The sequence below is a fragment of the Streptomyces sp. NBC_01463 genome (assembly GCA_036227345.1).
Classification (GTDB): Bacteria; Actinomycetota; Actinomycetes; order Streptomycetales; family Streptomycetaceae; genus Streptomyces.
Genome location: CP109468.1, coordinates 4,605,517 through 4,663,187, shown reverse-complemented (window position 1 = coordinate 4,663,187; position 57,671 = coordinate 4,605,517). Strand labels below are relative to the sequence as shown.

47 protein-coding genes and 2 pseudogenes (2 of these 49 only partly in view) are annotated in these 57,671 nt (G+C 71.6%); 23 read left to right on the top strand and 26 right to left on the bottom strand.

Annotation, left to right across the window (positions count from 1 at the left end):
* Positions 1–1,030, top strand: the 3' portion of a protein-coding gene (locus OG521_20585) for an FUSC family protein (protein WUW23049.1). 944 nt of this gene lie to the left of the window's left edge; the window shows 1,030 of its 1,974 coding nt (coding positions 945–1,974); its start codon lies off the left edge, out of view; the stop codon is at positions 1,028–1,030.
* Positions 1,031–1,062: 32 nt separating this feature from the next.
* Here the strand turns inward: OG521_20585 and OG521_20580 are convergent, their stop codons facing one another.
* Entirely contained in the window at positions 1,063–1,470 is a 408-nt protein-coding gene (locus tag OG521_20580; GenBank protein WUW23048.1) for a S4 domain-containing protein, read from the bottom strand.
* Positions 1,471–1,552: 82 nt separating this feature from the next.
* Complete coding sequence (locus OG521_20575) at positions 1,553–3,145, bottom strand: hypothetical protein (protein WUW23047.1); 1,593 nt, start codon at positions 3,143–3,145, stop codon at positions 1,553–1,555.
* 391 nt (positions 3,146–3,536) lie between these two features.
* Here OG521_20575 and OG521_20570 point away from each other — a divergent pair, with 391 nt between their 5' ends.
* Positions 3,537–5,132 (top strand): VWA domain-containing protein, encoded by a 1,596-nt coding sequence (locus tag OG521_20570; protein WUW23046.1) that lies wholly within the window; start codon positions 3,537–3,539, stop codon positions 5,130–5,132.
* On the opposite strand, the gene OG521_20565 is transcribed toward OG521_20570, so the two are convergent.
* Both OG521_20565 and OG521_20560 read right to left on the bottom strand, forming a co-directional pair.
* Positions 5,081–6,277, bottom strand: a complete 1,197-nt coding sequence (locus tag OG521_20565) for a HAMP domain-containing histidine kinase (protein WUW23045.1) — start codon at positions 6,275–6,277, stop codon at positions 5,081–5,083. The genes OG521_20570 and OG521_20565 overlap by 52 nt on opposite strands.
* On the bottom strand, positions 6,274–6,927 hold the full coding sequence (locus OG521_20560) for a response regulator transcription factor (protein ID WUW26747.1): 654 nt from the start codon (positions 6,925–6,927) through the stop codon (positions 6,274–6,276). The genes OG521_20565 and OG521_20560 overlap by 4 nt, the downstream gene beginning before the upstream one ends.
* Before the next feature lie 147 nt (positions 6,928–7,074).
* On the opposite strand from OG521_20560, the gene metG reads away from it, so the two are divergent.
* Positions 7,075–8,676, top strand: coding sequence for a methionine--tRNA ligase (gene metG / locus OG521_20555; protein ID WUW23044.1), 1,602 nt, complete (start codon positions 7,075–7,077; stop codon positions 8,674–8,676).
* Positions 8,677–9,237: 561 nt separating this feature from the next.
* Here metG and OG521_20550 read toward each other — a convergent pair.
* The gene (locus OG521_20550) at positions 9,238–10,068 is read right to left on the bottom strand and encodes a L,D-transpeptidase family protein (protein ID WUW23043.1); all 831 of its coding nucleotides are present in this window, start codon (positions 10,066–10,068) and stop codon (positions 9,238–9,240) included.
* Positions 10,069–10,358: 290 nt separating this feature from the next.
* Positions 10,359–12,143: an aspartate--tRNA ligase gene (gene aspS / locus OG521_20545; GenBank protein WUW23042.1), complete on the bottom strand. Its 1,785-nt coding sequence runs from the start codon at positions 12,141–12,143 to the stop codon at positions 10,359–10,361.
* Positions 12,144–12,307: 164 nt separating this feature from the next.
* On the opposite strand from aspS, the gene OG521_20540 reads away from it, so the two are divergent.
* Positions 12,308–14,404: a SpoIIE family protein phosphatase gene (locus tag OG521_20540; protein ID WUW23041.1), complete on the top strand. Its 2,097-nt coding sequence runs from the start codon at positions 12,308–12,310 to the stop codon at positions 14,402–14,404.
* A gap of 10 nt (positions 14,405–14,414) precedes the next feature.
* Here the strand turns inward: OG521_20540 and OG521_20535 are convergent, their stop codons facing one another.
* The 3 genes from OG521_20535 to OG521_20525 all read right to left on the bottom strand — a co-directional run bounded on the left by OG521_20535 (position 14,415) and on the right by OG521_20525 (position 17,158).
* Positions 14,415–15,533 carry an AI-2E family transporter gene (locus OG521_20535; protein ID WUW23040.1) on the bottom strand — a complete coding sequence of 373 codons (1,119 nt, stop codon included), beginning with the start codon at positions 15,531–15,533 and terminating at the stop codon, positions 14,415–14,417.
* 84 nt (positions 15,534–15,617) lie between these two features.
* A complete protein-coding gene (locus OG521_20530; GenBank protein ID WUW23039.1) occupies positions 15,618–16,574 on the bottom strand; it encodes a pirin family protein in 957 nt (318 codons plus the stop codon).
* 143 nt (positions 16,575–16,717) lie between these two features.
* Entirely contained in the window at positions 16,718–17,158 is a 441-nt protein-coding gene (locus OG521_20525; protein WUW23038.1) for an SseB family protein, read from the bottom strand.
* A 152-nt stretch (positions 17,159–17,310) separates the two neighbouring features.
* Here OG521_20525 and OG521_20520 point away from each other — a divergent pair, with 152 nt between their 5' ends.
* From OG521_20520 to OG521_20500, 5 genes are all read left to right on the top strand, one after another.
* The gene (locus OG521_20520; GenBank protein ID WUW23037.1) at positions 17,311–19,137 is read left to right on the top strand and encodes an acyl-CoA dehydrogenase; all 1,827 of its coding nucleotides are present in this window, start codon (positions 17,311–17,313) and stop codon (positions 19,135–19,137) included.
* 113 nt (positions 19,138–19,250) lie between these two features.
* Positions 19,251–19,919 carry a hypothetical protein gene (locus OG521_20515; GenBank protein ID WUW23036.1) on the top strand — a complete coding sequence of 223 codons (669 nt, stop codon included), beginning with the start codon at positions 19,251–19,253 and terminating at the stop codon, positions 19,917–19,919.
* A gap of 61 nt (positions 19,920–19,980) precedes the next feature.
* On the top strand, positions 19,981–21,279 hold the full coding sequence (locus OG521_20510; GenBank protein WUW23035.1) for a M18 family aminopeptidase: 1,299 nt from the start codon (positions 19,981–19,983) through the stop codon (positions 21,277–21,279).
* Between the two features lie 100 nt (positions 21,280–21,379).
* Positions 21,380–21,598 carry a DUF6458 family protein gene (locus OG521_20505; GenBank protein ID WUW23034.1) on the top strand — a complete coding sequence of 73 codons (219 nt, stop codon included), beginning with the start codon at positions 21,380–21,382 and terminating at the stop codon, positions 21,596–21,598.
* A 123-nt stretch (positions 21,599–21,721) separates the two neighbouring features.
* Positions 21,722–24,514 (top strand): tetratricopeptide repeat protein, encoded by a 2,793-nt coding sequence (locus tag OG521_20500; GenBank protein WUW23033.1) that lies wholly within the window; start codon positions 21,722–21,724, stop codon positions 24,512–24,514.
* Positions 24,515–24,564: 50 nt separating this feature from the next.
* Here OG521_20500 and OG521_20495 read toward each other — a convergent pair whose 3' ends face one another.
* A complete protein-coding gene (locus OG521_20495) occupies positions 24,565–26,376 on the bottom strand; it encodes a thioredoxin-like domain-containing protein (protein ID WUW26746.1) in 1,812 nt (603 codons plus the stop codon).
* A 64-nt stretch (positions 26,377–26,440) separates the two neighbouring features.
* Here OG521_20495 and OG521_20490 point away from each other — a divergent pair, with 64 nt between their 5' ends.
* A complete protein-coding gene (locus OG521_20490) occupies positions 26,441–26,932 on the top strand; it encodes an LURP-one-related family protein (GenBank protein ID WUW23032.1) in 492 nt (163 codons plus the stop codon).
* A 75-nt stretch (positions 26,933–27,007) separates the two neighbouring features.
* Here the strand turns inward: OG521_20490 and OG521_20485 are convergent, their stop codons facing one another.
* Positions 27,008–27,808 (bottom strand): carbon-nitrogen family hydrolase, encoded by an 801-nt coding sequence (locus OG521_20485; protein WUW23031.1) that lies wholly within the window; start codon positions 27,806–27,808, stop codon positions 27,008–27,010.
* Positions 27,809–27,988: 180 nt separating this feature from the next.
* Between OG521_20485 and OG521_20480 the strand changes: the two genes are divergently transcribed.
* Positions 27,989–28,813, top strand: a complete 825-nt coding sequence (locus OG521_20480; protein ID WUW23030.1) for a maleylpyruvate isomerase family mycothiol-dependent enzyme — start codon at positions 27,989–27,991, stop codon at positions 28,811–28,813.
* A 79-nt stretch (positions 28,814–28,892) separates the two neighbouring features.
* Here OG521_20480 and OG521_20475 read toward each other — a convergent pair whose 3' ends face one another.
* Together OG521_20475 and OG521_20470 are read right to left on the bottom strand one after the other, a co-directional pair.
* Entirely contained in the window at positions 28,893–30,203 is a 1,311-nt protein-coding gene (locus OG521_20475) for an MFS transporter (GenBank protein WUW23029.1), read from the bottom strand.
* Positions 30,200–30,874, bottom strand: a complete 675-nt coding sequence (locus OG521_20470; GenBank protein ID WUW23028.1) for a GntR family transcriptional regulator — start codon at positions 30,872–30,874, stop codon at positions 30,200–30,202. The genes OG521_20475 and OG521_20470 overlap by 4 nt, the downstream gene beginning before the upstream one ends.
* A gap of 203 nt (positions 30,875–31,077) precedes the next feature.
* Here OG521_20470 and OG521_20465 point away from each other — a divergent pair, with 203 nt between their 5' ends.
* The 3 genes from OG521_20465 (at position 31,078) to OG521_20455 (ending at position 33,728) form a co-directional block, all read left to right on the top strand.
* The gene (locus OG521_20465) at positions 31,078–31,977 is read left to right on the top strand and encodes a D-alanyl-D-alanine carboxypeptidase (GenBank protein WUW23027.1); all 900 of its coding nucleotides are present in this window, start codon (positions 31,078–31,080) and stop codon (positions 31,975–31,977) included.
* A 242-nt stretch (positions 31,978–32,219) separates the two neighbouring features.
* Entirely contained in the window at positions 32,220–32,768 is a 549-nt protein-coding gene (locus OG521_20460; protein WUW23026.1) for a DUF1062 domain-containing protein, read from the top strand.
* A gap of 165 nt (positions 32,769–32,933) precedes the next feature.
* A complete protein-coding gene (locus OG521_20455) occupies positions 32,934–33,728 on the top strand; it encodes a DUF4097 domain-containing protein (GenBank protein WUW23025.1) in 795 nt (264 codons plus the stop codon).
* Between the two features lie 157 nt (positions 33,729–33,885).
* Here the strand turns inward: OG521_20455 and OG521_20450 are convergent, their stop codons facing one another.
* From OG521_20450 to pdhA, 7 genes and pseudogenes are all read right to left on the bottom strand, one after another.
* The gene (locus tag OG521_20450) at positions 33,886–35,070 is read right to left on the bottom strand and encodes an esterase-like activity of phytase family protein (GenBank protein WUW23024.1); all 1,185 of its coding nucleotides are present in this window, start codon (positions 35,068–35,070) and stop codon (positions 33,886–33,888) included.
* A gap of 139 nt (positions 35,071–35,209) precedes the next feature.
* A pseudogene (locus OG521_20445) lies at positions 35,210–35,344 on the bottom strand (DUF397 domain-containing protein).
* A gap of 46 nt (positions 35,345–35,390) precedes the next feature.
* Positions 35,391–35,567: pseudogene (locus OG521_20440) on the bottom strand (maleylpyruvate isomerase N-terminal domain-containing protein).
* A 170-nt stretch (positions 35,568–35,737) separates the two neighbouring features.
* Complete coding sequence (locus tag OG521_20435; protein ID WUW23023.1) at positions 35,738–36,424, bottom strand: DUF4232 domain-containing protein; 687 nt, start codon at positions 36,422–36,424, stop codon at positions 35,738–35,740.
* Between the two features lie 278 nt (positions 36,425–36,702).
* Positions 36,703–38,133, bottom strand: coding sequence for a 2-oxo acid dehydrogenase subunit E2 (locus OG521_20430; protein ID WUW23022.1), 1,431 nt, complete (start codon positions 38,131–38,133; stop codon positions 36,703–36,705).
* A 10-nt stretch (positions 38,134–38,143) separates the two neighbouring features.
* Positions 38,144–39,124 carry an alpha-ketoacid dehydrogenase subunit beta gene (locus OG521_20425; protein WUW23021.1) on the bottom strand — a complete coding sequence of 327 codons (981 nt, stop codon included), beginning with the start codon at positions 39,122–39,124 and terminating at the stop codon, positions 38,144–38,146.
* A gap of 2 nt (positions 39,125–39,126) precedes the next feature.
* On the bottom strand, positions 39,127–40,290 hold the full coding sequence (gene pdhA / locus OG521_20420; GenBank protein ID WUW23020.1) for a pyruvate dehydrogenase (acetyl-transferring) E1 component subunit alpha: 1,164 nt from the start codon (positions 40,288–40,290) through the stop codon (positions 39,127–39,129).
* A gap of 339 nt (positions 40,291–40,629) precedes the next feature.
* Here pdhA and OG521_20415 point away from each other — a divergent pair, with 339 nt between their 5' ends.
* The 3 genes from OG521_20415 to OG521_20405 all read left to right on the top strand — a co-directional run bounded on the left by OG521_20415 (position 40,630) and on the right by OG521_20405 (position 42,865).
* Entirely contained in the window at positions 40,630–41,289 is a 660-nt protein-coding gene (locus OG521_20415) for a response regulator transcription factor (GenBank protein WUW23019.1), read from the top strand.
* A gap of 100 nt (positions 41,290–41,389) precedes the next feature.
* Positions 41,390–41,818 (top strand): pyridoxamine 5'-phosphate oxidase family protein, encoded by a 429-nt coding sequence (locus OG521_20410; GenBank protein ID WUW23018.1) that lies wholly within the window; start codon positions 41,390–41,392, stop codon positions 41,816–41,818.
* 63 nt (positions 41,819–41,881) lie between these two features.
* Positions 41,882–42,865: a phosphotransferase gene (locus tag OG521_20405; protein ID WUW23017.1), complete on the top strand. Its 984-nt coding sequence runs from the start codon at positions 41,882–41,884 to the stop codon at positions 42,863–42,865.
* A gap of 7 nt (positions 42,866–42,872) precedes the next feature.
* Here the strand turns inward: OG521_20405 and OG521_20400 are convergent, their stop codons facing one another.
* On the bottom strand, positions 42,873–44,519 hold the full coding sequence (locus OG521_20400; protein ID WUW23016.1) for a protein kinase: 1,647 nt from the start codon (positions 44,517–44,519) through the stop codon (positions 42,873–42,875).
* A gap of 295 nt (positions 44,520–44,814) precedes the next feature.
* On the opposite strand from OG521_20400, the gene OG521_20395 reads away from it, so the two are divergent.
* The 6 genes from OG521_20395 (at position 44,815) to OG521_20370 (ending at position 52,444) form a co-directional block, all read left to right on the top strand.
* Positions 44,815–46,476, top strand: coding sequence for a protein kinase (locus OG521_20395; GenBank protein WUW23015.1), 1,662 nt, complete (start codon positions 44,815–44,817; stop codon positions 46,474–46,476).
* 109 nt (positions 46,477–46,585) lie between these two features.
* On the top strand, positions 46,586–47,278 hold the full coding sequence (locus tag OG521_20390; protein ID WUW23014.1) for a hypothetical protein: 693 nt from the start codon (positions 46,586–46,588) through the stop codon (positions 47,276–47,278).
* An 84-nt stretch (positions 47,279–47,362) separates the two neighbouring features.
* The gene (locus OG521_20385; protein WUW23013.1) at positions 47,363–47,974 is read left to right on the top strand and encodes a PadR family transcriptional regulator; all 612 of its coding nucleotides are present in this window, start codon (positions 47,363–47,365) and stop codon (positions 47,972–47,974) included.
* Between the two features lie 170 nt (positions 47,975–48,144).
* Complete coding sequence (locus tag OG521_20380; GenBank protein ID WUW23012.1) at positions 48,145–48,924, top strand: ABC transporter ATP-binding protein; 780 nt, start codon at positions 48,145–48,147, stop codon at positions 48,922–48,924.
* Positions 48,921–51,764, top strand: coding sequence for an FtsX-like permease family protein (locus OG521_20375; protein WUW23011.1), 2,844 nt, complete (start codon positions 48,921–48,923; stop codon positions 51,762–51,764). The genes OG521_20380 and OG521_20375 overlap by 4 nt, the downstream gene beginning before the upstream one ends.
* A gap of 197 nt (positions 51,765–51,961) precedes the next feature.
* Positions 51,962–52,444, top strand: a complete 483-nt coding sequence (locus tag OG521_20370; protein WUW26745.1) for a bacterial proteasome activator family protein — start codon at positions 51,962–51,964, stop codon at positions 52,442–52,444.
* 202 nt (positions 52,445–52,646) lie between these two features.
* Here OG521_20370 and OG521_20365 read toward each other — a convergent pair whose 3' ends face one another.
* The 5 genes from OG521_20365 to OG521_20345 all read right to left on the bottom strand — a co-directional run.
* Entirely contained in the window at positions 52,647–53,645 is a 999-nt protein-coding gene (locus tag OG521_20365; protein ID WUW23010.1) for an NAD(P)H-quinone oxidoreductase, read from the bottom strand.
* 19 nt (positions 53,646–53,664) lie between these two features.
* A complete protein-coding gene (locus OG521_20360; protein WUW26744.1) occupies positions 53,665–54,738 on the bottom strand; it encodes a potassium channel family protein in 1,074 nt (357 codons plus the stop codon).
* 20 nt (positions 54,739–54,758) lie between these two features.
* Positions 54,759–56,360, bottom strand: coding sequence for a molybdopterin molybdotransferase MoeA (locus OG521_20355; protein ID WUW26743.1), 1,602 nt, complete (start codon positions 56,358–56,360; stop codon positions 54,759–54,761).
* A 218-nt stretch (positions 56,361–56,578) separates the two neighbouring features.
* Entirely contained in the window at positions 56,579–57,427 is an 849-nt protein-coding gene (locus tag OG521_20350; protein ID WUW23009.1) for a molybdenum cofactor guanylyltransferase, read from the bottom strand.
* 136 nt (positions 57,428–57,563) lie between these two features.
* A protein-coding gene (locus OG521_20345) for a 2-oxo acid dehydrogenase subunit E2 (protein WUW23008.1) crosses the window boundary here: on the bottom strand, positions 57,564–57,671 show its final stretch. The gene runs 1,434 nt beyond the window's last position; 108 of the gene's 1,542 nt are visible here — the last part of the coding sequence; its start codon lies beyond the right edge, outside the window — the gene reads right to left on this strand; its stop codon occupies positions 57,564–57,566.

Sequence of the window (57,671 nt, the reverse complement as noted above, 5' to 3'; positions counted from 1 at the left end):
GTTCACGGTCGTCCACAAGGCCGAACCCGATCCGTACAACGTCGACGACCGGCTGGGCCGCCCCGCCGCGCTCGGCGTACGCGTCCGCCGCGCGACCCGCAACGTCCTGTTCTCCGGCCCCTCCTGGCGGTACGGGCTGCGCCTCGCACTCTGCATCGGACTGGCCCAGGCGCTGACCTCACTGATCGACGTACCGCGCTCCTACTGGGTCGCGCTGACCGTCACCTTCGTGCTGAAGCCCGACTTCGGCTCCGTCTTCTCCCGCGGCGTCCTGCGCGCGGTGGGCACGGCCGCGGGGCTCGTCATCGCCGCGCCGGTGCTGGCCGAGGTGCCGCTCGGCTGGTGGGACGTGCCGGTGATGATGCTGCTCGCCGCGCTGATCCCGGCGCTCACGGCGAAGGGCTACGCCTTCCAGACCGCGGCCGTCACCCCGGTCATCCTGCTGCTGTCCGATCTGCTGAACCACCAGGGCGTGCACCTGGTCTGGCCGCGTTTCCTGGACAGCCTGATCGGCTGCGCGATCGTGCTGGTGGCCGGATATCTGCTGTGGCCGGAGAGCTGGCACACCCGGATCGGCCACCGGCTGGCCGACGCGGTGACGGACATCGCGGACTACGTGGCGTACGCGTTCGAGCCGGGCGGCGGAGGCGACCGGGCGGAACGGGTCCGGGCCCGGCGCCGCATCTACCGCGATCTGTCCTCCGTACGCTCCGAGTTCCAGCGCGCCCTGACCGAACCGCCCCCGACCGGCACCCGCGCCGCCGCCTGGTGGCCGCTGGTCGTCGCGGTGGAACGCATCGTGGACGCCACGACCGCGGCCCGGGTCCGCGTCAACCACGGCGCCCAGGAACCGGAACCGGAGGAAGTGGCCGCGGTCCGGGCCCAGCTCCGCGAACTGGCCGACGGACTGCGCGCGAGCGAGGTCCTGGTGGAGGTGCGCGCCGAACTCCCGGGCGACGAGGAGGGCGTACTCGCCCCGCTGCGCCAGGAGGTCGCGGCGGCACGGGCCATCGCCTCACCCGCGCCGTAGTGGTGGGCGGCGCCGGTCCGGCCCCGCGCCCGTCACTCCGCGGCGTCGGGGCCCGCGCCTCGCAGCCGGTCCATCTCGCGCCGGTCCCGCTTCGTCGGCCTTCCCGCGCCCCGGTCGCGTACCGGAATCTGGATCGCGGTCTCGCGCGGCGGCGGGGGCGGGCTGTTGTCGACGAAGCACTCCGCGGCCACCGGCGCCCCGACCCGCTTCTTCACGATCTTCGACACGACGACGACCCGGTCCCGGCCGTCGTGCCGCAGCCGCACCTCGTCGCCGACGCGCAGCGCCTGGGCGGGCTTGGCGCGCTCACCGGCGACCTTCACATGACCCGCGCGGCAGGCGGCGGCCGCCTGCGCGCGGGTCTTCGTGAGCCGGACCGACCAGATCCAGACATCGACCCGAACGCTGCCCGCCGCCTGCGGCGCCTCACCGGAAACCATGGTCCGACTCTAGTCCGGCAGACTCCGGTGCGGCGGGCACGCACGGAACCGGGCACCAGGCACCACGCCTCAGCCTCAGGGATCAGCCGAAGGAGCTGATCACCTCGGCCATCGGGTAGCTGTACACCTCCCGCTTGCACACCCCGCACTTGCTCGGCGCGTGCTCGCTCAGCGACCAGAGCCGCGGCGGGAAGCCGTCACCCCGCCCGTGCGCGAGGTAGAGGTCCTCGGGGCCGAAGGACGTCTGCAGGGTCTTCGTGTTGCCGACGAGCTCGCCGTTCGCCCCGACGGAGGCCTGGAGCAGCCGCCCGTTGTCGTAGGCGTTGCTGCGGTGGAAGTACCACTTGCCCTCGTACCGCATCGCACCCTGGATCTTGTGCCACAGGTCCTCGTCGCCGAACTTCGCGCCGGCCGGCAGGCCGTACGCCTGGTCGGCGCCCGCGGTCGTCCCGGCCGCGCCCTCGACCGCCGCTGTCAGCGCGGTCATCGGGTAGGCGCCGACGCGCCCGGGGCTGCTGCCGCCGTTGTTGGTGTTGCAGTACTCGCCGAGGACCATGTGGTCGGTCCCGGTGCGGTCCAGCGAGATGTACGAGGCCTTCGGCCGGCCGGTGGCGTAGCACTGGTTGCCGCTGGTGGTGCCGGTGTTCTTGGCCGTGGTGAACTTCAGCGTGGCCACCTGCGGCATGACGTAGCGGTAGCCGTATCCGTACCAGACGTTGCTCTGCCGGCCGATCAGCTTCTTGTCCCGGACGTTGCTGACGAGTCCGTCCGGCGTCGGGTCGTCGACCGTGTCGTCGTTGTCGGGGTTGAGGTCCATGATCCTGCGGAGGTCGAAGACCCGCATGCCGTTGGCGGTGTCGGCGACGTACAGGTAGTCGCCGTACCAGACCATGCCGCCCGCGTGTATGCCGTTCTGCGCGGCGCAGCCGGTCACGACGACGGGGTTGCACCGGCCCTCACGCGCGTGGAGGGCGTCGAAGGATATGTGGTCCTTGGAGTTCATGTACGGCCACACCAGCAGCACATGGCGGTACATCCCGGTCGCCCGGTTGAAGAAGGTGACCCGGATGCCCTTCTCGTTGCAGGCGTCCGACGCGGAGCTCCGCAGACAGTCGTCGCGGCCCGCGATGTAGTCGCTGCGCCCCGGGTTCGCCGCGTCGTAACCGCCCACGGCGACCGGCTCGGCGTTCGACGTGCCCCAGTCCTCGTCCTCCTGGGCGTCCGAGACGCCGGAGATGGCCTGCGGCACCCACTCCGAGGACGTGGCGTCGTCGCTCTTCCAGCAGACGCGGTGGCTGACGGTGAGGTCGGGTCCGTAGATGCCGGCGGTCCCGCAGTCGGCAGCCGGCCGGTTGGCCTGTTCCATCAGTTCGGTGAGGCCCTGCTTGGGCAGGCCCGCGTCCAGCCCGGTGACCAGGCCGGACAGGTCCGTGCCCTTGGCCAGCCTGAAGTCGGCGGGACGGCCCGGCACCACGGCGGCCGGGGCGCCCCTGCTCGCACCGGCCGTTCCGGTACCGGCCAAGTCGTCCTGTTCACCCTCGGGTTCGTCGTCGAACCCGTCGTCCGGCATGCCCTCGTGGCCCGGCACGGGGTCGTCCACGGCCGGGACCGACGAGGCCGGCCCGGTCGCGGGGGCCGCGTTCGCGCCCACGGCCGGGGCAAGGCCTGAAAGCATCGCCCCGGCTGCCACGGCACAGGCCACGAGTCGTGTTCGGCGGGATGGGTTCTTCATACGAGAGCCCTTCTTGTCACACAGACGGACAACGGACACCGGTGTGCCTGACTGATCGTCAGACACGTCGGCCGAACACGCTAGTAACGCCGCCGTGCACCTCAGGGCGGATGGGAGAGACCTGCCGACGACATCCATGAGGTCCGCACAGCCCGGTCACAGGGACTCGGTCCGGGATCGGTTGCGGCTCGGTTGCGGCTCGGTTGCCCGACAGGCGGGCCGCACCGACGAAGGGCCGGATCCGGCCGCTAACCTTACGTATCCGCCCTGGCCAGGGATCAATTCCCGCAGTACGGACATTCATCGCACCCAACTCACGTGAAAGGCCTCGCCCATGGGCATTCGGAGCTTGCTGCGCAAGGTGTTCGGCCGTGACCGCACGGAGCAGGACGAGCCGACGACGGCCACGGTCCCGCCCCAGGGCGAGCGCACCCTGTCCACGGAGTCGGAGTCGGTGGCGGTGGACGAGCCGGTTGCGCAGGCCGAGCCGGCGACCGAACCCGCCCCGGCCGTCAAGGCGTCGGTCCCGGCCCCGGCCACGGCATCCCGGACCACCGCGTCCCGGACCGCGACGGACGACGGCGGTCTGGCGACGGACCTGGTGGCCGCTGCCTTCGACAAGGCGGCCGCGCCCGCCCCCGAGGCCGCTCCCAAGTCCGCCCCCACGGTTCCGTCACAGGGCTCCGGCCCGCGGACGAAGGCCGCGGAGCCCGCGAAGCCGGTGGAGACCGTGAAGCCGGTGGAGACCGTGAAGCCCGCGAAGCCGGTGGAGGCCGTGAAGCCCGCGAAGCCGGTGGAGCCTGCGGAGGCCGTGAAGCCGGTGGAGCCTGCGGAGGCCGTGAAGCCGGTAGAGGCGGTGGAGCCGCCGGTCGAGACCCCGGCCCCCGCCGCCGTGGCCGAGCCGATCGCCGTCGAGCCCGAGGCCCCCGCCGCCGTCGAGCCCGAGGCCACCCCCGCCGTCGTCGAGCCCGAGGCCGCCCCCGCCGTCGAGCACGAGGCCACCCCCGCGCCCATCACCATCGACATGGACCCGGAGCCCGAACCGGAACCCGAACCGGGCCCGGCTCCGATCGCCGCAGCCGTGGCCGAGCCGGAGCCGGTCGCCGCGCCCGAGCCGGTCGCCATTGCTGTCGCCGCGCCCGAGCCGGTCGCCGTTGCTGTCGCCGTACCCGTGGCCGAGCCCGTGGCCGAGCCCATCGCCGCGCCCGAGCCGGTCGCCGCGACCCCGGCCCCGGACATCGCCGCCCCCGCCGGCAAGCCCGCGCTCACCCTCGCCAAGGTCAAGGCCCGTGCGCCCGAGCTCGTGGGGCCGTACAAGGCCGCCCAGGCCGGGCTGAAGGCGCACGGACTCACCGGCCTGCGCGCCACCGTCTACCTGGTGCTCGACCGCTCGGGCTCCATGCGGCCGTTCTACAAGGACGGCAGCGCCCAGCACCTGGGCGACCGCACGCTCGCGCTCGCCGCGCACCTCGACGAGAGCGCCACCGTCCAGGTCGTGTTCTTCTCTACCGACATCGACGGCACCGGCACGGTGGAGCTGGACGCGCACGAGGGCCGGATCGACCAGCTGAACGCCGGTCTCGGACGCCTCGGCCGGACGAACTACCACCGGGCCGTCGAAGAGGTCGTCGCGCACTACGAGAAGTCCGGGGCGACCGGCCCGGCGCTGGTGGTCTTCCAGACGGACGGCCCGCCGGACGTCAAGCAGGCCGCCCGCCAGGCGCTGGCGGACGCGGCCCGGCTGCCGCTGTTCTTCCAGTTCGTCGCGTTCGGCGACGCGGACGCGAAGGGCTTCGAGTTCCTGCGGAAGCTGGACGCCCCGAACGCCGGCTTCTTCCACGCGGGACCCGCCCCGCGCGAGGTCCCGGACGCCGCGTTCTACCGCGAGGTCCTCGCCGCGCTCCCCGCCTGGGTCTCGGCCGGCGCCTGATCCGCCGGCAGGCGTACGGTCACGGCGAGCCCGCCCTCCGGGCCCGGCACCGCCGTGACCGTACCGCCGTGCGCCACCGCTATGGAGCGGACGATCGAGAGGCCGAGCCCCGAGCCCGGCCCCATCCGGTCCTTGCCCTCACCGCGCCGGAACGGCTCGAACAGACCGGGAATGTCCGCCGCGTCCACCACCGGACCGGTGTTGCGCACCTCCAGCAGCACCCCGTCCCCCGCCGGTACCAGGGACACCCGCACACTCCCGCCGGGGACGTTGTACGTCACCGCGTTGGCCAGCAGGTTGGCCATCAGCCGGGCCAGCAGCAGCCGGCTTCCGCGCACCGCGCAGCGCCCGGCGTCGACCGCCACCCCCGGGTGCCGGGCCGCCTCCTCCGCGACCACCCGGTCCAGCTCCACGGTCTCCCGCTCGCTCCTCTCCAGCCCGCGCTCGCTGCGCGCCAGCACCAGCAGCCCCTCGATGAGCCGTTCGCTGCGCCGGTTGTTGTCCAGCAGCGTCTGCCGGGTCCGTACGAGATCGTCCGGTGTCGGGTCCTCCAGCCCCACCTGGATCGCCGCCCGCTGGGTGGCCAGCGGGGTCCGCAGCTCGTGCGAGGCGTTGGCGATGAACCGGCGCTGGCTGTCGAACGCCTTCTCCAGCCGGGCCAGCAGCGCGTCCAGGGTGTCGCCCAGCTCCTTGAGCTCGTCGTCGGGGCCGTGGGAGGCGATCCGCTCGTGCAGCGTGTGCTCGGAGAGCCGGCGCGCCTTCGCGGTCATGGCGTGGACGGGGCGCAGCACCCGCCCGGCCGTCCACCACCCGACGCCCACCGCGCACGCCGTCATCACCAGCAGGGCGGCCGCGGACCAGTAGAGCAACTGGTCCCCGGCCGCGTCGCTGACGTGGTCGGTGAGGTCGTAGACGGTCGGCGGCCCGAGGCTGCGCCGGGTGACGAGGGGGCCGTTGACCGCGTAGCCGGGCTGGACGACCGCGGCGGTACGGGCGATGGCGCGGGCCTGCGAGTCCGTACCTGCGCGGGAGGCGAGGTTGACCGTGGCGAGGAGCGCGGTCCCGAGGACCAGGAACACCCCGCCGTACACGAGGGCGATCCGGGTCCTGATCGTGGCGTGCGGCACCCGGGCCGGTCGCCTCACAGGGCGTACCCCACGCCCTGCACGGTGCGGATCAGGGCCGGTTCGCCGAGCTTGCCGCGCAGCTTGCTCATGCAGACGCGGACGGCGCCCGTGAAGGGGTCGGCGTTGGCGTCCCAGGCCCGCTCCAGGAGCTCCTCCGCGCTGACCGTTCCGCCGTCGGCCTCCAGCAGCAGCTGGAGCACGGTGAACTCCTTGGGCGAGAGGTCCAGCTCCCGGCCGTCCCGGGTCGCGGTGCGGCGCACGGTGTCGAGCCGGATGCCGTGCCGCACCAGCTGCGGCGGCACGGGGCGGGCGCTGCGCCGCCGCAGGGCGCGGACCCGGGACACCAGCTCGGGGAACTCGAACGGCTTGCCCAGGTAGTCGTCGGCGCCCAGGTCGAGCCCGGAGACGCGGTCCTCCATGGTCCCGGCGGCCGTCAGCATCAGGATCCTGGTCCGGGAGCCGGCGGCGACCAGTCCGCGGGCCACGTCGTCGCCGTGCACCCGGGGCAGATCGCGGTCCAGGACGACGACGTCGTAGTCGTGCAGCCCCAGGTAGGCCTGGGCGGCATCACCGCTGTACACCGTGTCGACGGCGAACCCGGCCCGCCGCAGCCCGGTGGCGACCAGCTCCGCCAGGATCTCCTCGTCCTCGGCGACCAGTACCCGCATCGTGATGTCCCCTGCCTCGTGCATGCGTGTCCACTCCCTCCCAGGATGCGTCTTTGCTACGGGAAGGGATGTTTCGCAAAGCTCTCCGTTCCGGTGCCGGGTTTATCGGTGTGAGGGGATCTCCCCCGGACCGTTAGGATTTCGACCATGGCGGCCACTGGATCCGAGAAGCAGGCGGCGACGGCGTTCTACGTCTCGACCCCCATTTACTACGTCAACGACGCTCCTCACCTGGGCCACGCCTACACGACCGTCGCAGGCGACGTGCTCACCCGCTGGCACCGCCAGCGCGGCGAGAAGGTGTGGTACCTCACCGGCACGGACGAGCACGGTCAGAAGATCATGCGCACGGCCGAGGCAAACGACGTCACGCCCCAGGCGTGGTGCGACAAGCTCGTCGAGGAGGCCTGGAAGCCCCTCTGGGAGCACCTCAACATCGCGAACGACGACTTCATCCGTACGACGGAGAAGCGGCACACCGACCGGGTGCAGGAGTTCGTGCAGGACCTGTACGACAAGGGCGAGATCTACAAGGGCGGGTACGAGGGCCCGTACTGCGTGGGCTGCGAGGAGTACAAGCTCCCCGGCGATCTCATCGAGGACGAGGCCGGCGTCAAGCTGTGCCCGATCCACAAGAAGCCGGTGGAGATCCTCAAGGAGGAGAACTACTTCTTCAAGCTCAGCGAGTACGGTCCGAAGCTGCTGGAGTTCTACGCGGCCAACCCCGGCTTCATCCAGCCGGAGTCCGCGCGCAACGAGATCGTGAACTTCGTCAAGCAGGGCCTCCAGGACCTGTCGATCTCCCGCTCGACGTTCGACTGGGGCGTCCCGGTCCCGTGGGACGACAAGCACGTCATCTACGTGTGGATCGACGCGCTGCTCAACTACGCGACGGCGGTCGGCTACGGCGCCAACCAGGAGAAGTTCGACGGTACGTTCCCGGCGAACGTGCACCTGATCGGCAAGGACATCCTGCGCTTCCACTCGGTCATCTGGCCGGCGATGCTGATGGCGCAGGGGCTGCCGCTGCCCGGCAAGGTCGTCGCCAACGGCTGGCTGATGGTCGGCGGCGAGAAGATGTCGAAGTCGAACCTGACGGGCATCAAGCCTCAGGACCTGACCTCGCACTTCGGCGTGGACGCCTACCGCTGGTACTTCCTGCGGGCCATCGCCTACGGCAGCGACGGCTCGTTCTCCTGGGAGGACTTCACCGCCCGCTACACCTCCGAACTCGCCAACGACTACGGCAACCTGGCCTCGCGTCTCGCGGCCATGGTCGGCAAGTACTTCGGCGGCGCGCTGCCGGCGGCCACCGCCGCGGGCGAGGCCGAGCAGGCGGTCCAGGAGGGCCTGGCCAAGGCGGTCGCCACGGCCGATCTGAAGATCGGCGAGGAGCTGGACTTCCAGGGCGGCATCCTGGCGGTCTTCGACTTCGTGAAGCAGGTCAACGGCTACATCACGGAGCAGGAGCCGTGGAAGGTCGCCAAGGACACGTCCGACGAGGGCCAGGCCCGCCTCGCGACGATCCTCTACACGGCCGCCGAGGCGCTGCGCGGTGTCGCGGTCCTGCTGAACGCCGTCATGCCGGACACCTCCCAGAAGCTGTGGGAGTCGCTGGGCGCCGAGGAGTCCCTGGGCGCGCTGGCCGGCCAGCACGTGCAGGACGCGGGCACCTGGGGCCTGCTGCCGGCGGGTGCGACGGTGACGAAGGGCGCGGTGCTGTTCCCACGCCTGGAGGAGAAGCCGTAGGCCCCTTGCGGGGCCGGGTCCTCGGTTGTTGCTTGCCCCCGGCCCGGGGCTGGGGTCTCTGTCCTCAAGCGCCGGACGGGCTTGGTGGGGGCGCCGAGCCCCGCGGGGTGCGCCCGCGCCAGTGGGTGGGGGTCCGGGGTCCCTCCAGGGCGTCTCCTCGAACGACGAACGTTTCCAGTCCCACGCAGCGAAACCCCGGTATGTGTTCGTCGTCCTGCGGGGACTCCCCTGCACGCCCCCGAACCCGAGCCCGTCGTGCGCCCGCACCCCCGGTTCTTCCACCGGTGGTGCCACCGGGGGTGCGGGCGCACGCCGGCGTCGGGTGGGGCCGTGCAGGGGCGTCCCCGCAGGAAAATGGCGTACTACCCGGCCCCGGCAACGGAGTGCGTTGCCACGCCAGTTTCTGAGGAGACGCCCCGGAGGGGCCCCACCCCCACCCACCGGGCAACGGCGCCGCCCCGCGGGGCACCCGCACAAAGCCGGCCCGTCCGGCGCTTGAGGACAAAGACCCGCACCCGGACCGGCGGCACCCCACAACAAGGACCCGGCCCCAAAGGGGCCTCAGCGGCTCAGCGACGCCGCGTCCCCCATCACGATGACGGGCTCCTTCGCCGGGTCGAGCACGCCCAGGAGTTCCTCCATCCGGTCCTCGGTGACCGAGACGCAGCCCTGGGTGGGGCCGCCGTGGTCGACGTGGATCCAGATGCCGCCGCCGCGTTCGTCGCCCAGGGGCCGGGTGTGGTCCAGGGGCGAGGTGCCGGGGAGGCGGTTGTAGTCGATGGCGATGACGTAGTCGAACGAGCCCTCCAGCGGCTCCCCGTGGAAGCCCTCGCCCTCCACCTTGAAGTCCGGGCTCAGGTCGTACGGGAAGGCCGTGTCCGGCGGGTCGAGGCGGCCGCCTGCCGCGGTCAGGGTGAAGACGCCGACGGGTGAGCGCAGATCGCCCTCCCAGTGCTCGGCCGTCCAGCCGTTCAGCGCGTTGTGGGCGGGCCAGGGCGCCAGGGCGGGCCGCCAGCCCACGGCCGGGTCGTCCCGGGTGTAGAGCACGGCCGTGGAGCGGTTGGAGTCCGGGGACTCCCCGGTGACGACGAACGCCTGATGGGCCCCGGCCGGGATCTGCGCCCGTGTCCGCGGCCCGAGCCCGGGGATCTCCTGCGGCGGGGCGGGCGGTACGACGGAGGCCCGGGGCCCTGCGGGTGCGCCGGGTGCTCCGGCTGCTCCGGCTGCCCCGGGCGGTCCGGGCACGCCGGTGGCGCCCGCGCCCTTCGTGGTGGCACGGCCCCCGTCCCACCCGGCAAGGGTCCCCGAGCCGTACCCGGCCAGCAGCAGCAGGAGGGCGGCGCAGACGACGTACGGGAGGCGCAGCGGGACGCGCGGGCGGGGCAGGGGCACGGAGGGCTCCTCAGCGGTCGGTGACGAAGCCACGGGGCTCCGGCGGACCTGGTCCGGAGTCCGCTGTGCCGATGTCGGCCCAGGCAGTCTTTGCCGCAGCCGGACTCCGCCAATCCGGCGCCGGGGCCATCCGGGTCTCACCGTTCGGGTGATTCGTGTACTTGTATGCACACAGCCATGCGTTCGGGAGCGCCGTGCTCACCGCCGAACGGACGCGGAACAGCCCCCGGCCGATGGCCGGGGGCTGTTTCACGTGAAACCCGGGGGCACCCCCCCGGAGCTTGCGCGGGCTACTTCTCGGTGGCGTCCTTGGCGGCCGCGACCGGCTTGCGGAGCTGGATGTTCAGCTCGCGCAGGCGGGTCTCGTCCAGCACCGTGGGCGCGCCCATCATCAGGTCCTGGGCGTTGCCGTTCAGCGGGAAGGCGATCGTCTCGCGGATGTTGGGCTCGTCGGCCAGCAGCATCACGATGCGGTCGACGCCGGGGGCGATGCCGCCGTGCGGCGGGGCGCCGAGGCGGAAGGCGCGGAGCATGCCCGCGAACTCGTGCTCGACGGTCTCACGGTCGTAGCCGGCGATCTCGAAGGCCTTGAGCATCAGCTCGGGCTCGTGGTTACGGATGGCGCCGGAGGACAGCTCGATGCCGTTGCAGACGATGTCGTACTGCCAGGCGAGGATGTCGAGCGGGTCCTTCTCCTCAAGGTCCTTCAGGCCGCCCTGGGGCATCGAGAAGGGGTTGTGCGAGAAGTCGATCTTGCCGGTGTCCTCGTCCTTCTCGTACATCGGGAAGTCGACGATCCAGCAGAACCGGAAGACGCCCTCCTCGAAGTGGCCGGCGCGCTTGGCGGCCTCGACGCGGACGACGGACATGATCTTGGAGACCTCGTCGAACTCGCCGGCGCCGAAGAACACGGCGTGGCCCGGGACGAGGGAGAGGCGCTCGGTGAGCGTCTTGACGTCGGTCTCGGTGAGGAACTTGGCGATCGGACCGGCCAGCTTGCCGTCCTCGCCGACGCGCACCCAGGCCAGGCCCTTGGCGCCGTGCTCGACGGCGTAGTCGCCGAGGCCGTCGAAGAACTTCCGGGACTGGCCCGCGGTGTCCGGCACCGGGAGGGCGCGGACGTGCTTGCCGGCGAAGGCCTTGAACTCCGAGTCCGCGAAGACGTCGGAGATGTCGACGAGCTCCAGCTTGGCGCGCAGGTCGGGCTTGTCGTTGCCGTACTTCAGCATCGACTCGCGGAACGGGATGCGCGGGAACGGCGAGGTGACGTGGCGGCCGTTGCCGAACTCCTCGAAGAGCTCGGTCATCAGCTTCTCGATCGGGCGGAAGACGTCCTCCTGCTCGACGAAGGACATCTCGACGTCGAGCTGGTAGAACTCGCCCGGCGAACGGTCGGCGCGGGCGTCCTCGTCGCGGAAGCAGGGCGCGATCTGGAAGTAGCGGTCGAAGCCGGAGATCATCAGCAGCTGCTTGAACTGCTGCGGGGCCTGCGGCAGCGCGTAGAACTTGCCCGGGTTCAGCCGGGACGGGACGACGAAGTCACGGGCGCCCTCGGGGGAGGTCGCGGTGAGGATCGGCGTCGCCATCTCGTTGAAGCCGAGGGCGACCATCTTGGCGCGGATCGAGGCGATGACGGCCGAGCGCAGCATGATGTTGCGGTGCATGCGCTCGCGGCGCAGGTCGAGGAAGCGGTACTCCAGGCGCCGCTCCTCGTTGACGCCGTCCTCGGCGTTGATCGTGAAGGGCAGCGGGGCGGCCTCGCCCAGCACCTCCACCGCGGTGACCTCGATCTCGATCTCGCCGGTCGGGAGCTCCGGGTTGACGTTGTCGGCGCCGCGGGCGGAGACCTTGCCGTCGATCCGTACGACGGTCTCCTTGGTGAGCTTCGCCAGCGCGTCGTTGCCCGGGGTGCCGGGGCGGGCGACGAGCTGCACCAGACCGTAGTGGTCGCGCAGATCGATGAAGAGGATGCCACCCAGGTCTCGGCGATTGTGCAGCCAGCCGCTCAGCCGGACGTCGGTGCCGACGTCAGAGGCGCGGAGCTCGCCGCAGGTGTGGGACCTGTACCGATGCATCGTCGTTCATCCAGTCTTCGCGGTTGGGGGCGGATTCAGCCTCCCCAGGCTACCGCCCGCGACCGGGCCGTTTCATTGCCATTGTCCGGAGCAAGATCGTCGGCGGGGGGCGGGAACACGGCCCTCGGTGGCGTTTGAGTGCTACATCTTCCTAAAGTGGGGCAATGCGCACCGAGGATGTCCTGGCCGCGACCGCGACCGGTCTTTGGCGCTGGGACAACGGAGCCGGGACGGTCACGCTCGACGCGGAAGCGGCCCGGCTGCTGGAGCTGCCCGCCGAGCACGGCGTCTTCCGCGAGTCCGAGGTGCGCTCGCGCTTCCATCCCGTCGACTGGAACGAGATCTACGGAGTGGTGAACCTCGCGGTCGCCGAGGGCACGCTCGCCGAGGCCCGGGTGCGGATCGTGGACGAGCACGGCCGGGTACTGCGTACCGTACGGAGCCGTTCCAAGCCCCTTCCGCCGGAGGCGGGCAACGAGACGGACTACGTGCTGGTCGGCACCCTCCAGGAGGTCGCCGAACCGCAGCCCGGCACCACCGGGGCGCACACCCCGATCACCGGGGACTGGCGGCGGTCCCGCGAGGCGTTCCTGCTGGACGCGGGGCGGGCGCTGGCCGAGGCCCGGTCGACGGCCGAGGTGCTGCGGGTCGCGTACTCGCTGTCCATGCCCGGCTTCTCGCCCGAGGGTCTCGCGGTCTTCGGGGTCGACGGCGAGCGGCTGACCATCGTCGGGCACCACGGGCACACCACGGGCGACGAGGGCCCCTTCACGGACATGCCGCTGGAGACCGACTACCCGGCCGCCGAGGTGGTCAGGACCGGGCGGGCGATCTATCTGCCGTCACCGGAGGAGTACCGGGACCGCTACCCGGCCACCTGGCCGCTGGCCCGGCGGTTCGGGCGACGCTCCTGGGCCTTTCTGCCGCTGATCGTGGCGGGGCGCACGATGGGCACCTGGATGGCGGGGTTCCGGCACCCGGTGTCGTTCTCGCCGGACGAGCGGTCGGTGCTGACGACCGTGGCCCGGATGCTCGCCCAGGCGCTGGCCAGGGCGGGGATCGCGGAGACCGAGCGGGAGCTGTCGCAGGGGCTTCAGCGCTCGATGATGCCGTCCCTGGGACCGGACATCCCGGGGATGACGGTGGCCGCCCGCTACGTACCGACCGGCGGCGGCCTCCAGGTCGGCGGCGACTGGTACGACATGATCCCGCTGCCCAGCGGCCGCATCGCCCTCGTCATCGGCGACGTCCAGGGCCATGACGTACGGGCAGCCGGGCTGATGGGCCAGCTGCGGATCGCGCTGCGGGCGTACGCCTCCGAGGGGCACCGCCCGGACGCGGTGCTCTCGCGCGCCTCGCGCTTCCTCTCCGGGCTCACCGACGCGTACGAGGACGGCGAGCAGACGGGTGCGCGCTTCGCGACCTGCCTGTACGCGGAGGCGGACCCGGTGACCGGCACCCTCGACATCGCCCGGGCCGGCCACCCCGACCCCGTGGTGATGACCGCCGACGGGACCGCCGTCATCCGGCAGACCGAGGGCGGGCTGCCGCTCGGCATCGAGGCGGACGCGGACTATCCGACGACCCGGATCACACTGGAGCCGGGAGAAACGATCATGCTGTGCACGGACGGGCTGATCGAGACCGGCGGCCACGACCTGGCCACCGGCTGGGTCCGGCTCCGGCCGGTCCTGGAGCGGCACACCGACGACCTGGAGAAGCTGGCGGACTCGCTGGTGCAGGCCGTGCACGGGCCGACCTCGCACTACACGACGGGGCCGCTCGCCGACCGGCGCGAGGACGACATCGCGGTCCTGCTGCTGCGGCGCGAGGCCTCCCCGGCGCAGCTGACCGCGCCCCGCAGGACCGTGCTGACCATCGCGCAGGCCGCGCCGGAGCGGATCGCCGCGGCCCGGCAGCTGCTGCGCGAGATGCTGCACGACTGGGCGGACCCGGAGCAGGTCGACTCGGCCGTGCTGATGGTGTCCGAGATGTGCACGAACGTGCTCGTCCACACGGACGGCGACGCGCTGATGGTCGCGCAGGCGACCGGGGAGCACGGCGAGCGGCGGCTGCGGGTCGACGTGTCCGACGGCAGCGACGAGCTGCCGCACAAGCGGCGGCCCGGCGAGATGGCGTCCAGCGGCCGGGGCCTGCTGCTGATGGAGATGCTCGCCCACGCGTGGGGGGTCGATCCGCGGGGCGCGGGCAAGTCGATCTGGTTCGAGCTGGACGAGGCGGCGGAGCAGGCTCCGTCGTAGCCGTGGGGCTCTACGGCGTTCCCGGCGTTCCCGGCGCGGGCTCCCCGGGCGGTCCCGCCGATGGCCCCGCGGATGATGCCTCAGGGCCCTCCGGGCGGCCCTTGCGCAGTTCGCCGATGATGCCGAAGACCGCGGCGCACACCGGGACCGCGAGCAGCATCCCCAGCAGACCCGCCACGCTGGCCCCGGCGGTCAGCGCGATCATGATCATGGCGGGGTGCATCTGCACGGTCCGGCTCTGGATCATCGGCTGCAGGATGTGCCCCTCCAGCACCTGGACGGCGAGGACGATGCCGAGCGCCCAGAGCGCGATCGCGAACCCCCGGTCCGCCAGCGCCACCAGAACCGCGACGGCCCCCGACAGGAAGGCGCCCAGATAGGGGATGTAGGCGCCGACGAAGACCAGGGCGCCGAGCCCCACCGCGCCCGGCACCCGCAGGATCAGCAGGCCGACCGTGATGCAGACCGCGTCGATGAGCGCGATGAAGGTCGTCCCGCGCATGAAGCCCTCGACCGCCTCGAAGGCGCGGCGGCCCATCGCTTCGACCAGGTCACCGGTGCCCCGGGGGGCGATGGAGTGCGCGAGTTTCACGGCCCGGTCCGAGTCGCGCAGGAAGAAGAAGGTCAGCAGGAGGGAGAGCACGGCGGTGGCGATGAACGAGCCGACGAGGCTGATGCCGGAGAGGATCCCGCCCGCGGCGCTCGCGCCGAACTTCTCGACGAGCTTCTTGGCGTTGTCCGCGAGGGCGTCCACGTTCGCCCCGTCCTCCAGCCCGAAGTGGTCGATGACCCACTGTCCGGCGTCCTTGAGCGAGTCGACGATCTGGTCGCCGGTCTCGATGAGCGCCGCCACCACGATGTAACCCGCGCCGCCGCCCACCGCGACGAGCAGGGCGCAGGTGACGCCGGCGGCCAGCGAGCGGTTCACCCCGTGGGCGGTCATCCGCCGGTGGACCGGGCCGAGCAGCGCCGTACCGAGCAGCGCGAGGAGGACCGGCGTGACGGCGGTCTTGAGGACGATGCAGAGGAAGATGGCGACAGCGGCGACACCGGCGACCAGCAGGACGACACCGCACCAGGCGGCCGTACGCCGGGCGACCTCGGGCAGGAGGGGCTTCTGGGTCTGCACCCCCTCAGCCGATCACGCCGCGGGAGCCGTGTCCCGCCCGTGCCGCCGTACGGGTGATGGACCGTCATACGGCGGCAGCGGGACTCACATTCCGTGGACGGCGGGCACCGTGCCGAGGCGGCCGGCCTGGAAGTCCTCGAAGGCCTGCTTCAGTTCGGCCTGGCTGTTCATCACGAACGGCCCGTAGTGCGCCATCGGCTCCCGGATGGGACGGCCGCCGAGCAGCACGACCTCCAGGTCCGGGGTGTTCCCGTCCTGCTGCTCGTCCGCGCGGACGGTCAGCGAGGAGCCGGTGCCGAAGACCGCGGTCTGGCCCATGTGGACGGGACGGCGCTCCTGGCCGACGGTGCCGCGGCCCGCCAGCACGTACGCGAGGCCGTTGAAGTCCTCGCGCCACGGCAGCGTCACCTCGGCGCCGGGGCGCACGGTGGCGTGGATCATCGTGATGGGGGTGTGGGTGATGCCCGGGCCCTCGTGGCCGTCGAGCTCGCCCGCGATCACCCGGAGCAGCGCGCCGCCGTCGGGGGAGGCGAGCAGCTGGACCTGGCCGCCACGGATGTCCTGGTAGCGCGGGGCCATCATCTTGTCGGCCTTGGGCAGGTTCACCCAGAGCTGGAGGCCGTGGAAGAGGCCGCCCGACGTGACGAGGGACTCCGGCGGCGCCTCGATGTGGAGCAGCCCGGATCCGGCCGTCATCCACTGGGTGTCGCCGTTGCGGATGGTGCCGCCGCCCCCGTTGGAGTCCTGGTGCACGAAGGTGCCGTCGATCAGGTAGGTCACGGTCTCGAAGCCGCGGTGCGGGTGCCAGGGGGTGCCCTTCGGCTCTCCGGCGGCGTACTCCACCTCACCCATCTGGTCCATCATGATGAACGGGTCGAGGTACTTGTAGTTGATCCCCGCGAAGGCGCGGCGGACCGGGAAGCCCTCGCCCTCGAACCCGCTCGGCGCCGTGGTCACGGCGAGCACGGGACGGGCCGCTGCGTCGCCGGCGGCGACGACCTTGGGCAGGGTCAGCGGGTTTTCGACGGTCACTGCGGGCATGGAAGCCACCTCCGGGGATTGTTCTGGAACCAATTTAGTTGAATGGTGAACATCCTGCAAGGCGTCGTCCATTCCCGTGCCGCGTCAGGCAGCACGAAGGGGCCCGTACCGATCGGTACGGGCCCCTTCGTGGAGGTCTGCGGTCAGCCGTACATGCGGCGCATGGCGAAGTCGACCATCTGCTCGACGGCCTTGGCGTCGAAGACCATCCGGTGCTCGCCCTCCATGTCCAGGACGAAGCCGTAGCCGGTGGGCAGCAGGTCGATCACCTCGGCGCCGGTGATCACGAAGTACTTGGACTCCTTGCCCGCGTACAGCCTCAGCTCCTTGAGCGTGGTGAACATCGGGATCACGGGCTGCTGGGTGTTGTGCAGCGCGAGGAAGCCCGGATTGTCACCGCGCGGGCAGTAGACCTTCGACGTCGCGAAGATCTGCTGGAAGTCCTCGGCGGCCAGCGAGCCGGTCGTGAAGGCCCGTACCGCGTCGCCCAGCGAGGGCGGCGAGGGTTCGGGATACAGCGGCTGCTCGCCGTAGCCGCCACCCATCGGCTGCTGTGCGCCCTGATTCTGGTCGTAGCCGTACATGAGGCAAAGAGTAATCGGACACATCTGGCCCTTGAGGGGTTGCGTCTTATTACTGACGGGTAGCATCATCGTAGGGAACAGCTGATACGTCCGTCCGGGCCACCCCTCCACGGGGCGCTGCGCGCCACTGCTATTGATTACGGAGCCTTCCCATGGGGCACTACAAGTCGAATCTCCGCGACATCGAGTTCAACCTCTTCGAGGTCCTCGGGCGCGACAAGCTGTACGGCACCGGACCGTTCGCGGAGATGGACGTCGAGACCGCGAAGAGCATCCTCGACGAGGTCGTCCGCCTCGCGGAGAACGAGCTCGCCGACTCCTACGCCGACGCCGACCGCAACCCGCCGGTCTTCGACCCCGAGACGAACACCGCACCGGTTCCGGACACCTTCAAGAAGTCGTACCAGGCCTTCATGGACTCCGAGTACTGGCGTCTGGGCGTCCCCGAGGAGATCGGCGGCACCACCGCCCCCCGCTCCCTGATCTGGGGCTACGCGGAGCTGCTGCTCGGCGCCAACCCGGCCGTGTGGATGTACTCCTCCGGTCCCGCCTTCGCCGGCATCCTCTTCGAGGAGGGCAACGAGGCGCAGAAGAAGATCGCCGAGATCGCCGTCGAGAAGCAGTGGGGCTCGACGATGGTGCTGACCGAGCCGGACGCCGGCTCCGACGTCGGCGCGGGCCGGACGAAGGCCGTCGAGCAGGAGGACGGCTCCTGGCACATCGAGGGCGTGAAGCGCTTCATCACCTCGGGCGAGCACGACATGTCCGAGAACATCCTCCACTACGTCCTGGCGCGTCCCGAGGGTGCGGGCCCGGGCACCAAGGGCCTCTCGCTCTTCATGGTCCCGAAGTTCCACTTCGACTGGACCACCGGCGAGCTGGCCGAGCGCAACGGCGTGTACGCGACCAACGTCGAGCACAAGATGGGCCTCAAGGCGTCCAACACCTGCGAGATGACGTTCGGCGACCGGCACCCCGCCAAGGGCTGGCTCATCGGCGACAAGCACGACGGCATCCGCCAGATGTTCCGCATCATCGAGTTCGCCCGCATGATGGTCGGCACGAAGGCCATCGCCGCCCTCTCCACGGGCTACCTGAACGCGCTGGAGTACGCCAAGGAGCGCGTCCAGGGCACCGACCTGTCGCAGTTCATGGACAAGGCGGCCCCCAAGGTCACCATCACGCACCACCCCGACGTGCGCCGCTCGCTGATGACGCAGAAGGCCTACGCCGAGGGCATGCGCTCCCTCGTGCTGTACACCGCCTCCGTCCAGGACGCGATCCAGGAGAAGGAGGCCGCGGGCGAGGACGCGAAGGCGCTGCACGGTCTCAACGACCTGCTGCTCCCGATCGTGAAGGGCTACGGCTCGGAGAAGTCCTACGAGCAGCTGGCCCAGTCGCTCCAGACCTTCGGCGGCTCCGGGTACCTCCAGGAGTACCCGATCGAGCAGTACATCCGTGACGCCAAGATCGACACGCTGTACGAGGGCACCACGGCCATCCAGGGCCAGGACTTCTTCTTCCGGAAGATCGTCCGCGACCAGGGCGCCTCGCTCAACGCGCTCTCCGAGGAGATCAAGAAGTTCCTCGCGGGCGCCCAGGGCAACGAGGAGCTGGCCGGTTCGCTGGACCACCTCGCGAAGGCGGCCGTGGACCTGGAGGCGATCGTCGGCACGATGATCACCGACCTCACCGCGACCGGCGAGGACGTCAAGAACATCTACAAGGTCGGCCTCAACTCGACCCGTCTGCTGCTGGCCTCCGGCGATGTCGTCGTCGGTTACCTGCTGCTCCGGGGCGCGGCCGTGGCCGCCGAGAAGCTGCCGACCGCCTCCGCGAAGGACGTCGCCTTCTACCAGGGCAAGATCGCCGCCGCGAAGTTCTTCGCCGCGAACATCCTGCCGGGCGTCGGCGCCGAGCGCGCACTCGCCGAGGCCGTGGACAACTCCCTGATGGAGCTGGACGAGGCCGCGTTCTAGGACCTCGCCCTTCTGGACCACCCAGCACCGCCGCCCGGAGACGTTTTCCGGGCGGCGGTGCTGTCGTACGCCCTCTCTATGATCGGACGGACCGACGAGGGGGAGGCCGGCGCATGAGGCGTGCGAGCGAGCGGTGGTACGTACGGGGTGTGGCGGCCGGAGCGGCGGCGCTGGTGCTCGCGGGGTGCGGGGGCGGGGGCGAGGAGGCGGCCGCGAAGGCGCTCGGCAAGGCGGAGGTGGTCTCGGTCCTGCCGGACGCGAAGGCGATGCCGGGCTGGCGGACGCAGCTGGAGCCCGATGCGCAGGAACCGGTGCCGGAGTACCCGCCGGCGTTCTGCCTGACGAAGGACAAGAAGAAGCGGGCGACGGCCTGCGGCGAGATCACGTTCTACGGCGTCGCCGCCTACGTGCGCAAGCCCGACGTCACCTCGCTCAACTACTGGGTGCTCGCCTACAAGGACGAGAAGACCGCCGACGCCGCCTATGACGCGATCGCCGAGTACTACGGCGGGGACCGGGTCGGCGTGGGCGCGGTGCCCGTGAAGATCGGCGAGCCGGGCGCCGAGCGCGAGGCCAACCGCGCCGCGACGGGCACGATGGGCGGCCCGGCCACCATCACCCAGCTCCGGGTCGGCACGACCGTGCTCGGCATCAGCACCGGCACCCAGGGCGAGAAGGCCGTCTCCGACCAGGAGGTGAAGGACCTCGCCGCCATGTTCGCCGAGCGCGCCCAGCAGGCACAGGACGGCGACAAGCCGTCCGCGGGCGTCACCGGAGGATAGCGGCGGCACCCGGGGGGACGACGGTGAATCGTCCCGGCCGGGTCTGGTTACAGTGAAGAACATGAGTTCCTCCCTCCGGTTCGACCGCAGCCACACCGATGACCTGATGGCTTTCCTGATGTCCGCCCCCTCCCCGTACCACGCCGTGGCCAGCGCCGCGGCACGGCTGGAGAAGGCCGGATTCCGGCAGGTCGAGGAGATCGCGGCCTGGGACGGGACCACCGGCGGGAAGTACGTCCTGCGCGGCGGCGCGATCGTGGCCTGGTACGTGCCGGAGGGCGCCGGGGCGCACACCCCGTTCCGGATCGCCGGCGCGCACACCGACTCGCCGAACCTGCGGGTGAAGCCGCTTCCCGACACCGGCGCGTACGGCTGGCGCCAGATCGCCGTGGAGGTCTACGGCGGCACGCTCCTCAACACCTGGCTGGACCGCGACCTCGGGCTCGCCGGACGGATCTCCCTGCGCGACGGCACGCACCGGCTGGTGAACATCGACCGGCCGCTGCTGCGCGTCCCGCAGCTGGCCGTGCACCTGGACCGCTCGGCCAACCCCGACGGGCTCAAGCTCGACCGCCAGAAGCACATGCAGCCGATCTGGGGGCTCGGGGACGTCGAGGAGGGCGACCTCATCCGGTTCGTCGCCGAGGAGGCGGGTGTCGACGCCGAGGACATCACCGGCTGGGACCTGATGCCGCACCCCGTCGAGGCACCGTCCTACCTGGGCCGCGACCGCGAACTGGTCGCCGGTCCGCGCATGGACAACCTCCTCTCGGTGCACGCGGCGACCGCCGCGCTGGCCGCCGTCGCCGGGCAGCCCGACGCCGAGATCCCGTACATCCCGGTGCTGGCCGCCTTCGACCACGAGGAGAACGGCTCGCAGTCCGACACCGGCGCCGACGGACCGCTGCTCGGCACGGTCCTGGAGCGCTCGGTGTTCGCCCGCGGCGGTACGTACGAGGACCGGGCGCGCGCCTTCGCCGGCACCGTCTGCCTCTCCTCGGACACCGGCCACGCGATCCACCCCAACTACGCGGAGCGCCACGACCCGACGCACCACCCGGTCGTCAACGGCGGACCGATCCTCAAGGTCAACGTCAACATGCGGTACGCGACCGACGGCAGCGGCCGGGCCGTGTTCGCGGCGGCGTGCGAGAAGGCGGGCGTGCCGTGGCAGACGTTCGTCTCCAACAACTCGATGCCGTGCGGCACGACGATCGGCCCGATCACCGCGGCCCGGCACGGCATCCAGACCGTCGACATCGGCGTGGCCATCCTGTCCATGCACAGCGCCCGTGAGCTGTGCGGCGCCGACGACCCGTACCACCTGGCGAACGCCCTGGCGTCGTTCCTCGCGGGCTGACCTCAGCCCGGCACCGGCCCGGCGCGCATGGTCGCGGCCGGGCCGGGTACCCGCTGCGTACACGGCCCGGAGCCTCCGGTCCGTCGAGGAGGCGGGATTCATGGGACTCGGAGGATGCTTCATTCTCATCGGCGCGGGGGCGATACTCGCTTTTGCCACCGACTGGGAACTGGACACCGTCAACGTCGACCTGGTCGGTTGGATCATGATGATCGTCGGCATCATCGGAGTCTTCGTCTACGCCAGCGTGATGCGGCGCCGCCGCATGGTCGTACCCCCCACCACCACCGTGGTGTCCGAGGACGAACGCCGGCTGTGACCCCGACGGGCGCGGCCCGGTCACCGGGCCCGCCCCGGGGCCGGTGACCCGCCATCACGGATATTCTGGTCATCTGTCCGTGACCCGGCACCGGGCGCGTCCCACCCGGAAGGGAAGCCGTACGTGGAGTTCCGGTTGCTCGGCACGGTCTGCGTCGACACGCTGACCGGCCCGCTGCCACTGGGCCCCGCCAAGCGGCGCAGCCTGCTCGCCGCCCTTCTGCTCCGCGCCAACACACCGGTGTCCATGGCGCGGCTGACGGACTGTCTGTGGGACGACGCCCCGCCGCTGCACGCCCGCACGGTCATCCAGGGCCATGTGTCCCGGCTGCGCGCGCTGCTCACGGGCGCGGACGCGGAGGCGTACGGGGTCGAACTGGCCACGCTCGGCGACGCGTACGTGCTGCGGGCGCCGGAGACCCTCCTGGACTCCCAGCGGTTCGAGGAACTGCTGATGCTGGCCCGGGAGCAGCGCAGCCCGGCCGACACGGTGCTCATGCTGAAGGAGGCGCTGTCCCTGTGGCAGGGCCCCGCGCTCACCGGTACGTACGCCAGCACACCGCTCCAGGCGGCGGCGCACGCGCTGGAGGAGTCCCGGCTGACGACGGTCGAGCAACTGGCGCACGCCTACGCCGTGCTGGGGGAGCACCACCGGGCGGCGGCCGTGCTGCGGGCCGAGGCCGATGCCCAGCCGCTGCGGGAGTCCCTCGCCGCGGCCCTGATGACGGCGCTGTACCGGTCGGGGCGCCAGTCCGAGGCGCTCGACCGGTTCCACCGCACGCGCCGGCTGCTCGCCGACGAGCTGGGCATCGACCCGGGTCGTGAACTGGCCGACGCGTACGCGCAGATCCTGCGCGGCGACCCGGACCCGGCGGCCGCCGGGCAGGGCGCGGGGCCGGAACCGGAACCGGAGTCCCGTCGGACCGCCGGGGTGTCCGGACCCGTCGCGCCGCCCCGCCCCCCGCGCGCCGTGCCGCCGTCGCACCCCGGGGGACCGGCGCACCCCACCGATCTGCTGCCGCGGGCTCCGCGCGGTTTCCACGGGCGCGGCGCCGAACTCACCGCGCTCTCCCGGGCGGCGGCGGGCGAGGCGCCCGTCTGTCTGCTCACCGGGCCGGCCGGCGTCGGCAAGACCGCGCTGGCCCTGCACTGGGCGCGCCGGTCCCCCGCCGCCTTCCCGGACGGGCGGCTCTTCGCGGATCTGCGCGGGTTCGGCGACACCGGTGAGCCGACCACCCTCGAAGTCCTGCGCGAGTTCCTGCTCGCCCTCGGTGTGGCGCCGCGCCGGGTCCCGGAGTCCGTGGCCGGCTCCGCGGCGCTCTTCCGCTCGCTGACCGACCGGCTCAGCCTGCTCGTCGTCCTCGACAACGTCCGTGACTCCGCGCAGGTCCGGCAGCTGCTGCCGGGCGGCGCCGACTGCGTCACGCTGATCACCAGCCGGCACCGGCTGGAGGGGCTCATCGCGTCCGACGCCGCCGTTCCGGTCCCGCTGGACGTGCTCGAACCATTGGACGGGACCGCGCTGCTGGCCGGGGTGCTCGGCGAGGAGCGGGTGCGCGCCGAACCGGTGGCGGCCCGGCGGCTCGCCGAACTCTGCGGCGGACTGCCGCTCGCGCTGCGGGTCACGGCGGCCCGGCTGGCGGGCCGCCCGCAGTGGACGCTCGCCGCGATGGCCGACGAGCTGGCCGACGAGCGGAGCCGGCTGTCGCTGCTCGCCGTGGAGGACACCGGGGTCTCCGCAGCGCTGCGGCTGACCGTGCAGCAGCTTCCACCGGACGCCCTCCACCACTTCACCCGGCTCGGCCACCATCCGGGCAGCCGCTTCGACCCGTACACGGCCGCCGCCCTCGCCGGCAGCAACCCGGTCGTCGCCGCGGCCGCCCTGGAGCGGCTGGCCGCCGCCCATCTGATCGCCGAGACCGGGCCGGGCCACTGGGAGCTGCACGATCTGGTGCGCCTCTATGCCCGGGGGCTCGACCCCGCCGCCGGGCCCGGCGCGCTCATCGGCGTGCTCGACCACTACATCGCCACCGCGCTGGCCGCCGCGGACACGGCCGAACCGGGCGGCGAGCCCTGCTTCCTGCTGCCGGACGGTTATCACCGGCCCGCCGCCGTGCGGGACTTCACCGACCGGGCCGCGGCGATGGACTGGCTGGCGGCCGAGCGCGAGGACCTGTCGCTGGCCGCGGCCGCTGCCCGCGGCGCGGGTCTCGACGACCGGGCCTGGCGGATCATCCTGCTCCAGTGGCCGCACGTGGTGTGGCGGGCGCGGGACGGCTGGGCCCCGATGCTGGAGCTGGCCCTGGCCGCGGCGGCCGCCCGGAGTGATCCGTACGCCGAGTCCCGGGTGCGCAATCTGCTGGGCTGGGTGCTGTCCGAGGAGGGCAGGATCACCGAGGCCGCGGACCTGCTGGAGCCTTCGCCCGGACTGGCGCGGCGGGCCGGGGACCGGCTGGGCGAGGCGACGGCGTTGATCAACCTGGCCATCGTGCAGGCGGAACAGGGCGGTCTGGACGTGGCGTTGGAGGGCTGCGGGCAGGCGCTGGAGCTGGCGCGGAAGGAGCCCGACGCGCACACGGAGATGCTGGCCCTTCAGCACCTGGCCCGGATGCAGCTGGCCGCGGGGCGCCCGCAGGACGCCCTGGACTCCACCCGCGCCGCCTTCGATCTGGGGCCCGAGCCGGAGGAGGCGGCCCGCCGGGTGCTGCTGACGACGGTCAGCGGTGAGGCCCGGCTCGCCCTGGGCGCGGAGGACGAGGGGGTCCGACTGCTGGACCTGGCGGCGGCGGACGCCGAGCGCGCCGGGTACGACGAGGGCGCGGTGCGGGCCCTGGAGGCGCTGCTGCGGGTGACGGCGGAGCCGGTGTACGTGCGGCGGTACGAGGCAGCGGTCCGGCGGCTGGCCGACGACGGGTGAGCCGGGCGGGCGGGGGCGACGCCCTCCGCCGTACCGCCCGGCTCCTCCTCTCAGCCCTGTTCGTCCATGCCGGCGAGCACCAGGGGCAGTCGTGACGTCCCCTCGGCCGTCACCCGGACGGGGACGCCCCAGTCCTGCTGGTGGACGTGGCAGGCCGGGTACTCGTTCGCCGGGTCGTCGTCGCAGGACGCGGCCATCGCCGAGACGTGCAGGACGCCCTCGGTGACGCCGTCGGCGAGGACCAGTTCGCGGAACAGGTCGGTGCCCGCCCCTTCGCCCCCGGCCAGCAGCCCGGGCGGGGTCGAGGAGACCAGCAGCCGGGTCGAGGGCCCGTAGCGGGTGTCGAGCTTCTGGCCGGCGGGCGCCTGGAAGACGACGTCGAGCCGGAGCGCGCCGGGGGCGATCTCGGTGGCGACGCGCTGGGTGCGGTGGGCCTGGTCCGCGACCCGTACCGCCTCCTCGGGCAGCCGGAGACGCGTCAGCCGGTGCCGGGCGGACTCGACGACCACGAGGTCGCCGTCCACCAGCACGGCGTCGCTCGGCTCGCGCAGGTCCGTGGCCAGCGTGGTGACCTCACCGTTCGCCGGGTCGTAACGGCGCAGGGCGTGGTTGTACGTGTCGCAGACGGCGACGGACCCGTCCGGCAGCGCGGTGACGCCCAGTGGGTGCTGGAGCAGCGCCTGGCCGGCGGCGCCGTCGCGGTGGCCGAAGTCGAAGAGTCCGGTGCCGACGGCGGTGTGCACGGCGCCGTCCCGGTCGACGTAGCGCAGCGCGGACGTCTCGGAGTCGGCGACCCAGAGCCGGTCCTCGGTCGCCGCGAGCCCGGAGGGCTGGGCGAACCACGCCTCCGGGCCGGGACCGTCGACCAACCCTTCGTTCGTGGTGCCGGCGGCGACGCGCACGGTGCCGCTCTCCGGGTCGTACGTCCACAGCTGGTGCACGCCCGCCATGGCGATCCACAGCCGCCCTTCGAACCAGGCGACGTCCCACGGCGAGGAGAGGTCGGTCTCGCGGCCCGCGCCGCTGGTGGGTGCCCCCTGCCACCACTGGCGCCCGGTTCCGGCGAGGGTCGTCGTCTCGCCGGTCGTGAGGTCGAGCGCGCGGATCGCGTGGTTCACCGTGTCGGCGACGGCGATCCGCCCGTCGGGCAGCAGCGCCAGCCCCTGGGGCTCGCTGAACCTGACGTCGTCGGGCCCGCCGTCCGCGAGCCCGCGCTCGCCCGACCCGAAGTGGCGGCGGACGCTCTCGCCGTCCGCGTCCAGCTCGACCAGACGGTGCCGGGTGGTGTCGGAGACCAGGAAGCCGCCGTCGGCCAGGAGCAGGGCCTTCCCCGGGAACCGCAGATGCGTGGCCACCGGCTCGGGCGCCACATAGGGCCCGTCGCCGCGGCGCAGCGTACCCTTCGCCGCATGCTCGGTCTCCAGCTCGTCGACGAGCTGCGCGAGGGCGTGGGCGTGGCCCTCGCCGGCGTGCTGGGCGACGACATAGCCCTCGGGGTCCACCACGACGAGGGTCGGCCAGGCGCGGACGGCGTACTGCTTCCAGGTCGCGAGCTCGGGGTCGTCGAGCACCGGGTGGTGCACCCCGTACCGCTCGACGGCGTCGACGACGGCCTGGTGCTCCGCCTCGTGGACGAACTTCGGCGAGTGGACACCGATGATCACCACGGTGTCGCGGTGCTTCTCCTCCAGCTCGCGCAGCTCATCGAGGACATGCAGACAGTTCACACAGCAGAAGGTCCAAAAGTCCAAGATCACAATGCGCCCCCGCAGGTCAGCGAGGGTGTACTGCTGGTCTCCCGTATTGAGCCAGCCGCCCTTTCCGATCAGTTCGGGGGCCCTGACGCGTGCACGTGTTGCCATGTGAACAGTCAACATCACCGTGGCGTCCACGCATTCCGCGGAGGGCTCGGGGAACCTGTGAGCCATGAGACTTCTCGTACGTGAGCGACTGTTCGGCATCGGTGACGACTACTGGATCGAGGACGCGGACGGCCGCAAGGTCTTCCTCGTCGACGGCAAGGCCATGCGGGTGCGCGACACCTTCGAGCTGAAGGACGCGCAGGGCCGGATCGTCGTCGAGATCAAGCAGAAGCTCCTCAGCCTGCGCGACACGATGCTCATCGAGCGGGACGGCGAGCAGCTGGCGAAGGTCAAGCGGAAGCGGCTGTCGCTGCTGCGCAACCACTACCGGGTGACGCTGGTGGACGGGACCGAGCTCGATGTCAGCGGCAAGATCCTGGACCGTGAGTTCGCGGTCGACTACGACGGGGAGCTGCTGGCCCAGATCTCGCGCCGCTGGCTGACCGTCCGGGACACCTACGGGATCGACATCGTGCGCGAGGACGCCGACGCGGGTCTGCTGATCGCGGTGGCGGTGTGCGTGATCGTGCTCGCGGAGAAGGAGCACGAGGGGTGAGCCCCGGCGGTGCCTGTTTCACGTGAAACAGGCACCGGGTCTCCGTACGAAGAGGGCCGGCGCGACAGCCCTCGGCTACACGAGGTCCGTCGGCGCGGCCAGCCCCAGCCGGCGGTCCTTGAGCGCGGGGAACTGCTCCCGGGTGGCGGCGACCTTCGCCGGGTCGAACTCCACGCTCAGCACCTCCTCGTCCGGACCCGCCTGCGCGAGCACCTCGCCCCAGGGGTCGACGACGATGCTGTGCCCCGCCTGCGGGACCCCGGAGTGGGTGCCGGAGCAGCCGACGGCCAGGACGTAGGCCTGGTTCTCGACGGCCCGGGCCTGGGCGAGCAGCGTCCAGTGGGCGCGGCGGCGCTCCGGCCAGCCGGCCGCGACGACCAGGACCTCGGCGCCCGCGTCGACCAGGCCGCGGAACATCTCGGGGAAGCGCAGGTCGTAGCAGGTGGCGAGGCCGAGCGTGGTCTGCGGCAGGGCGACGGTCACCAGCTCATCGCCGGCACCCATCATCACCGCCTCACCCTTGTCGAAACCGAAGCGGTGGATCTTGCGGTACGAGGCCGCCCGCTCGCCCTCGGGCGTGAAGACGAGCGTGGTGTTGTAGAGGGTGCCGTCGGAATCCCGTTCGACGAAGGAGCCCGCGTGCAGCCAGACGCCCGCATCGGCGGCGGCCTTGGCCATCACCTCGTGGGTGGGGCCCCGCAGCGGCTCGGCCTCGTCCTCGAAGGCCTGGTAGGCGAAGGCTCCGACCGGCCAGAGTTCGGGGAGAACCACCAGATCCGCGCCCTGCTGGGCCGCGATCAGTGAAGCCGCGCGTTCCCTACGGGAATTGACGGATTCGTCCGGGTCTACTGCGATCTGGATGAGGGAGGCGCGCACACTACCACCGTCCTGGCATTCGAGCCGTCAACACGGGCCTACGATCGTCACACGAAAGCACTGCCGGGGTGCCTGCTCGCAGCGTAACTTAGCCACCGAACCTCATCGCCGCTCGCCGCCCGCAGCCCGCCGACCGCGCCCAGTTCTCCAGCCCATGCACAGAACCGCACGAGGGGTCCCGTGACCGTCCATCCCAGCCTCCAGACCTACGCCGACGCCTGGACCCACTCCATCGAGTCGATAGCCGAGCTGGTGAGCCCGCTCACCGAGGGGGAGTGGAACGGCCGTACGCCCTGCCCCAACTGGTCGGTGCGCGACATCGTGTCGCACGTCATCGGCATGGAGTGCGAGCAGCTCGGCGATCCGCGCCCCATCCACACCCTTCCGCGCGATCTCTACCACGTGCAGAGCGACATGGCCCGGTACATGGAGATGCAGGTGGACGTGCGGCGCCACCACACCGCACCGGAGATGACCTCCGAGCTGGAGTACACGATCATCCGCCGGTCCCGTCAGCTGCGCAACGAGACGCGTGACCCGGAGACCATGACGCGGGCGCCGCTCGGCGCGGAGCAGACCCTCGAACTGGCGCTGAGGATGCGCGCCTTCGACGTCTGGGTCCATGAGCAGGACCTGCGTACGACGCTGGGGAAGCCCGGCAACCTGGACTCGCCGGGCGCCGCGATCGTCCGGGACACACTGCTCCTGGCACTGCCGAAGGTCGTGGCCAAGGACGCGGGCGCACCGCCCAACTCGGCGGTCGTGCTGGATGTGCACGGTCCGGTGGAGTTCCTGCGCACCGTCAGGGTCGACGCGGAGGGCCGCGGTTCGGTGGACGGCGCACCGTCGCTGGGCCCGGCCGTCACGCTGGCGATGGACTGGGAGACGTACGTCCGGCTCGCCTGCGGGCGGGTGCGGCCGGGCGCGGTGGCGGACCGGATCAAGTCCGAGGGCGACCAGGACCTGGCCGCCGCCATCCTGCAGAACTTCGCCATCACCCCGTAGCCGACGCCCGCCCTCGCCACGGCAGCCGGTGCGCCCGCCCCGCAGGGGGGACGGGCGCACCGCCGTTTCCGGCCCTTGATCAGGCGGGGACGTGCACGGCTTCCACCCGGCTGATCACATGGTGCTCGCGCTCCCGGTGCGCGGCCTTCAGCCGCAGCCGCAGGATCTGCACGACGCCGAGCGTCTCCAGGACGAAGACCGAGGAGAACGCGACGCGGTAGTTGTCACCGGTCGCGTCCAGCAGCGCGCCGACGGCGAACAGGGTGGTCATCGAGGCGACGAAGCCGCCCATGTTGACGATGCCGGACGCGGTGCCCTGGCGCTGCGGCGGGTTGGCCGGGCGGGCGAAGTCGAAGCCGATCATCGACGCGGGTCCGCAGGCACCGAGCACCAGGCAGAGGGTGACCAGCAGCCACATCGGCGCGTGGTCCCCGGGGTGCAGGATCACCGACGCCCACAGCAGCGCCGTCATCGCGACCGTGCCCAGCGCGAGCGGGATGCGGGCCGCGTGATGGCGGGCGATGACCTGCCCGTAGACGAGGCCGACGGCCATGTTGGAGAGCACCACCAGGGTGAGCAGCTCCCCCGCCGTCCCCCGGCTCAGCCCCTGGTCCTCGACCAGGAACGGCATGCCCCACAGCAGCAGGAACACCATGGCCGGGAACTGAGTCGTGAAGTGCACCCACATCCCGAGCCGGGTGCCGGGCTCCCGCCAGGCGGCGGCGATCTGCTTGCGTACGTACGTCGCTCCGGCGTGCTCGGCGGGCGGCGGCGCGAACCCCTCGGGGTGGTCCTTCAGGAAGAGCAGGAGCAGCACCAGGACCAGCACCCCGGCCAGCGAGCTGCCGACGAAGGTCGTGGTCCAGCCGAGGCCGTGCAGCGACCGGGCGATGACCAGCGTCGAGACGAGGTTGCCCGCCATCCCGAAGAGGGCGGCGACCTGCCCGATCAGCGGACCGCGCCGGGCCGGGAACCAGCGCGCCCCCAGCCGCAGCACGCTGATGAACGTCATCGCGTCGCCGCAGCCCAGCAGGGCGCGGGAGGCCAGCGCGGTGCCGTACGAGGGGGAGAGCGCGAAACCGAGCTGCCCGAGGGTGAACAGGACGGCCCCGATGGCCAGCACCCTCTTGGTGCCGAGCCGGTCGACCATCAGGCCGACAGGTATCTGCATGCCCGCGTAGACGAGGAGCTGGAGGATCGAGAAGGTGGAGAGCGCCGAGGCGTTGACGTCGAAGCGCTCGGCCGCGTCGAGCCCGGCGACACCCAGGCTGGTGCGGAAGATGATGGCGACGAAGTAGACGGCGACACCGATGCCCCAGACCCAGGCGGCACGCCGGCCGCCGGGCGGATCACCGGGCAGGGACAGGGTGGGGGCGGCGGCGGAGCTCACCGGTCCTCACCCCGCACCAGCACCTTGACCCGGCTGACGTGACGCCGCACGACCTGCGCGGCACCGTCCGCGTCGCCGGACCTGATGGCCTCCAGCAGCTCACCGTGCTCGGTGATGTTGGCGGCGATCCTGCCCGGGTGGGACTCCATGACGGCGACGCCCATCCGCAGCTGCCGGTCGCGCAGCTGGTCGTAGAGGCGCGAAAGGATCTCGTTGCCCGCGTGCCGGACGATCTCGGCGTGGAAACAGCGGTCCTTCACGGAGACGGCGGCCAGGTCACCGGCGTCCGACATCTGCCGCTGCTCCTCCAGGAGCTCCTCCAGCCGGGCGATCAGCTTCGCCGACGCCGGCACCGCCTTGCGCACGGCGAACTCCTCGACCAGCAGCCGGGTCTCCACGACGTCCGCGATCTCCTGGGCGGATACGGCGAGCACCAGGGCGCCCTTCTTCGGATAGAGCTTGATCAGCCCCTCGACCTCCAGCCGCAGCAGCGCCTCGCGCACCGGCGTGCGGGAGACCCCCACGGCCTCGGCGAGGTCGCCCTCGGTCAGGAGCGTCCCGCCCTCGTAGCGGCGGTCCAGGACCGCGTCCTTGATGTGGGTGTAGACGCGCTCGGCGGCGGGGGGCCGCTTCACGGGAGGACGGACGGGGGACGCGGCGGGGGCAGGCATGCACACAGCATAGATACAACATGCACGCAAGGCGGACCCGTTCCACGATCCGGACGCCACCCCTTTCGCGTGCAGTGAGAGCCCCTCCCGTATGTCGTGAAAAATCACCCGGCCCCGCCACAACCATTCATCGACCCCATACGTCTCACAGATGCGCGGCACCCTCATGTGGCCGCATTCCAGGGGCATTTGGAGCGTTCAACTTGAAACTCGGCATTAAGGGCATAAGGCGCGTATCGGCCACCGCCACCGTAGCCCTCACCGCAGGTGCCGTCATGGCGGGCGGTGCCTTCGCCACCACGGCCCAGGCCGCCACGCCGCCGACTCCGAAGATCGTCGCCAAGGGCGGCTTCGTGATGAACAACGGCACCGGGAAGACCCTGTTCACCAAGGCCGCGGACACCCGTCGCTCCACCGGATCCACCACGAAGATCATGACGGCCCGGGTGGTCCTGGCGCAGAAGGGCCTGAACCTGGATTCCAAGGTCACGGTCCAGAAGGCCTACAGCGACTACATCGTCTCCAAGGGCGCGTCCTCGGCCCGCCTGATCGTGGGCGACAAGGTATCGGTCCGTCAGCTGCTGTACGGCCTGATGCTGCCGTCCGGCTGCGACGCCGCGTACGCGCTGGCCGACAAGTTCGGCTCCGGCTCGACGCGCGCGGCCCGGGTGAAGTCGTTCATCGGCAAGATGAACAGCACGGCCAAGACGCTCGGCCTGAAGAACACCCACTTCGACTCGTTCGACGGCATAGGGAACGGGTCCAACTACTCGACCCCGCGCGACCTGACGAAGCTCGCGAGCAGCGCGATGAAGTACTCCACGTTCCGCACGGTCGTGAAGACGAAGTCGACGAAGCAGAAGGTCACGACGAAGAGCGGCGGCTACCGCTACATGTCGTGGGCCAACACCAACAAGCTGCTGGGCACCTACAGCGGCGCGATCGGTGTGAAGACCGGCTCCGGCCCGACGGCCAAGTACTGCCTGGTCTTCGCGGCGACCCGCAAGGGCAAGACCGTCATCGGTACGGTCCTGACGTCCACGTCGGAGGCGAACCGCACGGCGGACGCGAAGAAGCTCATGGACTACGGCTTCAAGAAGTAACCGCGACACGCAAGAGGGGGCTGGGGCCCGCGGACAGGCCCCTGCCCCCTCTTTGTGTTTCGCCGAAAACCGGTGGTACGCCGCCGCGTTGCGCCACTACGGTGCTGCCGACCGAGTCCTCCAGGCAAAGGCGTCCCGTTGTACACCGTTTGAGACATCCCACTGCTGATCTGTCGCGCGTCGCGCTCTGTGCGCCGTGCTGCTTCCCGCTGCGGACTTCTCACTGAAACCGGTGTACCCCTGTGCTCAACACCTGGGTTGTCATGCCCACTTGCCTGCCTCTTGTCCTGCGACGGTGCCACTCGTGCGCGTCCGGGAGCTTCCGGGCGAACGGCAAGTTCCGCGTCAACGCCCACCACAAGCTCCTCGACGCGTGGCTCCTCGCGCTCTGCACCACGTGCGGGGAGACCACCAAGCTCACGGTCCTGGAACGGGCGCACGTGCGCTCCATCCGGCCCGAACTGCTGGACCGGATGCACGACAACGATCCGGGCCTGACGGCCGAGCTGCTCCAGGACCCGGTTCTGCGGCGCCGCAACCGCATCGCCCTCGACTGGACCGACGCCTGGCGCCTCGACACGGGCCAACCGGACGCCCCGGACCGCGAAGCACTCGACGTATCGGTCCGCTTCGCGGCCCGGATACCGGTCCGTCCGCTGCGTCTGATCGCGGACGGTTCCGGCCTCTCGCGGGCCGAGACGGAACGCCTGCTCGCCGAGGGGAAACTCGTCTCACCGGTCCGCCTGACCGGACGGGTCTCCGGCGACTTCGGCTTCCTGCTGAAGCGGTGAGGCGTCGGGGGCCGGGTCATCCCGGGCTCGGCCCCCGGCGTTCCCGGCGCCGGCCGCCGGGCTGCTCGTACGGGCGGGCCCCCGCACGGGGTGTGTCCTCACGGACGCCCTCCGCGGGGCTCCCACCCGCCTCGTGGACCCCCGTTCCCGGGGTATACGCGTCCCATGACCTCATCGTGGAACGAAGCGAAGGGCCGCACCGTCCGGGCCGGGTGCGCGCTGGTTCCGCTGCTGGTGCTGACGGCCTGCGGGCACGACGGCGCGGACCAGGCGCAGCCCGGGGCGGCGCACACCTCGTCCGACGGGGCGTTCCGGACCGCCTCCCTCACGCAGGGGAGCCGGCTCGTCATCACCACCCAGGGCGGCGTCCGGGTCGTCGGGACGGACGACGACCACCTGACGGTGGACGAGGCAGTTCTCGCCCATGGGGACGGGGACGGGGGCACGTACAGCCTCGACCTGCCCTGCGACGAGGGCGACGACCGGGCGAAGGCGAACTGCGGCGGCATGCCGCTCGTACGCGTGCCGAGCGGCGTCACGCTCACGGTGCGGGCGCGCAACGCCGGCATCGATGTGAGCGATGTGCGGGGCGCGCTGAGCCTGAGCACCGTCAACGGCGACGTCACCGTGCAGGACGCGGGCACGAAGAACGCCCGCCAGCACCTCGTGACGCGGAACGGGTCCGTCCGCGCGACCGGCCTCAAGGGGGCCGGTATCGAGGCGGAGACGGTCAACGGCGACGTCGATCTGGGGTGCGCCACCTCGCCCGGCACGCTCGACGGCGTGACCCGCAACGGCTCCGTGCGCGTGACCCTGCCGTCCGACGCCCCCGCGTACGCGACCGACGCGCAGACCGTGAACGGCCGCTCGACCACGAACATCCCGTCCGACGCCTCGGACCACACACACCGGCTGAGCCTGCGCACCGTCAACGGCGATACCGAGGCCCGACGCGGTTAGCGCGCATCTGTCCGACCAGGACATCACGAGATTTTCCTTCTGTATTCCGACAACGCGCTGCGTTGGCCTCACGCCCTTCCCCCACCGGAGACTTGAGCGCTCCCAGCACGCCGGGCCCGGTCCTGTACGTAGGACCGGGCCCGGTGAGCACGGCTCCTCAGCTGGAGCGGATTCCCAGCGCGACGAACTGGGTGACCGCGTCGTCCGCGAAGTTGTCGTCACTGACCAGGACCAGCGACCGTTCGCCGCCCCGCAGGGCCGGGCCCCACGTCATGCCCTCGGTGTTGTCGACGGTGGACAGGCCCAGGTCGTCGAAGTCCGCGATCAGCTTCTTCCGCATCGGCTGGACCCGGTGGCCGGCGAGCGAGTCAACGTTCCGCACGTCGGTCGCACCCCGGGTGGTGGCGTCGTAGAGCCGGATCTTGTAGCCGGAGCCCGCGACCCAGCTGCGTTCGAGCACGAGATAGCGGCTGGGGTCGTCGGGGAACGCGAGGATCGAGGACACCCCGGTGTCCGGCCCCCACGGGCTGGTCGGGTCCGACGCCGCGAAGATCTTCTCCAGCGGGTAGGCGAACTGCCCGAGCACGTCGCCCCTGCGGCTCTGCTGCGTGACGCGGACCAGGGCGCCGTGTTCCAGGGTCGGCTCCGGCCCGTCCTGGAGCAGCGGGCCCTCGACGGCGCTGGTCAGCACGCGGTCCCCGTCCCCGAACGTGATCGCCTCGACGGCCTTGTTCCGCCTCAGGCCCCGATCGGTCATCGTGTTCTCGTAGTTGGCCGGCAGCGGCAGTTGTCCCCGGTAGGCACCGCGGCGGCCGGCGAACTGGATGGAGGGCTGGATCAGCGGTTCACTCGCCGACTTGGGCCGGTCCCCCTCCTGGGCCCACCAGTACCGGCAGCTGCGCGGGTCCACCCGCACCTCCTCCGGGTCCACCGCCTTGCCGTCCCCCGCGCTCGCCGGCGGGTAGACCGAACCGTCGGGCTGGCGGAACGGGTGTGTGCCGGTGAAGTCGACGGAGTGCACCCCGGCGCCGTCCACTGCGATCTTCGCGGTGTAGAAACGGGCGGGCTGAAGAACAGAGCGGTCGTCGCTGATCGCGACGTACTCACCCGTGCAGGGGTTCCGGTCGAGGCCGGACAGACCGCCGACCGTCGTTCCCTGGAAGGCGAGTTTGTGCGGAACGATCTTCTCGCCCAGCAACCGGGCCTGCGCCCCGATGCGGGACTTCACAACGGATTCCGACCGCGCGGCGGCGCCGTCCGACTGGGCCGCCACAGCGGGGGCCACCGTCGTCACCAGCACCAATGCCGCGAGAGAGGCGCGGCGGAACAAGGAAGATTTCATGTAAGCGATCTTGTCCCGGTGCGCCTACAGCTCGCAGTCACCCATAAGCGTGATGGGGTGACGCAACGGAGTGACGTGAGGGTTGGGCGGTTACCGGGCCTGCACCGCAGCCGAGTTGACCGGTCGGAGCGCCTACGTTCTACGCCTGTCGCCCCAGGGTCTCCCGGAAGGCGTCCCACGCGGCGGGGGCGAGGAGGAGAACGGGGCCGTCCAGCCGCTTGGAGTCACGGACGGCGACGGCGTGGGGGACGTTGCGGGCGACCTCGACGCACTCACTGGCCGTCGCGCCGTAGCTGGACTTGCGGGGCGTTCTCGCACTCGGCCTTGGCGACGGCGTCGGGCCCGGCGGCGATGGTCGCGGCCCAGGAGCGGCGCCCCTCGCCCAGGTGCTGCACCAGGTCGAACAGCGTCCACTCGGGGCAGGTCGGCACCTGAGCGTCGAGGTCGGGGGCGACAGCGACCGCCGCGCGGAAGGCAGTTGACCGCTCGTCGATCAGTCACAGCAGGTCGGAGAATTCCAGGGTCTTTTCCACTCCAGGTGTCTATCACCGTCACCCGGCGGCCGGACAGGGGATTTACGCCGCACGGCGGGCGGACACGGCAGTGGGCCCGCGCACACCTCGCACGGGCCCACCTCACACACGTACCGCCGGGGCGGCAGTACCGGTCAGCCGCCCTGGCCGGCACTGCCGATCGGGCCGACCAGCACCTGGTCACCGTTGCCGCTGTCCCCTGCGGGCAGCGAGCTCTCGCCCGGCCAGTCGAGGGTGACCGACTTCGTCTCGTTCGGCGGGGTCACCACAAGGCCGGTGATGGTGATGCCGGAGCCACCCGTCTTGTTGAGCGGGTAGCTGACGTTGGAGTCGATCTCCTTGCCGTTCTTGAGGGTGTACGGGTCACCGGGGTCACCCTTGCGCGTGGCGGAGATGGTCCCCGCGTTCGTCTTCAGGTCGACGCCCACGAACCCGGAGATCACGCAGTCCGCGCCGCTGGTGTTCGTCAGCCCCACCGCGATGCTGCCCTCGCGGTCGCCGTCGATGAAGGTGTTCTGCGCCGTGACCTTCAGCCCGTCGGTGGTGCACTTGCCACTCTTGGCCTCGGAGCCGCTCCCGCTCCCGCCGGAGGAAGAACCGCCGGAGGCAGAGCCGCCGGAGTCCGGGGCGGATGAGTCCTTGCCACCGGCCTCGTCCGTACCACCCGAGTCCGAGCCACCGCCGGAGGAGGAAGCGGAGGACGCGGACTGCCCGGACGACGGGTCGGCCTGGCCCGCGGCGTCGTCGTCGTTCTGGCAGGCCGTGAGCGAGAGACCGGCGGCGAGGGCCAGGGCCGCGAAGGTGAGCTTACGAGCGCGCATGGTTTCGTCCTCAGCATCGGTTGGTCAGTACCGGCCCACTCGGTACGGGTCGGTACCAGCGAGCGCTTCTGATCAACAGGAGCGGCCTGAGCGGCTCGGCCGTTCCGCCCGGTCACCGGCTAATACATGCCTGTTACAAGCCCGCCGAGCCGGAACGGACCAGTGGGTGCGCGAGGAGGAGCCCCCTGACCTGCCGTTATGCCCGGCGGGCGGCGGACATGGCAGTGGGCCCGCGCACACCTCGCACGGGCCCACCTCACACACGTACCGCCGGGGGGCTACGCCCAGGTGATCAGCCGCTTGGGCTGCTCCAGGATCGCGGCGACGTCCGCCAGGACCTTCGAGCCGAGCTCGCCGTCGACCAGACGGTGGTCGAACGACAGGGCCAGCGTCGTCACCTGACGGGGCTTCACCTTGCCCTTGTGGACCCAGGGCTGGAGCTTGATCGCCCCGACCGCGAGGATCGCGGACTCGCCCGGGTTCAGGATCGGCGTACCCGTGTCGACGCCGAAGACGCCGACGTTGGTGATGGTCACCGTGCCGCCCGCCATCGCCGCGGGGGACGTCTTGCCCTCGCGGGCCGTGGCGACCAGCTCGCCCAGGGACGCCGCCAGCTGCGGCAGGGTCTGCTCGTGCGCGTCCTTGATGTTCGGCACGATCAGTCCGCGCGGGGTCGCGGCGGCGATGCCCAGGTTGACGTAGTGCTTCTGCACGATCTCCTGGTTCGCCTCGTCCCAGGCGGCGTTGACCTCGGGGTTCCGCTTGATCGCGACCAGGAGGGCCTTGGCGACGATCAGGAGCGGGTTGACCCGCACCCCGGCCAGCTCCTTGTCCTCCTTGAGCTCCGCCACGAGCTTCATCGTGCGCGTCACGTCCACGGTGACGAACTCCGTGACGTGCGGCGCGGTGAACGCGCTGCCGACCATCGCCTGCGCGATGGCCTTCCGTACGCCCTTGACGGGGATGCGCGTCTCGCGGGCACCCGCCGCCACCGGGGCGGGGGCCACGGCCGGGGCCGCGACCGGGGCCTCGGTCCGCACCGGCTCGACGACGGGCGCGGGCGTCGCCGCCGCGTGCACGTCCTCGCGGGTGATGACGCCGCCCTCGCCGGTCGGGGTGACCGTCGCCAGGTCGATGCCCAGGTCCTTGGCCAGCTTGCGGACCGGCGGCTTGGCGAGCGGACGGGCCTCGGGAATGGCGGCCGTGCCGTGGCCGTTCATCTCGCCCTGGATCGCGGCAGCCGCGGCCGCGGGGGCCGCCTCCGTGCCCTTGCGGGCGCGCCGCTTGGTGGAGGACTCGGCCACGCCGTAGCCGACGAGGACCGGCTGGCGCCCCTTGGGCGCCTCGGCCTCCGGCTCCGGTTCCGCGACAGCGGCGGGTGCCGGCGCGGCCTCCGGCTGCGCGGCCGGTGCCGCCGGGGCCGCGTCACCGGAACCCGGTGCCACGTCCACGGCGATGATCACCTGGCCGACGTCGACGGTCGTGCCCTCGGGGAAGCGCAGCTCGTGCACCACTCCGTCGAACGGGATCGGCAGCTCCACGGCCGCCTTCGCCGTCTCGACCTCGCAGACGACCTGGCCGTCGGTGACGGTGTCACCGGGCTGGACGAACCACTTGAGGATCTCGGCCTCGGTCAGTCCCTCGCCCACGTCGGGCATCTTGAACTCACGGAAGCGAGCAGCGTTGGAAGTGTCGGTCATCGTTGTCACGTCCCCGTCCTCAGTACGCCAGCGAGCGGTCGACGGCGTCGAGCACGCGGTCGAGACCCGGCAGGTACTCGTCCTCCAGCCGCGCCGGCGGGTACGGGACGTGGTAGCCGCCGACCCTCAGCACGGGTGCCTCCAGGTGGTAGAAGCAGCGCTCCGTGATGCGGGCGGCGATCTCCGCACCCGATCCGTAGAACACCGGCGCCTCGTGCACCACGACGAGCCGGCGGGTCTTCTCGACCGAGGCCTGGATGGCGTCGAAGTCGATCGGGGACATCGAGCGCAGGTCCACGACCTCGATCGACTTGCCCTCCTCCTGGGCGGCCGCGGCGGCCTCCAGGCAGACCTTCACCATCGGGCCGTACGCGACGAGCGTGAGGTCCGTGCCGGTGCGGGCGACGGAGGCGCGGTGCAGCTGGCCGGGGATGGACTCGGTGTCGACCTCGCCCTTGTCCCAGTAGCGGCGCTTGGGCTCGAAGAAGATGATCGGGTCGTCGCTCTGGACGGCCTGCTGCATCATCCAGTAGGCGTCCGACGGGTTCGAGGGGGAGACCACCTTCAGACCCGCGACGTGCGCGAACAGCGCCTCGGGCGACTCGGAGTGGTGCTCCACGGCGCCGATGCCGCCGCCGTACGGAATGCGCACGACGACCGGCAGCTTGATCTTGCCGAGCGAGCGGGCGTGCATCTTCGCGAGCTGCGTGACGATCTGGTCGTACGCGGGGAAGACGAAGCCGTCGAACTGGATCTCCACGACCGGCCGGTAGCCGCGCAGGGCGAGACCGATCGCCGTGCCGACGATGCCGGACTCGGCGAGCGGGGTGTCGATGACCCGGTCCTCGCCGAAGTCCTTCTGGAGCCCGTCGGTGATCCGGAAGACACCGCCCAGCTTTCCGACGTCCTCACCCATGATGAGGACCTTGGGGTCGGTGTCGAGGGCCTTGCGCAGCGACTCGTTGAGCGCCTTCGCGATGGACATCTTTTCCACGGCCATGGCTACTTGCCCTCCTCGGCGAACGATGCCTGGTAGGCGGCGAACTGGGCGCGCTCCTCGTCGACGAGGGGGCTCCCGTCGGCGTAGGCGTGGTCGAAGATCGCCAGCCGCTCCGGGTCGGGCATGGCCCGCACCGCTTCGCGGACGCGCTTGCCGAGGGTCTCGCTCTCCTCCTCGAGACCGGTGAAGAACGCCTCGTCGGCGACGCCCTCCTTCTCCAGGTAGGTGCGCAGGCGCAGGATCGGGTCCTTGGCCTCCCAGGAGGCGCGCTCCTCGTCGGCCCGGTACTTCGTCGGGTCGTCGGAGGTGGTGTGCGCGCCCATGCGGTAGGTGAACGCCTCCACGAGGGTGGGGCCCTCGCCGCGGCGGGCGCGCTCCAGGGCGGAGCGGGTGACGGCCAGGCAGGCCAGCACGTCGTTGCCGTCGACCCGGACGCCGGGGAAGCCGAAGCCCTGGGCGCGCTGGTAGAGCGGCACCCGGGTCTGCTTCTCGGTCGGCTCGGAGATGGCCCACTGGTTGTTCTGGCAGAAGAACACGACCGGGGCGTTGTAGACCGCGGAGAAGGTGAACGACTCGGCGACGTCGCCCTGGCTGGAGGCGCCGTCCCCGAAGTACGCGATCACGGCCGAGTCCGCGCCGTCCTTGGCCACACCCATGGCGTAACCGGTGGCGTGCAGGGTCTGCGAGCCGATGACGATCGTGTACAGGTGGAAGTTGTTGGTGTTCGGGTCCCAGCCGCCGTGGTTCACACCGCGGAACATCCCGAGCAGATTGGTCGGGTCGACCCCGCGGCACCAGGCGACACCGTGCTCGCGGTAGGTCGGGAAGACGTAGTCGTCGTCGCGCAGGGCCCGGCCGGAACCGATCTGCGCGGCCTCCTGGCCGAGCAGCGAGGCCCACAGGCCCAGCTCGCCCTGACGCTGCAGCGCGGTGGCCTCGGCGTCGAAGCGGCGGGTCAGGACCATGTCCCGGTACAGACCGCGCAGCTCGTCCGCCGTCAGGTCGATCGAGTAGTCCGGGTGCTCGATCCGCTCGCCCTCGGGCGTCAGCAGCTGTACGAGCTCGGGCGCGGAAGTCTCTTGCGTCTTCGCGGGCGTCTTCGCGGCGCTGGTCCGCTTGCTGCTGCGTCGCGGTTTACGCGCGGCAGCAGTGCTCTCCACGGTCACGTGCGTGCTCCTCCGTCGGTCCGGCCCCCGGGGTCTGCCGGGAGACCAGTGCGGCTCGCCTGTGTCCGTACCCGTGCACGGGGTGGGTGCCGCTCGGTCCGGGAACAGGCGTGACAGGTGCCCCGGCGAGCGCCCTGTCAAAGGCACGTTACCCAGTGGGCCGCATAACTGCGAAACCCTTGCTGACCTGCGATTTTGCTTGGATATCCAAGTAAATCCAGGAATTCGGGAACTCCCGCTGGTCACAGCACTGGGAACAGCCTTGCAGGCCGCCGGAACAACGGCACGTTATCCCGCCCGACAGCGGCAGGGAAGAGGGGAGTGTGTGAGACTGCGTTTGTGCGCAAAGAAGGAAAAATCACTGTTTTTCTGCTGGATGACCACGAAGTCGTCCGCCGCGGAGTCCATGAGCTGCTTTCGGTCGAGGACGACATCGAGGTGGTCGGCGAGGCCGGTACGGCGGCGGACGCGCTGGTACGCATCCCCGCGACCCGGCCCGATGTGGCCGTCCTCGACGTACGGCTGCCGGACGGCAGCGGGGTGGAGGTCTGCCGCGAGATCCGTTCCCAGGACGAGTCCATCAACTGTCTGATGCTGACCTCGTACGCCGACGACGAGGCGCTTTTCGACGCGATCATGGCGGGCGCCGCCGGATATGTGCTCAAGGCGATCCGCGGCAATGAACTGCTGAATGCGGTACGGGACGTGGCGGCCGGAAAATCGCTGCTCGACCCGGTGGCCACCGCACGGGTGCTGGAGCGGCTGCGCGACGGCAAGAAGGGCCGCGGCGACGACAAACTCGCGGCCCTGACCGATCAGGAACGCAAGATCCTCGATCTGATCGGCGAGGGGCTGACGAACCGGGTGATCGGCGAACGGCTCCATCTCGCCGAGAAGACGATCAAGAACTACGTCTCCAGCCTGCTGTCCAAGCTGGGCATGGAACGCCGCTCGCAGGCCGCCGCCTATGTGGCACGGCTCCAGGCCGAGAAGCGCTGAGGGGCACGCCCCCGAGGGGCCGGGTTCAGGACTTTGGTCCCGGCCCACCCGGGGCCCCGGCCTCTTATTCCGTCCACACGGGTGACGGACAGTGGAAGGCATGTCCTCCGAGGAACTCCACGCGATCGAACTGCTCGGCCGGGTCCCCTACGGCCGCCTGGCGACGAGCATGCGGGCCCTCCCGATCCTGACGGTGGCCCGGCACATCGTCACGGACGGCCGCGTCTTCCTGCGCATGCACAGCGGGCTCGGCTACCACGAGGCCTGCGACGGCGCGGTCGTCGCGTACGGGGCGGACAACTACAACGCGGCCACCTCGGCCGGCAGCCGCGACCTGTGGTCCGTGCAGTTCACCGGACCCGCCCGCATCGTCGAGCCGACCTGCGCCCAGCGCAAGGACTTCGGCCCCGCCCCCGTCGAGGTCAACGGGGAGCCCTTCGAACCGGCCTACATCCGGCTCGACCCGCACTTCGTCACTGTGCACACTCTGGACTTCCACGCAACTCCGCAGATCCGCAACGCAGCGTGATCTAACATCTGGCGAGTGCCGCGCTCATCTGTAACATTCCCGCCTGTTCCCCCGGTCGGCGAGGTGCTCCGCCGCTACCCGGACGCGGGCGAGCCGCTCACCTGCAAGCCGCTCGCCCAGGGCCTGCTCAACCACGGTTACCGGGTGTCCACCACCCGCGGCTCGTACTTCCTCAAGCACCACCTGGACGACACCACGGGCGACCGGGCCACGATCGTCCGCCAGCACCGCGCCACCCAGCGCCTCCAGTCACTCGGTGTGCCCGTGGCCCCGCCCGTGGAGGACACCGAGGGCGGCACGGTCACCGAGATCGGCGGCCGCTGCTACGCCCTGCACCCCTGGGTCGACGGCCTGCACCGGGCCGGCGCGCAGCTCACCCTCGCCCAGTCGCTGCGGCTCGGGGCGCTGCTCGGCGCCGTACACACGGGACTGGAACAGGTGATGGACGCGGGGGCCGGGACCCGGTCCGGGCATGCCAGCCCCGATCCGGCCGACACCTTCGCGCTGATCGACGAGTTACTGACCGCCGCGCGCCGCCGCCGGCCCCGGGACTCCTTCGACGAACTGGCCGAACACCGGCTCCAGGAGCGGCGCACCCTGCTGGAACAGCACGCCGACCGCCGACCGCCCGCCCCGGACGGCCCGGCGACCGGCTGGGTGCACGGCGACTTCCACCCGCTGAACGTCCTCTACCGGGGCGCCGACCCGGTGGCGATCCTCGACTGGGACCGGCTCGGCGTGCAGCCGCGCGCGGAGGAGGCGGTGCGCGCCGCGGTCATCTTCTTCGTACTGCCGGCCGGGGAACTGGAACTGGGCAAGGTGCGGGCGTACGCGCGCGCCTACCGGCGGGCGGCCGGCGCGGGGGCCGACGAACTGGCCGCGGCGGTGCACCGGGTGTGGTGGGAGCGGCTCAACGACTTCTGGATACTGCGGTGGCGCTACTGCCTGAACGACCGAAGGGCCGACCCGCAGTTCCCTGCGGTGTCGGCCCTGGCGGTCTGGTGGACCCGTGAATACGAGGCGGTGCGCGAGGCGTTCACGGGGTGAGGACGGGCTACGGGGTGGTGCCGCCCGCGCCCGCGGCTGCTCCGGCGGCGGTCCCGGTCGTTGCGCCCGCGTCCGCGCCACCGGCGTCCGTGCCCTCGCTCGTTCCCGTACTGCCCTCGCTGGTACCGGTGTTGCCCTCGCTGGTGCCCGTGTTGCCTTCGCTGGTACCGGTGTTGCCCTCGCTCGTTCCCGTGTTGCCCTCGCTGGTACCCGTGTTGCCCTCGGTCGTCCCCTCCGTGTCCGTCTCGGTCGGAGAGGTCGTGGGCGACGGGTCGGCCGTCTTGCTCGGGGTGTACGACGGGGTGTACGACGGCTGCTCGGGGGTCTCCTGCTGATCACCCGTGGAGTTGCCCGGCTGCTCGGTGTCCTGCGTCGTCTCCTCGTCGGTCGGCGAGGCCGACGACTTCGTCGGGGAGGGGGAGCTGGACGTCGAGGTGACCGGCGTCTTCGGCTTCTCGCCGCCGCCCTTCGCCGCGTTGACCGCGAAGGCCACACCCACACCGATCGCGATCAGCGCGAGCACGACGAACAGCCACAGCTTGCCGCGACCGCCACCGCCCTGCCGGGTGCTGCCGTCGTAACCGCCGTCGTCCGGGTTCATCGGCGGCAGGATCGGGCCCTGCGAGGTGTCCCCGTGCTGCTGGTACCCCATCGCGCGGGTGGAGCCGCTCGTGCCGTGCGGCGGGGTGCCGCCCGCGCCCTCGTGCAGCGCGACCGGGCCGGTGTTCCACGTACCGGTGTGACCGCCCTGCACCTGGAGCATCTGCAGGCTGTACTGGACGAGCCCGCGCATCTCCTCGGCGCTCTGGAACCGGTCGTCCGGGTCCTTCGCGAGCGAGCGCATCACGAGCCCGTCCAGCTCCGGCGGCACCACGTCGGAGATCTCCGACGGCGGGACCGGAATGTCCTGAACGTGCTGATACACAACGGAAAGCGGCGTTTCGCCCGTGAACGGGGGCCGCAGCGCGAGGAGTTCGTACAGCAGACAGCCGGTGGCGTACAGGTCGGAGCGGTGGTCGACGGCCTTGCCCAGCGCCTGCTCGGGGGAGAGGTACTGCGGCGTCCCCATGACCATGCCGGTCTGGGTCATCGTCGACTGCGCGCCGTGCAGCGCACGGGCGATGCCGAAGTCCATCACCTTGACCGCGCCGGAGTGCGTGATGATCACGTTCGCCGGCTTGATGTCGCGGTGCACGATCCCGTGCTGGTGCGAGTAGGCGAGCGCCTCCAGCACCCCGGAGACGATGATCAACGCCTGCTCGGGGGGCGGCGCCTCGGCATTGAGCAGCAGGTCACGGATGGTGCGGCCCTCGACCAGCTCCATCACGATGTACGGGACGGTCTGGCCGGCCACGGTGTCCTCACCGGAGTCGTACACCGCTACGACCGCATGGTGGTTGAGGCCGGCGACCGACTGCGCCTCACGCGTGAACCGGGCCTTGGAGACCGGATCCTCGGCAAGATCGGAACGCAGCAGCTTCACCGCGACCGTACGTCCCAGCCGGACGTCCTCGGCCGCGAACACCTCGGCCATGCCGCCCCGGCCGAGGCGGCCGGTCAGCCGGTAACGTCCGTCACCGACCACACCGCCGACGCCCCAGGAGTCGGTGCCATCCGGAACTCCGCCGCCGTTTGCTTCGGGTTCGGGTGCCATCAGTCCTCGCCGTCGTTTCTGTCCGCGCGTCCGCGGGTTCTCACGGTGCCTTGCTGCATTGCGACGTCACGCTACAGCCTCCGTCGGACACACCGTTTCCGAGAGGGACGGGCCATCCAACCGGCTGGCGCGCCCACCACGCAAATTCCATGCGGTTCCTGTAACGCTTCCGAGACGCTTCTTGTGCGTAGGGTCACGGAACGGGCACCTGGCTTGACGTGTCGTACCCCTCGGGCAGACTTGGCCAGTAATACGGATCTTCGCGCGAATCGCGCGCCCTAGGGGGAAGCAAGTCATGAGCCAGGACGGCGCACAGGGTGCCCAGGGTCGCTACGCGGGCGGTTCGGTCGCCGGCGGCCGCTACCAGCTCCGCGACCTGCTGGGCGAGGGCGGGATGGCGTCCGTTTATCTGGCGTACGACTCCGCGCTGGACCGGCAGGTCGCGATCAAGACCCTCCACACGGAACTGGGCCGCGAGCAGTCCTTCCGTGAGCGCTTCCGGCGCGAGGCGCAGGCGGTCGCCAAGCTCCAGCACACCAACATCGTCTCCGTCTTCGACACCGGCGAGGACGAACTCGGCGGCGCGCTGATGCCGTACATCGTCATGGAGTACGTCGAGGGGCAGCCGCTCGGCTCCGTCCTCCAGGCCGACATCCGCTCCTACGGCGCGATGCCCGCCGACAAGGCGCTCAAGGTGACGGCCGACGTGCTGGCCGCCCTGGACACCAGCCACGAAATGGGGCTCGTCCACCGCGACATCAAGCCCGGCAACGTGATGGTGACCAAGCGCGGCATCGTGAAGGTCATGGACTTCGGCATCGCCCGCGCCATGCAGTCGGGCGTCACGTCGATGACGCAGACCGGCATGGTCGTCGGCACCCCGCAGTACCTCTCCCCCGAACAGGCCCTGGGCCGTGGGGTGGACGCGCGGTCCGACCTGTACTCGGTCGGCATCATGCTGTTCCAGCTGCTGACCGGCCGCATCCCGTTCGACGCGGACTCGCCGCTCGCCATCGCGTACGCGCATGTGCAGGAGGAGCCGGTCGCCCCGTCCACCATCAACCGCTCCATCACCCCGGCGATGGACGCGCTCGTCGCCCGCGCCCTGAAGAAGAATCCGAACGAGCGCTTCCCGAGCGCCGCCGCGATGCAGGACGAGATCACGCGCGTGCTGAACGCGGGCGGCCAGACGGGCGCCCCCGTGATCGTCAGCGGTGCGGGCGCACCGTCGAACAGCGGCTCGGGCGTCGGTTCGGCCGTCTTCCCGCCGGTCGACCAGTCCACCCCGGCGCCGCACAACGTCCAGACGCCGTACCAGCCTGGCCCGTACCAGTCGCAGCAGCAGCCCGGTCCGTACGCCCCGACGCCCGCCCCGGCGCCTTCGTACGGCTACCCGCAGTCGGCTCCGGCCTACCAGACACCGGCGGCGATGTCGCCGATGCAGCAGCAGACCCCGCCGCCGTACTCCATGTCGCCGCAGACACAGACACAGAGCGGGTCGTCGGGCGGCGGTTCCGGGCGGAACATGCCCGTGATCGTGGGCTCGATCGTGGTCGCCCTGATCGCGATCGGCGGCCTGATCACCGCGCTCGCGCTGAACGGCGACGGTGACGACGACCCGGGCAAGGGCGGCACCGAGGCCTCGTCGAGCGAGTCCCCGGCCGGTGGCCACAAGGATCCGGAGCGGAACCGGACGATGGAAACCGAGAAGTGCACGGACGCGTACGAGGACGACGACGACCCGAACAAGGTCGACGCCCCGAGCTTCCTCTACAAGGACATCCTCTCGGCGCGTGCCTGCACGGACGCGGCCGGCTGGACCCTCAAGATCATCAAGGTTCCCGGGAACGCGTACGCGGAGGACCAGGTCATCGACCAGTTCCCCACGTCCGGAACCGCGGTGCCCAAGACGGGCGCCCACTTCGAGCTGCGGATCGCCACGGGCGACCCGGCGTAGCCGGGGACGGGGTCCGGGGCCGCGTCGTCGTGAGGTGACCCGGTCCCGCCCGCCATCCATCCGTATCACCTGAGATGCCGGACACACCGTCACATGTGACGGTGGTCGCATGGCTTCAGGACACCTCGCCTCACGGCTCTCAAGGTGCGTGGCCTGCCTGGCGCTGACGGCGGCCGCGACCCTGGGGGGCCTGACGGCCGGCGAGGCGCACGCGGACCAGCAGACGCCCACCCGGGCGCCCGCGCGCCTGTCCGTGACACCGGAGGCGCTCCTCCCCTCGGGCTCCCCGGCCGCGTCGCACTCCGCTCCCGTCGCCTCCGGCGTCCCCTCCGCCGTGCCCGCACACCCCGCACATCCCGCGCCCCTGCCGTCGCTCTCCCCGGCCTCCGCCACGCCCTCCCCCACGGACGACGCGGCTGCGCCCGGGCAGCCCTCGCCGAGCGCGGGATCGCCTCGCCCGGACGACGCCCAGTCGCCGCTGGCGGGGCGGCCCGCCGGGGAGGGGCGGCCGCGCCCCGGCAGGACGATGACACCGGAGGAGATCGCCCGGGCCGACGCCCTCGAAGCGTCCGAGGAGGAGGCGGCCGAGGAAGCGGAGGAGGAGGCCGAGGCGACCGAACCCGCCGCCGTACCGGCCGTCACCCCGGAGCCGAGCACATCACCCGGAACGGGCCGGATGTCGCGGCAGGCGCTTGACGGGGCGGCGGTCGAGCAGGTCCAGCAGCTGTCGCTCGGCGCGGGAATCGCCCTGGTCGGGCTGGGTCTCGGCTTCCTCGCCTTCCGCATCCGCCGCTCGGCCTGAACGCCGGACGGCCGAAGGAGCGGCGGACACGGAGCTGCCCGCGGAGACTTGCGTCCGGCAACATACTCGGTATACATACTCAGTATGTCGATCCGTCACGGGCTGCTGGCCCTCCTGGAGCGGGGGCCTCGTTACGGCTCCCAGCTCCGCACCGAGTTCGAGTCGCGCACCGGCTCCACCTGGCCGCTGAACGTCGGGCAGGTGTACACGACGCTGAGCAGACTGGAGCGCGACGGCCTGGTCGTCCAGGACGGCGAGGACGACCAGGGGCACGCCCTCTACTCGATCAGCGACGACGGACGCACCGAGCTGCACTCCTGGTTCGAGACGCCGGTCGACCGCAGCAGCCCGCCCCGCGACGAGCTGGCGATCAAGCTCGCCATGGCCGTCGGCGCCCCCGGCGTCGACATCCGGGCCGTCATCCAGTCCCAGCGCCACCACACGGTGAAGGCGATGCAGGACTACACGCGCCTCAAGGCGCAGGCGCTCACCGACGTGCCCGCCAACCGTGACGAGGTCGCCTGGCTGCTCGTGCTGGAGCAGCTGATCTTCCAGGCCGAGGCCGAGGCCCGCTGGCTGGACCACTGCGAGGCCCGGCTGGTCCGCCTCGCCGAGGCCGCCGCCACCGAGCCCGAGGCGCCCACGGCCCCGCGCAGCCCCGCCCGCGGCGCCTCCGGGCCCCGCGCACGCCGCTGAGCCACGTCAGCCCGACCGCGTACTCCGGCACCACCTGCCACCACCACCGCCGCCGGACCGCGCTCTCCTGCACCGCCTGCCACCACCGCGTCCGGTACCGCGCGCTCCGCCGCCGGCCACCGAACCGTTCCTGCCGACCACAGAACCGTTCCGAGGGGGAACCCACCGTCATGTCCCTGCACGTCCCGTCCCCGTCCCCGTCCCCGGCCGCTCCGCCCCTGTCGGTGGACGCGCCGGTGCTCGAACTCCGCGACCTGACCCGTACCCACGGCACCGGTATCGCCGAGGTGCACGCGCTGCGCGGCATCAACCTGTCCGTGCACCCCGGCGAGCTCGTCGCCGTGATGGGACCGTCCGGATCCGGCAAGTCCACCCTGCTGACCATCGCCGGCGGTCTCGACACCGCGACCGCAGGACAGGTCGTCATCGAGGGCCAGGACATCTCCACGCTCGGCCGCAAGGGGGTGGCCGCGCTGCGCCGCCGCAGCGTCGGCTACGTCTTCCAGGACTACAACCTGATCCCCGCCCTGACCGCCGCCGAGAACATCGCGCTGCCGCGTGAGCTCGACGGCGTCCCGGTGCGCAAGGCGCGCAAGGAGGCCCGCGCCGCGCTGGAGGAGATGAACCTCCTGGAGATCGGCGACCGCTTCCCGGACGAGATGTCCGGCGGCCAGCAGCAGCGCGTCGCGATCGCCCGCGCGCTGGTCGGGGACCGCCGCCTGGTGCTCGCGGACGAACCGACCGGGGCCCTCGACTCCGAGACGGGAGAGACCGTCCTCGCGCTGCTGCGCAACCGCTGCGACCAGGGCGCCGCCGGGGTGATGGTGACGCACGAACCGCGGTACGCCGCCTGGGCGGACCGGGTCGTCTTCCTCCGGGACGGCTCGATCGTCGACCAGACGCTGACCGCCGGGGCCGATTCGCTGCTGGCCGCCGGGAGCCCCGAGTGAGCGTCTTCACGGGGTGGCGCGCCGCCCTCCGGATCGCCCGGCGCGACGCCATGCGGGCCAAGGGCCGCAGCGCGCTCGTCGTCGCGATGATCGCGCTGCCGGTGCTCGGGGTGACGGCCGCTGACATCGCGTACCGCAGTGTCGACTCCACCGAGGCCGAGAAGCTGACGGCCAGGATGGGTTCCGCCGACGCGCTGTTCAGCGATCCGGGGCTGGGGCCGCTGCAGCAGATGCCCGACGGGAACATGTACGACGCCGCCGGGAAGGAGGCCCCCGACGGGGAGGCCCCGCCGGTCGACATGAGTACGGCCTTCCCCGAGGGCGCACGGGCGATCAGTATCCTTTCGGTGCCCGCGAGCGTGACGACGGCGTACGGACTGACCGACGCCGACATCACGGAGGTCCGGACCTCGGACCGCATGGCGCGCGGGAAGATCGACCTGGTCGAGGGCGCGTTTCCGCACGGCACGGACGAGATGGCGGCCACCGAGCCGTTCCTGAAGTCGTCCGGGCTGCACATCGGCTCCCGCACCACGGTGAACGGCGCCGGCCGGACGTACACCATCACGGGTGTGGTCGAGGAGCCCGACGACCTGAAGGCGAAGCAGCTGTACGCCGATCCGGGCGCGGTCATCGCCCCGTGGCAGGCCGCGGCCGACCGCGACAGGAAGGTGCTGCCGCCCAACACCGGCTCGACCGAGTGGCTGGTCGAGGGCTCCGGCACGGCGGGGATCGGCTGGGGCGATGTGCTCGCGGCCAACAAGGCCGGTGCGCTCGTCGTGTCCCGCCAGGTGGTCCTGGACCCGCCGCCGGACTCCGAGATCCCGATGGCGCGGACCATCACCGACTACACGCCGCGCGAACCGGTCGAGGTGAGCACGGCCGCCGTCACCGTCGTCGCCATGACCGTCCTAGAGATCGTGCTGCTCGCCGGACCGGCCTTCGCCGTGGGGGCGCGGCGCTCGCGCCGCCAGCTCGGACTCGTCGGCACCTGCGGCGGCGACCGGCGCCACATCCGTGCGGTGGTGCTCTCCGGCGGGCTGGTGCTGGGCGGCATCGGGGCGGTGACCGGGGTCGCGGCCGGGCTGCTGCTCACGGTCGCGTTCCGGCCGCTGATCGAGGACTGGGCGGGTCAGCGCTTCGGCTCCCTGCTCCTGAAGCCGACGGAACTCCTCGTCATCGCCGTGCTCGGCCTGGTCACCGGGCTCCTCGCTGCGCTCGCCCCGGCGATCGTGGCCGCCCGGCAGTCCGTACTGGAGTCGCTCACCGGGCGGCGCGGTGTGCGCCGCAGCTCCCGGGTGCTTCCCGCGATCGGCTCCGGCGCCCTGGCTCTCGGGGTCGCCGTCGCCGCGTACGGCGGCACCACCGGCAACTCCACCCTGGTGTCCGGCGGCTCGGTCGTCGCCGAACTCGGGCTGCTCGCCTGCATTCCGGTGATCGTCGGCCTGCTGGGCCGGCTCGGCCGCAGGCTGCCGCTCTCGCCCCGGATGGCCCTGCGCGACGCCGCCCGCAACCGCGGCCGCACCGCTCCGGCGGTCGCCGCCGTGATGGCCGCCGTCGCGGGCTCGGTGGCCATCGCGACGTACATGTCCAGCAGCCTGGCGGAGTCCGACCACGACTACACGCCCATGCTGTCCAAGGGGACGATGGTGCTCTCGGCCGTCGACACCGAGGCCGCCGAACGGCTGCCGCTGGCCCGGGCCGCCGTCGAACGGAACATCGCGGTGACCGGCGGCCACGCCGACTTCTCCCGCCTCTGGGCCGGCAGCGACTGCTCCGTCTACTACGAGGACGAGTCCCGCTGCGGCAGCCTGGAGCTGGTCAAGCCCACCGGCAAGGGCCACACCTGCCCCCTCAACACCAAGGGCGCCAAGGAACTCGCCGCACGGCTCTCCGCGGAGGAGCACCGCGCGATGATGCGGTCCCCCGCCTGCATGGACGAGTACCTCTCGTCGGGCAGCTTCAGCTCGGAGACGAACAACATCGTGGTGGGCGACGCCGCCCTGCTCCACACGTACGCGAAACTCGACGACCCCGCGGCCGCCGCGGCGCTGAAGGCCGGCACCCCCGTCCTGCTGAACCGGGCGTACGCGAAGAACGGCGAGGTCACCCTCAAGGCCGTCCACACCTACAACGCCAAGGACACCAGGAACCGCAAGCTGCACCCCGGCCCGGCCCGGAAGACCACGGACCGGCTGAAGGTGTACGTCGCGGACGCCGAGTACGCCGCCACCCCCGGCATCCGCATGATCATGCCGCAGCGGACCGCCGAGCGGCTCGGCCTGCACACCGCGCGGTCCGGCACCGTGTACGCCGTCCCCGGACCGCCCACGGACGCCGGGACGCAGAGCGTCTCGGCCGCCATCGAACAGGCCGGCGGCGGGATCTGGCTCCAGACCGAGAACGGTCCGGGCGACCGGGAGGACGTCATCCTGCTGATCCTCACCCTGTTCGCCGGGGTGGTGACCCTGGGTGCGGCGGCCATCACCACCGGCCTCGCCAAGGCGGACGCGGAGGCCGACCTCACCACGCTGAGCGCGGTCGGCGCGCCCCCGCGCGTCCGGCGGTCGCTCTCCGGGTTCCAGTGCGTGGTGGTGGCGCTCACCGGGGTGCTGCTGGGCACCGCGGCGGGCCTGGTGCCCGCGGTGGCGCTGCGCCTGGTCGACCAGCGCAAGGCGCTGCAGGCGATGCGGATCGAGCCCATGGAGTCCGCGTTCACGCCGATCGTGCTGCCCTGGGCGACCATCGGACTGCTGGCCGTGGCCGTTCCGCTGCTGGCCGGGGTGCTGGCGGCGGTGTTCACCCGCTCCCGGCTGACGCTGGCGCGGCGCGCCGGATGACCGGGAGAGAGCCCGCGCAGACGGCCTGACCGGCTGCTTCGCAGCCGATTCGGTGCCCTCGGAAACGGTGGATCATCCGTTTCCGGGGGCACCACAGTGTTGAACGGCACGTGTGCGAGACAATGGACGGCATGGAGATGCCGAGGAATGAACGGTCGCAGGAGCACCCCCAGGTCCTCGTAGTGGGGCAGGACGGAATGGCGATCGGCGGCGGTGGCACTGACGACGAGTCGCGTGAGGTCCCGGTGACGGAGATGGTCGAACAGCCCGCCAAGGTCATGCGCATCGGCAGCATGATCAAGCAGCTCCTGGAGGAGGTCAGGGCGGCTCCCCTCGACGAGGCGAGCCGGGTACGCCTCAAGGAGATCCACGCCAGCTCGGTCAAGGAGCTGGAGGACGGCCTCGCGCCGGAGCTGGTGGAGGAACTGGAGCGGCTCTCCCTGCCGTTCACCGAGGAGTCGGTTCCCTCCGAGGCGGAACTCCGGATCGCACAGGCCCAGTTGGTCGGCTGGCTGGAGGGCCTCTTCCACGGCATCCAGACGGCACTGTTCGCCCAGCAGATGGCGGCCCGTGCGCAGCTGGAGCAGATGCGCCGCGCGCTGCCTCCCGGCAGCGGCCACGAGGAGGAGGACGGCGGCGCGGACCCGCACGGGGCGATCCGCTCGGGCCCGTACCTGTAGGCCGCGGTCCGGTTCCGTACTTCTTGCCGAAACCCGTCGAACGAGCACAAGCACACGCGCAGGGCCCGGCACACGAACTCCGTGTGCCGGGCCCTGCGCGTGGTCCCGCGTGACTGCGGTCCTGGGGTGGTCGGTTCAGTTCTTGGCGGACGCCTGGGGTGGTGGTCGGTTCAGTTCTTGGCGGACGCCCGGGGCGGTCGGTTCAGTTCGTGGCGGACGCCTGGGGCGCCTGCAGGAGCACCTTGCCGACGTGGGTGCTGGACTCCATGACGCGGTGGGCCTCCGCCGCGTCCGGCATCGGCAGCGTGCGGTCCACGACCGGCCGGACGACGCCGTCGGCGATGAGCGGCCATACGTGCTCGCGTACGGCGGCGACGATCGCGGCCTTCTCGGCGAGCGGGCGCCCGCGCAGCGACGTCGCCGTGACAGCGGCCCGCTTGGTCAGCAGGGCGCCCAGGTTCAGCTCGCCCTTGGCACCGCCCTGGAGCCCGATGATCGCGAGCCGGCCATTGACGGCGAGCGCCTGCACGTTCCGGTCCAGGTACTTCGCGCCGACGATGTCGAGGATGACGTCCGCGCCCGCCCCGTCCGTCGCCTTGCGAAGCTCCTCGACGAAGTCCTGCTCCCGGTAGTCGATCAGGATGTCGGCACCGAGCTCGGCGCAGCGCGCCAGCTTCGTCGGTCCGCCGGCGGTCACGGCGACCCGTGCCCCGACCGCCTTGGCGAGCTGGATCGCCATCGTGCCGATACCGCTGGATCCCCCGTGCACCAACAGCGTCTCGGCGGGCCGCAGATGCGCCACCATGAACACGTTGGACCAGACGGTGGCCGTCACCTCCGGCAGTGCCGCGGCGAGCGTGAGGTCCAGCCCGTCCGGTACGGGGAGCAGCTGCCCGACGGGAACGGCGACCTTCTCCGCGTAGCCGCCGCCCGCGAGGAGGGCGCACACCTCGTCGCCGACCGACCAGCCGGTGACTCCGGGGCCGAGCGCCGAGATGCGGCCCGAGCACTCCAGGCCCGGATAGGGGGACGCACCGGGCGGCGGGTTGTAGAAGCCCTGCCGCTGCAGCACGTCGGCCCGGTTGACCGCGCTGGACACGACGTCGACGAGGACCTCGCCCTCGCCGGCTACGGGATCGGGCACCTCGGCCCAGACGAGCGCCTCGGGGCCACCGGGTTCGGGGATCGTGATCGCATACATGGCCGCGAGGCTACTCCGCTCAGTTGCGCGGGGCGGCCTGCGGCGGCTGGTTGAGCGGCGGTTCGTTGGTGGCGCGCACGATCGTGATCAGCCGGTCCGTCAGCTGCAGCGGGCTGGCCGCCGGATCGTCGTACCCCAGGAGCCGGTGCCCGCGCAGCACGCTGACCACGAGATCGTCGGTCTCGCGGACGTTCTTGCCCACCTCGGCCTTTATCACCGGCCGTTCGACGAGGTCGAGCCCGCTGCCCTGCTGGATCAGGTCCTCCATCACCGTGCCGGCGCTGGGGCTGAGCACGGAGAGACCGAGCAGCCGCCCGGCCGCGCTGGCGCTCGTGATCACGGCGTCGGCACCGGACTGCCGCAGCAGCGGGGCGTTCTCCTCCTCGCGCACCGCGGCCACGATCTTCGCGCCGCGGTTGAGCTGCCGCGCGGTGAGCGCGACCAGGACGGCCGTGTCGTCGCGCTGGGTGGCGATGATGATCTGACGCGCCTTCTGCAGCTCGGCCCGCAGCAGCACATCGCTGCGTGTCGCGTCCCCGAGCACTCCGGTGAAGCCCTCGGCGTTGGCGATCTCCATCACCTTGGACGCCGGGTCGACGATGACGATCTGGTCCTTCCGCAGCCCGGTGGCGCAGAGGGTCTGGATGGCCGAGCGGCCCTTCGTGCCGAAGCCGACGACGACGGTGTGGTCACGCAAGTTGGTTCTCCAACGCTTCAGCCGGAAGTCCTCCCGAGTCCGTTCCGTGAGGACCTCGAGGGTGGTGCCGACCAGGATGATGAGGAAGAGCACGCGCAGTGGTGTCACGAGCACCACGTTTATGAGCCGGGCACCGTCGCTGTACGGGGTGATGTCGCCGTACCCGGTGGTGGAGAGGGTGACCGTCGCGTAGTACACCGCGTCCAGCAGGTCGACCTTGCCGTCGGCCGCGTCGTGGTAACCGTCGCGGTCGACCCAGACGATCAGCACCGTGATGGCGAGCACCATCAGGGCCATCATCAGCCGCTTGGCCACCTGGCGCGCCGGACCGTCGATGACCCTGCGCGGGAGCATCACCCGCGTGGGAACGGCATGTTCGTCGGCGCGCCTGGCCATCGCGTCATGGCCGGGAAGTTTCACGTGAAACACCCTTCAGTCCACGGCGTCGCCGGGGCCCACGGTAGATCGAGGATCTCCACCTCGGTGCCGGACCGTACCCCGCCCGGCTCCACAACGGCCAGCCCGTCCGCGGCGGCGATGCCGCGGAGCATGGCGGGACCGTTGTAATGCAGGGGTACGACGTGATCCGTACCGCCGCCGGTTCCGTTGCCGTCCCGACGAGTTGGGGCACCCGGCACGCCGCCGGGCCGGTCGGCTGTGCGATGGACCACGGGGACCAGCCGGGTGTCGTGCGGGTGGCCGTGCACCTCGTCCCTTATGGCGATCCGGTAGCGGTCCTGAGGGGTCCGGCCCGCCAGCCCGCCGAGCAGGGGCTCGGCGAGAGTGAGCAGACCGGACACCGCGGCCAGGGGGTTGCCGGGCAGCCCGACGAGATACGGGCCTCCAGCCGCCAGCCGGGCCAGCAGCATGGGGTGACCGGGCCGCACGGCGACCCCGTCGACGAGCAACTCGGCGCCGATCCGGTCGAGGACGGGGTGCACATGGTCGACGGGTCCGGCGGCGGTGCCGCCGGTGGTGATGATCAGGTCGGCCCGGGAGCCGGTGAGCGCGTGCCGAAGGGCCTCCGCGTCATCGCCGAGGCGGCGCGGTGCGGCGACCTCGGCGCCCAGCGCACGCAGCCAGGGCCCGATCATCGGACCGAGAGCGTCCCGGATCAGCCCGTCGTGCGGCAGACCGGCGGTCAGGAGTTCGTCACCCAGGACGAGGACGTCGACCCGCGGCCGGGGTCTGGCCGTCAGCTCGTCGTAACCGGCGGCCGCGGCAAGCCCGAGGACGGCGGGTGTCACCAGCGTTCCGGCGGGAAGGAGTTGGTCGCCCGAGCGGCATTCCTGACCACGCGGCCTGATGTCCTGCCCGGGGTGCACCTGACGCTGCGCGTGCAGCAGCCCCTTGGCCTCGTCGGCGTGGGCGTGCTCGCTGCGGATGACGGCGGTGACGTCCGACGGGATCCGGGCACCCGTGGCGATGCGGATGGCGTCGCCGTCGGGAAGGGGGGCCGGGGTGGCGTGTCCCGCGAGAATCCCCTCGTCCGCCCGGATGGTCCACGGCCCCGGTCCCGCCACGGCCCAGCCGTCCATGGCGGAGGTGTCGAAGGAGGGCAGATCGGTGAGAGCGGTGAGCGGCTCGGCGAGCACCTGACCGAGCGCGCGGTCGAGGGGCAGTCGCACGGAACGCGGAGGAACCGCGCGCCCGGCCCGGGCGGCAAGGGCACGGGCCTCGCCCCACGACGTCGGCCGGACGTGCCGCCGGCCCTGGGCGGAGTGCCGGCCCGGGGCGGGGGTGGGGGTGGGGGAATGCTCGGGGGAGTGCGCCGGGAGACGCTCGCCGCGGTCCGGGGCCGCGTGGGCTTGGGCGGGGGGTTGCCGGCGCCCGTGGCCGGGGTCGGGGTCGTCTCCGGAGGCGGATGCGGTGGCGGTGGTGGAGGCGCCTGCGGATGCGGGGCCGGTGGTGGAGGCAGTTGCGGCTGCGGCTGCGGCTGTCGGATCTGAAGGTGCGGGCGGGCCCACCAGGGCGAGGGCCTGCGCCACGGCCAGTTCCTCGGCGGCTTCGGCCGCCAGGGCAGCTCGGGCGGCTCCGGCGGCTGCGACCGCTTCGGCGGGTTCGGCAGGCTCTGCGGGTTCAGCGGGTTCGGTCGCTTGGGTCGCTTGGGTCGCTTCAGTCGCTTCAGTTGCCTCGGTCGCCGCAGTCCCTTTGGTCCCTTCGGCGACGGGAGCGCGTTTCTGTCCGGCGACCCGGCCGGACGGCGGCGGCCGCTCGGCGCTGCCGCTGGGGCCCGTCATGGCGACTCGTTCTCGTCCGCCCACCGGAGGGCGAGCGCGGCGGCCTTCCGGGCGGCCTCGGCCACCGCTTCGGGTCCGCCGCCGTCGCCGCTCGCCTGCGCAGCCGCGTAGCCGACCAGGAAGGTCGTCAGGGGCGCTGCGGGCCGGGCGACGCCGTGGGCGGCATCACGGGCGAGGTCGAGCAGGACGCCGGTGTCGACGTCGAGTTCGATGCCCAGTTCGGTCTTGACTGCGGTGATCCATTCGTCCAGCACGGTCCCATGTTCTCTGATCCGGGCCCGGGCCGAAGCGATGTCCTCCCAGGTGTCGCAGTCGAACGAGGCGAGCGGGTCCGCCGCCACCCGGGCAAGCTCCAGTTCATGGGTGAGCAGCCGCAGGGGCAGCCCGGCCAGACTGCCGTGCTCCGTGGCGATGAGCGCCAGTTCACGGCGCAGCGGCTCCGCACGGTAGACGGCCACGAGAGGCTGGTCCCGGCCGTCCTGGTCGGTGCAGACCGCACCCTCGACGTCTCCCCGGCCGAGCGCTTCCAGCAGCGAGCCGACGGTGTCCGCGCCCAGGAACGGCAGATCGGCGGAGAGCACGAGCACGTGTTCCGCCGCCGTGTGCCGCACCCCGGCACCGAGCGCGGCCAACGGGCCGCCGCCCGGCGGCTCTTCGCGCGTCCAGGTCACCGGACGCGCGGTGGGCCGTCTGCCTCCCACGACCACGGTGGTCCCGGCACCGGCGCAGGCACCGAGTACCCGGTCGAGCAGCGGCCGGCCACCGACCCGGAGCCCGGGCTTGTCGGCGCCGCCGAGCCGCTTCGCGGCCCCTCCGGCGAGAACGATGGCGTCATACGCGGTCATGCCCCGAGTATGCGTGCCACGGCGCCCGGTGGATCCTCCCCGTCCCCATTCCCGTGGATCAACGGAGAACGCGAACGGGGAGACCAGGGCGCGCAGGGCGTCAGCCCCACCACCCCCGGGCCGGCCCCTCCGGGACCTACAGCGTCCGCAGGAGCACCGCCGGCTGTTCCACGCAGTCGGCCACGTACCGCAGGAAGCCTCCCGCCGTACCGCCGTCGCAGACCCGGTGGTCGAAGGTCAGCGA

Coding starts and splice junctions, on each gene's coding strand:
- OG521_20370 (WUW26745.1), top strand. CDS start 51,962: ATGGCGATCGGCGGCGGTGGCACTGACGACGAGTCGCGTGAGGTCCCG.
- OG521_20490 (WUW23032.1), top strand. CDS start 26,441: ATGAGACTTCTCGTACGTGAGCGACTGTTCGGCATCGGTGACGACTAC.
- OG521_20505 (WUW23034.1), top strand. CDS start 21,380: ATGGGACTCGGAGGATGCTTCATTCTCATCGGCGCGGGGGCGATACTC.
- OG521_20515 (WUW23036.1), top strand. CDS start 19,251: ATGAGGCGTGCGAGCGAGCGGTGGTACGTACGGGGTGTGGCGGCCGGA.
- OG521_20540 (WUW23041.1), top strand. CDS start 12,308: ATGCGCACCGAGGATGTCCTGGCCGCGACCGCGACCGGTCTTTGGCGC.
- OG521_20425 (WUW23021.1), bottom strand. CDS start 39,124: ATGGCCGTGGAAAAGATGTCCATCGCGAAGGCGCTCAACGAGTCGCTG.
- OG521_20395 (WUW23015.1), top strand. CDS start 44,815: ATGAGCCAGGACGGCGCACAGGGTGCCCAGGGTCGCTACGCGGGCGGT.
- metG (WUW23044.1), top strand. CDS start 7,075: ATGGCGGCCACTGGATCCGAGAAGCAGGCGGCGACGGCGTTCTACGTC.
- OG521_20435 (WUW23023.1), bottom strand. CDS start 36,424: ATGCGCGCTCGTAAGCTCACCTTCGCGGCCCTGGCCCTCGCCGCCGGT.
- OG521_20450 (WUW23024.1), bottom strand. CDS start 35,070: ATGAAATCTTCCTTGTTCCGCCGCGCCTCTCTCGCGGCATTGGTGCTG.
- OG521_20380 (WUW23012.1), top strand. CDS start 48,145: ATGTCCCTGCACGTCCCGTCCCCGTCCCCGTCCCCGGCCGCTCCGCCC.
- OG521_20360 (WUW26744.1), bottom strand. CDS start 54,738: ATGGCCAGGCGCGCCGACGAACATGCCGTTCCCACGCGGGTGATGCTC.
- OG521_20570 (WUW23046.1), top strand. CDS start 3,537: ATGGGCATTCGGAGCTTGCTGCGCAAGGTGTTCGGCCGTGACCGCACG.
- OG521_20410 (WUW23018.1), top strand. CDS start 41,390: ATGTCCTCCGAGGAACTCCACGCGATCGAACTGCTCGGCCGGGTCCCC.
- OG521_20400 (WUW23016.1), bottom strand. CDS start 44,519: ATGGCACCCGAACCCGAAGCAAACGGCGGCGGAGTTCCGGATGGCACC.
- OG521_20470 (WUW23028.1), bottom strand. CDS start 30,874: ATGCCTGCCCCCGCCGCGTCCCCCGTCCGTCCTCCCGTGAAGCGGCCC.
- aspS (WUW23042.1), bottom strand. CDS start 12,143: ATGCATCGGTACAGGTCCCACACCTGCGGCGAGCTCCGCGCCTCTGAC.
- OG521_20365 (WUW23010.1), bottom strand. CDS start 53,645: ATGTATGCGATCACGATCCCCGAACCCGGTGGCCCCGAGGCGCTCGTC.
- OG521_20560 (WUW26747.1), bottom strand. CDS start 6,927: ATGCGGGTACTGGTCGCCGAGGACGAGGAGATCCTGGCGGAGCTGGTC.
- OG521_20495 (WUW26746.1), bottom strand. CDS start 26,376: ATGGCAACACGTGCACGCGTCAGGGCCCCCGAACTGATCGGAAAGGGC.
- OG521_20350 (WUW23009.1), bottom strand. CDS start 57,427: ATGACCGCGTATGACGCCATCGTTCTCGCCGGAGGGGCCGCGAAGCGG.
- OG521_20510 (WUW23035.1), top strand. CDS start 19,981: ATGAGTTCCTCCCTCCGGTTCGACCGCAGCCACACCGATGACCTGATG.
- OG521_20455 (WUW23025.1), top strand. CDS start 32,934: ATGACCTCATCGTGGAACGAAGCGAAGGGCCGCACCGTCCGGGCCGGG.
- OG521_20580 (WUW23048.1), bottom strand. CDS start 1,470: ATGGTTTCCGGTGAGGCGCCGCAGGCGGCGGGCAGCGTTCGGGTCGAT.
- OG521_20385 (WUW23013.1), top strand. CDS start 47,363: ATGTCGATCCGTCACGGGCTGCTGGCCCTCCTGGAGCGGGGGCCTCGT.
- OG521_20520 (WUW23037.1), top strand. CDS start 17,311: ATGGGGCACTACAAGTCGAATCTCCGCGACATCGAGTTCAACCTCTTC.
- OG521_20530 (WUW23039.1), bottom strand. CDS start 16,574: ATGCCCGCAGTGACCGTCGAAAACCCGCTGACCCTGCCCAAGGTCGTC.
- OG521_20525 (WUW23038.1), bottom strand. CDS start 17,158: ATGTACGGCTACGACCAGAATCAGGGCGCACAGCAGCCGATGGGTGGC.
- OG521_20390 (WUW23014.1), top strand. CDS start 46,586: ATGGCTTCAGGACACCTCGCCTCACGGCTCTCAAGGTGCGTGGCCTGC.
- OG521_20575 (WUW23047.1), bottom strand. CDS start 3,145: ATGCTTTCAGGCCTTGCCCCGGCCGTGGGCGCGAACGCGGCCCCCGCG.